This is a genomic window from Escherichia sp. Lx600-2, assembly GCF_036662595.1.
Classification (GTDB): Bacteria; Pseudomonadota; Gammaproteobacteria; order Enterobacterales; family Enterobacteriaceae; genus Escherichia; species Escherichia coli.
On sequence record NZ_JAYQWM010000033.1, the window covers coordinates 1 to 45,474 of the forward strand.

Consider the following 45,474-nt stretch of genomic DNA (forward strand, 5'->3'; position numbering starts at 1 on the left):
TGATAGAAACAGAAGCCACTGGAGCACCTCAAAAACACCATCATACACTAAATCAGTAAGTTGGCAGCATCACCAATAATTCAATCTTTTGACCTGAAATAGATATTTGAAAACTGGAATTTGCGAGGCGGGTAATTAGACACTACTTTACAGGTAATTTACCCTATAAATATGAGGGATAAAAATATTGTGCACGGTATACAAATAAGTAACAAAAGAGAATATATTCCGGCACCTTCGCTACATAAAAGGTGCCGAAAATAACGCAAGAAATTATTTTTCCGGCAGTTTTATATCTTTAAACATGACCTCAATTTCTTCATTGGAGCGCAATGCGACAGCCGCATCAACGACATCACGCGTTAAATGCGGTGCAAAACGCTGAATGAAATCATACATATAACTGCGCAAAAAAGTACTACGGCGAAAACCAATTTTGGTTGTACTGTGGCTGAAGATATCGTGAGCATCAACGCGCACAAGGTCCGGATCGGCGACCGGATCCACCGCCATGCTGGCAATGACCCCTACCCCCAGCCCTAACCGGACGTAAGTTTTAATGACGTCAGCATCCGTTGCCGTGAAAACGATACGCGGCGTTAGCCCTGCGCGATTAAAGGCAGTATCCAGTTCTGAACGTCCGGTAAAGCCGAAGGTATATGTCACCAACGGATATTGCGCCAGTTCTTCAATGGTAATGGCTTTTTTGCCTGCCAGCGGGTGATCCGGAGTGACTACAATAGCCCGATTCCAGTGGTAGCACGGTAACATCACTAAATCTTCATACAGATGCAGCGCTTCTGTGGCGATAGCGAAATCAGCATTGCCTTTAGAGACGGCATCAGCAATTTGTGTCGGCGAGCCCTGGTGCATATGCAAAGAAACGCGAGGATAACGCTCAATAAAGCCTTTGATGACGTTTGGTAATGCGTAGCGTGCCTGGGTATGCGTGGTGGCGATATACAGTGAGCCTTTATCCGGCCAGGTGTGCTCTCCGGCAACCGATTTTATGGCATCGACTTTCGACAGGACTTCGCGAGCGATACGAATTATTTCTTGCCCTGCTGGCGTTACCTGCGTCAGGTGCTTGCCGCTTCGGGAAAAAATTTGAATGCCTAGCTCGTCTTCCAGCATTCTGACTTGTTTACTGATCCCGGGTTGTGATGTGTAAAGTCCTTCCGCTGTTGATGAGACATTCAGGTTATGATTGACCACCTCAACAATATAGCGAAGTTGTTGTAATTTCATGTTAAACCATCCACTTAGACGCCATCAGAACATCGTTTTTTCGTCACACCTGGCGGGTGACTAATACGATTTAATAATAAAAAAGGTGCTAACTATAACCACTATATCATTTATAGCCTTAGTGTATAGGTGTGAAGAAAAAATAATATGCAATAAAAAAGGGCCGCTTTCGCGACCCTTTGTTTATAAAAACCTGACAGAATTAAAGGTTATTTTTTCCCTTCAACCCATTTGCCATCAACATAAAATGCTGACCAGCCAGTCGCCTTTCCGTCTTTTTCCGAAGAGACATATTGCTGTTTGGTTTTACGGCTAAAGCGAACCATGGTCTTATTACCTTCCGGATCCTGCTGCGGCGCATCGGCCAGATAACGCAGTTTTTCCGGCAGACGGTCGCGGAAGCGATACAGCTCTTCCACCAGCGGCGCACGCGTTTCACGCGATTTCGGGAAAGTGTTGGCAGCCAGGAAAACACCCGCAGCGCCGTCACGCAACACGAAATAAGCATCTGATTTTTCGCAAGGTAGTTCTGGCAGAGGAACCGGATCTTCTTTCGGTGGAGCCACTTCGCCGTTACGTAAAATCTTACGCGTGTTTTTACACTCTTCGTTGGTGCAGGCCATGTATTTACCGAAACGCCCCATTTTCAGGTGCATTTCAGAGCCACATTTTTCACACTCAACGATCGGGCCGTCATAACCTTTAATGCGGAATTCGCCCTCTTCGATCTCGTAACCGTCGCAGGTTGGGTTATTACCACAGACATGCAACTTACGTTTCGGATCGATGAGATAGCTGTCCATCGCCGTGCCGCATTTCGGGCAACGACGTTTTGCGCGCAGCGCATTGGTTTCAGCGTCTTCGCCTTCCAGCACGTTCAGCACTTCGTTTTCCGGCACCAGGTTAATGGTGGTTTTGCAACGCTCTTTCGGCGGCAGCGCATAACCAGAACAGCCAAGGAATACCCCGGTGCTCGCTGTGCGAATCCCCATTTTGCGACCACAAGTCGGGCAGTCAATGCTGGTCAGAACCATCTGGTTCGGGCGCATACCACCCTCTTCCGGATCTTTTTCAGCTTTATCTAACTGCTGGGTGAAATCCGAGAAGAAGTGATCCAGTACAGCTTTCCACTCTGCTTCGTGATTTGCCACCTGGTCAAGGCTGTTTTCCATCTGCGCGGTGAAGTCGTAGTTCATTAACTCGCGGAAATTTTCTTCCAGGCGATCGGTGACGATTTCGCCCATTTTTTCCGCATAGAAACGACGGTTTTCTACACGCACATAGCCACGATCCTGAATGGTCGAAATGATCGACGCATAGGTAGACGGACGACCGATACCGCGTTTTTCCAGTTCTTTAACCAGCGATGCTTCACTGAAACGGGCTGGCGGCTTGGTAAAGTGCTGGGCTGGTGTCAGTTCAACGAGCGTCAGAGCATCGCCTTTATCGACTGCCGGTAAGATACGATCTTCATCGCCTTTACGCAGTGCAGGCATCACTTTTGTCCAGCCATCAAAGCGCAAAATACGACCGCGTGCTTTCAGGCGGAAATCGCCCGCACCAACGGTCAGCGTCGTGGAGTCATATTTCGCTGGGGTCATCTGGCAGGCAACGAACTGACGCCAGATTAACTGGTACAGTTTCTGCGCATCTGCTTCCATATCCTTCAGCGATTCCGCCATCACATTGACGTCAGAAGGACGAATCGCTTCGTGCGCTTCCTGTGAGTTTTCTTTGCTGGCGTACTGATTCGGACTTTCCGGCAGATATTTCTTACCAAAATTATCGCTGATATAACCGCGAACCATATTTACCGCGTCCTGACTCAGGTTAGTGGAGTCGGTACGCATGTAAGTGATATAGCCTGCTTCATACAAACGCTGCGCCATCATCATGGTTTTTTTCACGCCAAATCCAAGACGGGTGCTGGCAGCTTGTTGCAGCGTAGAGGTAATAAAAGGAGCGCCAGGTTTACTGGTTGTCGGTTTGTCTTCACGTTCCAGCACGCTGTAGCGCGCTTTTTCCAGCAGACTTACCGCAGCCTGAGTTTGTTCTTTGTTGACCGGACGGAACGGTTTGTCGTTCTGATGAGTCACCTGCAACGCCAACGCTTCACCAGATGGCGTGGTCGTGCTGGCATCGACTTCCCAGAACTCTTCCGGCACGAACGCTTTAATTTCACGCTCACGCTCGACCACCAGGCGAACCGCCACCGACTGCACACGACCGGCAGACAGACCACGAGCGATCTTTTTCCATAGCAGCGGCGAAACCATATACCCCACCACGCGGTCCATAAAGCGACGCGCCTGCTGGGCATTAACACGATCAATATTCAGCTCACCCGGTTTGTTAAATGCCTGGCGGATCGCGTTTTTAGTAATTTCGTTAAACACCACTCGGCTATAGCGCGCATCATCACCACCAATCACTTCCCGCAGGTGCCATGCAATGGCTTCCCCTTCGCGGTCAAGGTCGGTTGCGAGATAGATGTGGTCGGCTTTTTCAGCCAGTTGTTTCAGTTCAGAGACGACCTTCTCTTTACCAGGCAACACTTCATAGTGCGCCTCCCAATTGTGCCACGGGTCAACCCCCATACGGTTGACGAGAGCGCCACGTTCATCCTTTTTAGGCTTTTTAGCCGTCTTGGTGGAGGTAGAGTCGGCACTCTTTTTGGCAGCTGAGCCACTGGTCGGCAAATCGCGGATGTGACCGACGCTGGATTTCACCACGTAGTCACTACCCAGATACTTGTTGATCGTTTTGGCTTTTGCCGGGGACTCAACGATGACAAGAGCTTTACCCATATTCACCTTACCTAATTTGATTCTTCCAGGAATGCGTCGCACGTTGATAAACCTTCCACTGGCAACGAGTTACCGATATGGACTCGTTCTCTGCGGATATCAACCCCTTGTCGTGACTCTGTTCACGAAAATTCAGGTGACTGAGTTAACAGGTCTTGGCCTACAGGCGCTATAGCACGACGGAATTTTGGTCGAATGTCAAGCAAATCTATTGCCAGATTGACGAAAGCGTCACACTGTACCTGATAAAATCCGATACGCAACTTTATTAGCATGCAAAATCCAAAGTTGCCAGTAAGGCGCTCTTGCCACCAGCGTGGTATATTTGTCTGCAAGCCATGCCTGGCGTAGACTAATGTCCTTGTTTAAGGAGTAAATAATGAACAAAGAGACACAACCCATCGACCGCGAAACGCTGTTGAAAGAGGCCAACAAAATCATTCGTGAGCATGAGGATACGCTCGCAGGGATTGAAGCCACCGGCGTCACGCAGCGTAATGGCGTGCTGGTATTTACCGGCGACTACTTTTTAGATGAACAAGGATTGCCAACAGCCAAAAGCACCGCGGTGTTTAATATGTTCAAACACTTGGCCCATGTGCTTTCAGAAAAATATCACCTGGTTGATTAAAGCAAAACGCGAGGTCTTACCCTCGCGTTTGTCTTTTACATCAATGGCTTTTGCCCACGCTGCCACCAGCGTAGCAATAATCGATCTGCGCTCTCTGCCGCGCTGCCGGTGAATCGGTCAATGAGTCGTTTACGCTGCATATAGCGTACATTGACCACTTCTCGGCCTTCCATCAGGCTAAGAATAACTTCATCACTGGTGTTGATTTCATCAACCAGGCCTTTCTCTACCGCCTGTTGTCCGTACCAGTGTTCACCCGTTGCCACCTGTTCAATATCCAGAGACGGACGCATACGCTTCACAAAATCTTTAAATAACTGATGCGTTTCGTTCAGCTCTTCGCGGAATTTCTCCCGCCCTTCTTCGGTATTTTCACCCAGCAAGGTCAGCGTACGCTTATACTGCCCGGCGGTGTGCAGTTCGATATCAATATCTTTGCTTTTCAGGAAGCGGTTAAAGTTGGGCATTTGCGCCACCACCCCAATGGAACCCACAATAGCAAACGGTGCGGAAACAATTTTGTCCGCCACACAGGCCATCATGTAACCGCCGCTGGCAGCAACTTTGTCTACCGTAACAGTTAAAGGAATGTTTTTATCACGCAGACGCTGCAGCTGCGAAGCCGCCAACCCGTAACCATGCACCATGCCACCAGGGCTTTCCAGACGGAGCACAACCTGATCCTGCGGTTTGAATGCTGCGAGTACAGCCGTTATCTCTTCACGTAGCGAGTTCACTTCATGGGCGTCCATGCTGCCTTTAAAATCCAGCACCCAGACGCGGGGTTTACTGTCAGTTGACACCTCGCCCAGTTTGGCTTTCGCTTTTGCTGCTTTCGCTTCTTGCTTGTGCTTTTTCTTCTGCGCTTTGTGCCACTGTTTTTGCTGATGTGAGTCCATCAGCGCCGCGGCCAGTTCTTCTTTCATCTCCTTATACTGTTCGCTGAGATTGTTGACCCGTAACTCGCCACGCTGGCGTTTATTACGTTGAGCAACATTGACAATAATGGCGGCAATCGCCGCAATCGCTAGCACAACGGTAACGATTTTCGCCAAAAACAAACCATATTCAGACAACAATTCCACGAGTCCCCACCTTGGTTAAACAACGCTTTGGCTCACAGTTTACAACAGGCATGTTAAGCCGTCTCGCAGAGATGTTATTGCAGCGAAAGTATGACAAAGCATCCATTTTGCGGTGTTATCGCCCCAGGCTGATTGAAATGCCCTTCTGTTTCAGGCATAAAGCCCCAAAGTCATAAAGTACACTGGCAGCGCGACAGACAACGTCGTTGAGGAGTAGCCATGCATTACCAGCCAAAACAAGATTTACTCAATGATCGCATTATCCTGGTGACGGGAGCCAGTGATGGTATTGGTCGTGAAGCCGCGATGACGTATGCACGCTATGGTGCGACAGTGATTCTGTTGGGCCGTAATGAAGAAAAATTACGTCAGGTAGCCAGCCACATAAACGAAGAAACTGGGCGTCAGCCACAGTGGTTTATTCTCGATTTGCTGACCTGCAGGTCCGAAGATTGCCAACAACTGGCACAGCGCATTGCCGTTAATTATCCGCGTCTGGATGGTGTTTTGCATAATGCCGGATTGCTCGGCGATGTTTGCCCAATGAGCGAACAAAATCCACAGGTCTGGCAGGACGTCATACAGGTCAACGTTAATGCTACCTTTATGCTCACCCAGGCACTGCTTCCTTTATTACTCAAATCGGACGCCGGTTCACTGGTCTTTACTTCATCAAGCGTTGGACGTCAGGGACGAGCCAACTGGGGCGCATATGCAGCCTCGAAATTTGCCACCGAAGGGATGATGCAGGTACTGGCCGATGAATATCAGCAGCGCCTGCGCGTCAACTGCATTAACCCAGGCGTTACGCGCACCGCAATGCGTGCCAGCGCCTTCCCGACCGAAGATCCACAGAAACTTAAAACACCCGCTGATATCATGCCGCTCTACCTCTGGCTGATGGGCGATGACAGCCGCCGTAAAACCGGCATGACCTTTGACGCCCAACCGGGCCGTAAACCAGGAATTTCCCAATGAGTGATGAACGCTACCAACAGCGTCAGCAGCGAGTGAAAGAAAAAGTAGATGCTCGTGTGGCCCAGGCCCAGGATGAACGCGGTATTATCATCGTCTTTACCGGTAATGGAAAAGGCAAAACCACCGCGGCATTTGGTACGGCAACACGCGCAGTTGGTCATGGAAAAAAAGTGGGCGTCGTGCAGTTTATCAAAGGCACCTGGCCTAATGGCGAACGCAATCTGCTGGAGCCACACGGCGTTGAGTTTCAGGTAATGGCAACGGGCTTTACCTGGGATACACAAAACCGCGAGTCTGATACCGCCGCCTGCCGCGAAGTCTGGCAACATGCAAAGCGAATGCTTGCTGATTCCTCACTGGATATGGTTTTGCTTGATGAGCTGACTTATATGGTGGCGTATGACTATTTGCCACTGGAAGAAGTGGTGCAGGCGTTAAATGAACGTCCACATCAACAGACGGTGATTATCACGGGTCGAGGCTGTCATCGGGATATTCTTGAACTGGCGGATACGGTGAGTGAGCTGCGCCCCATCAAACATGCGTTTGATGCCGGTGTAAAAGCGCAGATAGGGATCGATTATTAATCTGTAAAAATGCCGGATATGACGTCCGGCATACTTTGATTAACCGCTATTACGCCCGCCAGAACGACGACCGCCGCTCACCTGACTGTGACGTTTCACCGCACGACGAATCTGATTCGCCTTCATGCGACGACGGTCTTTTTCTACAGCGACTTTAGAGCTGGTTTCTGGCGGTAGCTCCACCAGTTCGCGCAGATAGTTAGTCTGGGCGAGGTCCAGCTCCGTCCAGCCACCGCGTGGCAGACCTTTTGGCAGTGGGATATCACCGTAACGAACACGGATCAGGCGGCTCACCTGCACACCAACCGCTTCCCACAGTCGACGAACTTCACGGTTACGGCCTTCGGTCAGAGTCACGTTGTACCACTGGTTGATCCCTTCGCCGCCGCTGAACTTGATGGTTTTAAAAGCTGCCGGACCATCTTCCAACTGCACGCCACGACTCAAATCACGCAGTTTCGCGTCGTCAACCTGACCAAATACACGCACGGCATATTCACGTTCAACTTCACGGCTTGGATGCATTAAACGGTTTGCCAGTTCACCATCGGTGGTGAACAGCAGCAGACCACAGGTATTAACGTCCAAGCGACCCACGGCAATCCAGCGTGCGCCACGCAGTTTTGGCAGACGGTCAAACACCGTTGGACGTCCTTCCGGATCGTTACGGGTACACAACTCACCTTCCGGTTTGTAATAGGCCAGAACGCGACAAATTTGTTCAGCGGACTCACGTACCGAAATCAGGTGACCATCGATACGGATTTTCAATCCAGGGGTAACTTCAACACGATCGCCGAGTTTAGCAATTTTGCCATCAACACTCACACGACCGGCTTCAATAATAGATTCGATTTCACGGCGAGAACCGTGGCCGGCACGCGCCAGCACTTTCTGTAGCTTTTCGCTCATAGAGCTTCCTTTTGGTGTCGCCTTCCCAGGCGTCTGATATGCTTTTGTGCAACAGTGAGTCAGAACTTACATCTGACTCACTGATAGTAAAGTCTGTTTGAACTCTTCAGGCCTTAAGTAAACGAACTTGACGTTTCAACTGGCCTGGCTTTGAGGCGCAACATACTACACTATCTTTATGGTTAAAGCTTGTTTCGATTAACATCAGCTTGATTACCAGCCACCACCGCCTCCGCCACCCGCGCCGCCGCCAGCACCACCACCGGAATAACTTCGCCCCAACAAACTGGTATTGGCCCCCAGACTCAGGTGCATCTGTAATGAGAACAAAACGCCACTACAGGCAATTTCCGGGGCGCTAACAGCCGCTGTGAGTGATGGGGTGATACGTGCAACCCATTCTCTTCCAAGGTTTGCTGAGACTGCCCAACCTGGCAACGCGTAATCCAGTTTCCGTGTTTCCCCTTTCCGCCGCCGCCCACTGTGTGTTGCCGCCTCTTTACGCGCAAGATAGTTAACGATAGCTTCACCGTGGGCATAACGTTGTTGCCCAGTTTGGGTAAACTTTGGCAGAAAAATATACCCCATACCAGTGAGATAACCGGTCAGGAAAACAGCGCTAAAATACCCCGCTGGCATATACCAGTAAAAGAATACATCTCCGACATTGATATAGAGAGAATAAAAGGCCACGCCTGAACAAATCAGCGGTAAAAACAAAGTGATGATTACACGATTAACGCAAGGCTTGTCATCATCGCGGGCAAACAAAAGCTCAAGGGAACAAAATAAAAAAGGAAGAAGCCAGCAGATCATAATAAACATATCGCCCACCAGACTCATTCCTGCCCAGCCTACAGGACTCAGGTTACCGTAAAGAATGACCGCCAATATTGCCAGTCCACCCCATTGCAAAAAAGTATCAGGCCGGTAAAACGAAGACTTTTTACGCGGCAGATAAAATTTCTGCATCCGTAAAAATGCCCTGCGTAAGACTCTGTTGCGTCTCCCCGTAAGAACGACCTTATCGCCTTTACGAAATAACGCTTCCAGTAATAACTGCTCTGCGGGCAGTAATAACTCATTATTTCTGGTCGCGCCTTCATTAACACGAATCAGGATTTGCTGGTTCTTATCATACTGATCTTCCAGATGAATTTTTCCTTTCACAATCAGATTTACGATATCGGCACAAAACCCTTTATCGTCGTAAACCAGCTTCGCATCGAGACGTAACATGCCGGGCGTGTAATCTGGCGGAATGACATCGGTTTCAATCACATCTACCGGCGTAAATTGCGGCCTGCGCTTCCAGAGATATAACCATCCACAAACCAGGAATAGACACGGAAACCAAATTAACAACGATGATGTGGAGGGTAAAAGAAGATGGCTGAAAATATTCGTCGTTTGTGGAGCCGAGGCATTGCTAAGTAAAGCGTGAGGCCAGCGGTAGAGTACCGTGAAATCTTCACGATAAAACGGATCGCGGGATTCAATTCTTCCGTCCTCAAGGATGCGGCCATTTCGATATGTGTCGCCCTCTTCTCCAGTAAAGAGATCGATTTCGCTAAATGGATTACCCGCGATATCAGGGAACTTGAGTGAAAATAGGGTCTTATAGATTTCAAACGGCCAGTGGTTACCAGTCACGTTCCAGATTAACAGATCTGAATCTCCCTCACGCTGGAAAGCATTTTTAACCTGATAATGAATTTGATAATGATAGTCGCCTTGAGGCAAGAAACGTTGTTTATCGCCCACGACAATACTCATTAACCCGATATGCCAGTCATGATGCCAGGGTTCAGGAATACCATCACGGGTGACGCCAACAATATGATAGTTCAGCAGTGCAGCGTCCCCATCAGGCTGCATCCATAGTCGTGGTAAATCACGATAAAATCCGTGCTTAATCTGCTGATTTCGCGCCTGAAAATGAATGTTCTCTTTGATGTCGAGCACCCCATCCGGTTGCAGAGTGGCTTCAACATCAAAGAGCGAGATCCCTTCTTCATAAGAAGGGATCTCCTTGTTTTCTGCATAACTTAGAGATGATACAAACAGCCCTGCTATCAACAGCAAAATGCAGCGAAACTTCCCTGCCATAGTCTTCCATCCGTGGAACGCAATTTGTTATAAGAAAGGCTTCACATCACCTACGCCTTCACGCACCACGACCGGCGTATCATCGGTAAGATCAATAACCGTTGTTGGTTTCTGCCCGAGATAGCCGCCGTGAATAATCAAATCTACCTGTTTTTCCAGACGGTCTTTAATTTCTTCGGGATCGGATTCGGTAAATTCGCTGCCTGGCAGCATTAGCGAAGTGGAAAGCATCGGTTCGCCCAGTGCTTCAAGCAACGCCTGCGCAATCGGGTTAGAAGGCACACGCATACCGATGGTTTTGCGTTTTTCCTGCAACAGACGGCGCGGCACTTCCTTCGTCCCCTTCAGGATGAAGGTATAGTTGCCCGGCGTGTTGTTTTTCATTAAACGAAACGCAACGTTATCGACAAATGAATAGGTCGAGAGTTCAGAAAGATCGCGACACATCAGGGTAAAGTTGTGACCGTCCGGCAGCTGGCGAATACGACAAATACGCTCCATGGCGTTTTTATCTTCAATTTTACAGCCGAGCGCATAGCCGGAATCAGTTGGATAAACAATCACCCCGCCTTTACGCACGATCTCCACCGCCTGGTTGATCAGACGTTGCTGTGGGTTATCAGGATGAATATAAAAAAACTGGCTCATAATTCCCTCTCTGTGGTGTTCTGCGGCTGTTCCCATAGCTGCCAGACGCCTTCAACGCCTGCGGGCAGCCAGAGTTTACGACCCAGTTCGATCCACGGGCATGGCTGATGAAAATCAGATCCTTGTGATGCCCATAAATGATGCTGACGCGCAAGTGTCGCCAGCTGGGTGCGTTCATTGGGCGATTGCTGGCACTGCGCGACTTCCATCGCGTCGCCGTCGTGTTCGGCAAAATGCGCAACCAATCTTTTCAGCCATTTAGCACTAAGATTGTACCGCCCAGGATGAGCTAGCACCGCCTTACCGCCAGAATGATGAATGACATCAATAGCTTGTTCTATTGTACACCACTGTGGCGGAACGTATCCGGTTTTCCCGCGCGCCAGATACTTTTTAAAGACATCCGCCATTGAACTGGCTTTGCCGCACTCAACAAGGAAACGCGCAAAATGACCGCGCGTCACTGCGCCGCCCTGCGCCAGTCGTTGTGCGCCTTCCAGCGCCCCAGGTATTTGCGCTTTTTCAAGTCTTTCGGCAATGAGCTGCGCCCGCTGATTGCGCCGTTCTGTCTGCTGCGCGAGGAACTCACACATTAGCAGATGAGTAATATCAATATTCAGCCCGACAATATGAATTTCATGATTTTCCCAGACCGTGGAAATTTCCACGCCGGGAATAAGATTCAGCGCCAGTCCCGAACGTGAAATTTCCTCTCTTGCTGGCGCGATTGCAGCTGTGGTGTCATGGTCGGTGATCGCCAGGGTGCCGACGCGCATCTCGACTGCACGGTGCACCAATGCTTCTGGCGTCAGGCAGCCATCGGAAGCTGTGGTATGGCTGTGCAGGTCGTAAATCACTGCGTAATTCGTGTCGCTCAAGGCGCACTCCCGTTCTGGATAATGTTTTTTGCGCCGACATCATAACGGTTCTGGCAAATATTCTGAAATGAGCTGTTGACAATTAATCATCGAACCAGTTAACTAGTACGTAAGTTCACGTAAAAAGGGTATCGACAATGAAAGCAATTTTCGTACTGAAAGGTTGGTGGCGCACTTCCTGAAACGGGCAGTGTATTCACCATGCGTAAAGCAATCAGATACCCAGCCCGCCTAATGAGCGGGCTTTTTTTTGAACAAAATTAGAGAATAACAATGCAAACACAAAAACCGACTCTCGAACTGCTAACCTGCGAAGGCGCTTATCGCGACAATCCCACCGCGCTTTTTCACCAGTTGTGTGGGGATCGTCCGGCAACGCTGCTGCTGGAATCCGCAGATATCGACAGCAAAGATGATTTAAAAAGCCTGCTGCTGGTAGACAGTGCGCTGCGCATTACAGCTTTAGGTGACACTGTCACAATCCAGTCCCTTTCCGGCAACGGCGAAGCCCTGCTGACACTACTGGATAACGCCCTGCCTGCGGGTGTGGAAAATGAACAATTACCAAACTGCCGTGTGCTGCTCTTCCCCCCTGTTAGTCCACTGCTGGATGAAGACGCTCGCTTATGCTCCCTTTCGGTTTTTGACGCTTTCCGCTTATTGCAGAATCTGTTGAATGTACCGAAGGAAGAACGAGAAGCCATGTTCTTCGGCGGCCTGTTCTCTTATGACCTTGTGGCGGGGTTTGAAGATTTACCGCAACTGTCAGCGGAAAATAACTGCCCTGATTTCTGTTTTTATCTCGCTGAAACTCTGATGGTGATTGACCATCAGAAAAAAAGCACCCGTATTCAGGCCAGCCTGTTTGCTCCGAATGAAGAAGAAAAACAACGTCTCACTGCTCGCCTGAACGAACTACGTCAGCAACTGACCGAAGCCGCGCCGCCGCTGCCGGTGGTTTCCGTGCCGCATATGCGTTGTGAATGTAACCAGAGCGATGAAGAGTTCGGTGGCGTAGTGCGTTTGTTGCAAAAAGCGATTCGCGCCGGAGAAATTTTCCAGGTCGTGCCATCTCGCCGTTTCTCGCTGCCCTGCCCGTCACCGCTGGCGGCCTATTACGTGTTGAAAAAGAGTAATCCCAGCCCGTACATGTTTTTTATGCAGGATAATGATTTCACCCTGTTTGGCGCGTCGCCGGAAAGTTCGCTCAAGTATGACGCCACCAGCCGCCAGATTGAGATCTACCCGATTGCCGGAACACGTCCACGCGGTCGTCGTGCCGATGGTTCACTGGACAGAGACCTCGACAGCCGCATCGAACTGGAAATGCGTACCGATCATAAAGAGCTTTCTGAACATCTGATGCTGGTGGATCTCGCCCGTAATGATCTGGCACGCATTTGCACCCCCGGCAGCCGCTACGTCGCCGATCTTACCAAAGTTGACCGTTACTCTTACGTGATGCACCTGGTCTCCCGCGTGGTCGGTGAGCTGCGCCACGATCTCGACGCCCTGCACGCTTACCGCGCCTGTATGAATATGGGAACGTTAAGCGGTGCGCCGAAAGTGCGTGCTATGCAGTTAATTGCCGAGGCGGAAGGTCGTCGCCGCGGCAGCTACGGCGGCGCGGTAGGTTATTTCACCGCGCATGGCGATCTCGACACCTGCATTGTGATCCGCTCGGCGCTGGTGGAAAACGGTATCGCCACCGTGCAAGCCGGTGCTGGCGTAGTCCTTGATTCTGTTCCGCAGTCGGAAGCCGACGAAACCCGTAATAAAGCCCGCGCTGTACTGCGCGCTATCGCCACCGCGCATCATGCACAGGAGACTTTTTGATGGCTGACATTCTGCTGCTCGATAATATCGACTCTTTTACTTACAACCTGGCAGATCAGTTGCGCAGCAATGGGCATAACGTGGTGATTTACCGCAACCATATTCCGGCGCAAACCTTAATTGAACGCCTGGCGACGATGAGCAATCCGGTGCTGATGCTTTCTCCGGGGCCAGGTGTGCCGAGTGAAGCCGGTTGTATGCCAGAACTCCTCACCCGCTTGCGCGGTAAGCTGCCGATTATTGGCATTTGCCTCGGTCATCAGGCGATTGTCGAAGCCTACGGGGGGTATGTCGGTCAGGCGGGCGAAATTCTTCACGGTAAAGCCTCCAGCATTGAACATGACGGTCAGGCGATGTTTGCCGGATTAACAAACCCATTGCCGGTGGCGCGTTATCACTCGCTGGTTGGCAGTAATATTCCGGCCGGTTTAACCATCAACGCCCATTTTAATGGCATGGTGATGGCGGTGCGTCACGATGCAGATCGCGTTTGCGGATTCCAGTTCCACCCGGAATCCATTCTCACCACCCAGGGCGCTCGCCTGCTGGAACAAACGCTGGCCTGGGCGCAGCAGAAACTAGAGCCAACCAACACGCTGCAACCGATTCTGGAAAAACTGTATCAGGCGCAGACCCTTAGCCAGCAGGAAAGTCATCAGCTATTTTCAGCGGTGGTACGTGGCGAACTGAAACCGGAACAACTGGCGGCGGCGCTGGTGAGCATGAAAATTCGCGGCGAGCACCCGAACGAGATCGCCGGAGCAGCAACCGCGCTACTGGAAAACGCAGCGCCGTTCCCGCGCCCGGATTATCTGTTTGCTGATATCGTCGGTACTGGCGGTGACGGCAGCAACAGTATCAATATTTCTACCGCCAGTGCGTTTGTCGCCGCGGCCTGTGGGCTGAAAGTGGCGAAACACGGCAACCGTAGCGTCTCCAGTAAATCTGGTTCGTCCGATCTGCTGGCGGCGTTCGGTATTAATCTTGATATGAACGCCGATAAATCGCGCCAGGCGCTGGATGAGTTAGGCGTATGTTTCCTCTTTGCGCCGAAATATCACACCGGATTCCGCCACGCGATGCCGGTTCGCCAGCAACTGAAAACCCGCACCCTGTTCAATGTGCTGGGGCCATTGATTAACCCGGCGCATCCGCCGCTGGCGTTAATTGGTGTTTATAGTCCGGAACTGGTGCTGCCGATTGCCGAAACCTTGCGCGTGCTGGGGTATCAACGCGCGGCGGTGGTGCACAGCGGCGGGATGGATGAAGTTTCATTACACGCGCCGACAATCGTTGCCGAGCTGCACGATGGCGAAATTAAGAGCTATCAGCTCACCGCAGAAGACTTTGGCCTGACACCCTACCACCAGGAGCAACTGGCAGGCGGAACACCGGAAGAAAACCGTGACATTTTAACACGCTTGTTACAAGGTAAAGGCGACGCCGCCCATGAAGCAGCCGTCGCTGCGAACGTCGCCATGTTAATGCGCCTGCATGGCCATGAAGATCTGCAAGCCAATGCGCAAACCGTTCTTGAGGTACTGCGCAGTGGTTCCGCTTACGACAGAGTCACCGCACTGGCGGCACGAGGGTAAATGATGCAAACCGTTTTAGCGAAAATCGTCGCAGACAAGGCGATTTGGGTAGAAGCCCGCAAACAGCAGCAACCGCTGGCCAGTTTTCAGAATGAGGTTCAGCCGAGCACGCGACATTTTTATGATGCGCTACAGGGTGCGCGCACGGCGTTTATTCTGGAGTGCAAGAAAGCGTCGCCGTCAAAAGGCGTGATCCGTGATGATTTCGATCCAGCACGCATTGCCGCCATTTATAAACATTACGCTTCGGCAATTTCGGTGCTGACTGATGAGAAATATTTTCAGGGGAGCTTTGATTTCCTCCCCATCGTCAGCCAAATCGCCCCGCAGCCGATTTTATGTAAAGACTTCATTATCGACCCTTACCAGATCTATCTGGCGCGCTATTACCAGGCCGATGCCTGCTTATTAATGCTTTCAGTACTGGATGACGACCAATATCGCCAGCTTGCAGCCGTCGCTCACAGTCTGGAGATGGGGGTGCTGACCGAAGTCAGTAATGAAGAGGAGCTGGAGCGCGCCATTGCATTGGGGGCAAAGGTCGTTGGCATCAACAACCGCGATCTGCGTGATTTGTCGATTGATCTCAACCGTACCCGCGAGCTTGCGCCGAAACTGGGGCACAACGTGACGGTAATCAGCGAATCCGGCATCAATACTTACTCTCAGGTGCGCGAGTTAAGCCACTTCGCTAACGGTTTTCTGATTGGTTCGGCGTTGATGGCCCATGACGATTTGCACGCCGCCGTGCGTCGGGTGTTGCTGGGTGAGAATAAAGTATGTGGCCTGACGCGTGGGCAAGATGCTAAAGCAGCGTATGACGCGGGCGCGATTTACGGTGGGTTGATTTTTGTTGCGACATCACCACGTTGCGTCAACGTTGAACAGGCGCAGGAAGTGATGGCTGCGGCACCGTTGCAGTATGTTGGCGTGTTCCGCAATCACGATATTGGCGATGTGTTGGACAAAGCTAAGGTGTTATTACTGGCGGCAGTGCAACTGCATGGTAATGAAGATCAACAATATATCGACACATTGCGTGGCGCGCTGCCCGCAAACATTGCCATCTGGAAAGCATTAAGCGTCGGTGAAACCCTGCCCGCCCGCGAGCTTCAGCACGTTGATAAATATGTTTTAGACAACGGCCAGGGTGGAAGCGGGCAACGTTTCGACTGGTCACTGTTAAACGGTCAATCGCTTGGCAACGTTCTGCTGGCGGGGGGCTTAGGCGCAGATAACTGCGTGGAAGCGGCACAAACCGGCTGCGCCGGACTTGATTTTAATTCTGCTGTAGAGTCGCAACCGGGCATCAAAGATGCACGTCTTTTGGCCTCGGTTTTCCAGACGCTGCGCGCATATTAAGGAAAGGAAAAATGACAACATTACTTAACCCCTATTTTGGTGAGTTTGGCGGCATGTACGTGCCACAAATCCTGATGCCTGCTCTGCGCCAGCTGGAAGAAGCTTTTGTCAGCGCGCAAAAAGATCCTGAATTTCAAGCCCAGTTCAACGACCTACTGAAAAACTATGCCGGGCGTCCAACCGCACTGACCAAATGCCAGAACATTACGGCTGGGACGAAAACCACGCTGTATCTGAAGCGCGAAGATTTGCTGCACGGCGGCGCGCATAAAACTAACCAGGTGCTCGGTCAGGCTTTACTGGCGAAGCGGATGGGTAAAACCGAAATCATCGCCGAAACCGGTGCCGGTCAGCATGGCGTGGCGTCTGCCCTTGCCAGCGCCCTGCTCGGCCTGAAATGCCGTATTTATATGGGTGCCAAAGACGTTGAACGCCAGTCGCCTAACGTTTTTCGTATGCGCTTAATGGGTGCGGAAGTGATCCCGGTACATAGCAGTTCCGCCACGCTGAAAGATGCCTGTAATGAGGCGCTACGCGACTGGTCCGGCAGTTATGAAACCGCGCACTATATGCTGGGCACCGCGGCTGGCCCGCATCCTTACCCGACCATTGTGCGTGAGTTTCAGCGGATGATTGGCGAAGAAACCAAAGCGCAGATTCTGGAAAGAGAAGGTCGCCTGCCGGATGCCGTTATCGCCTGTGTTGGCGGCGGTTCGAATGCCATCGGTATGTTTGCAGATTTCATCAACGAAACCGACGTCGGCCTGATTGGTGTGGAGCCTGGTGGTCACGGTATCGAAACTGGCAAGCACGGCGCACCGCTAAAACATGGTCGCGTGGGCATTTATTTCGGTATGAAAGCGCCGATGATGCAAACCGAAGACGGGCAGATTGAAGAATCTTACTCCATCTCCGCCGGATTGGATTTCCCGTCTGTCGGCCCACAACACGCGTATCTTAACAGCACTGGACGCGCTGATTACGTGTCTATTACCGATGATGAAGCCCTTGAAGCCTTCAAGACGCTGTGCCTACACGAAGGGATCATCCCGGCGCTGGAATCCTCCCACGCCCTGGCCCATGCGCTGAAAATGATGCGCGAAAACCCGGAAAAAGAGCAGCTACTGGTGGTTAACCTTTCCGGTCGCGGCGATAAAGACATCTTCACCGTTCACGATATTTTGAAAGCACGAGGGGAAATCTGATGGAACGCTACGAATCTCTGTTTGCCCAGTTGAAGGAGCGCAAAGAAGGCGCATTCGTTCCTTTCGTCACGCTCGGGGATCCGGGCATTGAGCAGTCATTGAAAATTATCGATACGCTAATTGAAGCCGGTGCTGACGCGCTGGAGTTAGGTATCCCCTTCTCCGACCCACTGGCGGATGGCCCGACCATTCAAAACGCCACTCTGCGCGCCTTTGCGGCAGGTGTGATTCCGGCACAATGTTTTGAAATGCTGGCTCTGATTCGCCAGAAACACCCGACCATTCCCATTGGCCTGTTGATGTATGCCAATCTGGTGTTTAACAAAGGCATTGATGAGTTTTATGCCCAGTGCGAAAAAGTCGGCGTCGATTCGGTGCTGGTTGCCGATGTGCCAGTTGAAGAGTCCGCGCCCTTCCGCCAGGCCGCGTTGCGCCATAATGTCGCACCTATCTTCATCTGCCCGCCAAATGCCGATGACGACCTGCTGCGCCAGATAGCCTCTTACGGTCGTGGTTACACCTATTTGCTGTCACGAGCGGGCGTGACCGGCGCAGAAAACCGCGCCGCGTTACCCCTCAATCATCTGGTTGCGAAGCTGAAAGAGTACAACGCTGCACCTCCATTGCAGGGATTTGGTATTTCCGCCCCGGATCAGGTAAAAGCAGCGATTGATGCAGGAGCTGCGGGCGCGATTTCTGGTTCAGCCATTGTTAAAATCATCGAGCAACATATTAATGAGCCAGAGAAAATGCTGGCGGCACTGAAAGTTTTTGTACAACCGATGAAAGCGGCGACGCGCAGTTAATCCCACAGCCGCCAGTTCCGCTGGCGGCATTTTAACTTTCTTTAACGAAGCCGGAAAAATCCTAAATTCATTTAATATTTATCTTTTTACCGTTTCGCTTACCCCTGTCGAACGTCAACTTACGTCATTTTTCCGCCCAACAGTAATATAATCAAACAAATTAATCCCGCAACATAACACCAGTAAAATCAATAATTTTCTCTAAGTCACTTATTCCTCAGGCAATTGTTAATATATCAAGAACGTTCCTCATAATATATTTTCCCACTTTCTTCTCGTCACGCTTAATTTGACTAATTCTCATTAGCGACTAATTTTAATGAGTGTCGACACACAACACTCATATTAATGAAACAATGCAACGCAACGGGAGAAATAACATGGCCGAACATCGTGGTGGTTCAGGAAATTTCGCCGAAGACCGTGAGAAGGCATCCGACGCAGGCCGTAAAGGCGGTCAGCATAGCGGCGGTAATTTTAAAAATGATCCGCAACGCGCATCTGAAGCGGGTAAAAAAGGCGGTCAACAAAACAGTGGTAATAAATCAGGTAAATCCTGATTCACCGTTAATTATTAATATCAGCTGATAAAGATAATTGCATCTGCGGGCCATATGGCTCGCAGTGATTCCACTGGAGAAAAATATGAATATGAAGACCATTGAAGATGTATTTATTCACCTGCTTTCAGATACCTACAGCGCAGAAAAACAATTAACCCGGGCACTGGCAAAACTCGCAAGAGCAACATCAAACGAAAAATTAAGTCAGGCTTTTCATGCGCACCTCGAGGAAACACATGGACAGATTGAACGTATTGATCAAGTTGTGGAATCAGAATCGAATCTGAAAATTAAGCGCATGAAATGTGTGGCAATGGAAGGTCTTATTGAAGAAGCTAATGAGGTCATCGAAAGTACCGAGAAAAACGAAGTGCGTGATGCCGCACTGATTGCCGCAGCACAGAAAGTCGAGCATTATGAGATTGCCAGTTACGGGACATTAGCGACGCTGGCTGAACAATTAGGTTACCGTAAAGCAGCGAAGCTTCTGAAAGAAACCCTGGAAGAAGAAAAGGCCACCGACATCAAACTGACTGATCTGGCCCTTAATAACGTAAATAAGAAAGCCGAAAATAAAGCCTGAAATATGAACTTTAACTTTTAGTCATTTTATAAAGAGGACATTTTCATGAATCGTATTGAACATTATCATGACTGGTTACGTGACGCCCACGCAATGGAAAAGCAAGCCGAATCTATGCTTGAATCCATGGCCAGCCGTATAGATAATTATCCTGAACTACGCGCTCGTATTGAACAACATCTTAGTGAAACCAAAAACCAGATTGTTCAACTGGAAACTATTCTTGACCGTAATGACATTTCACGTTCAGTCATTAAAGATTCCATGAGTAAAATGGCTGCGCTTGGGCAGTCAATCGGTGGTATATTCCCTTCTGATGAAATAGTCAAAGGTTCTATTAGCGGGTATGTCTTCGAGCAATTTGAAATCGCCTGTTATACTTCACTATTAGCAGCAGCAAAAAATGCCGGTGATACAGCCTCAGTTCCGATCATCGAAGCGATTTTAAATGAGGAAAAGCAAATGGCCGACTGGCTGATTCAGCATATTCCGCAAACAACTGAGAAATTTTTAATTCGCTCTGAAACTGATGGCGTAGAAGCGAAGAAATAATACCCTTTATGCCATGTCCTTATTGACCCCGTATATTACGGGGTCGTTTTTGTGCGGAATTAAAAACGATATCCTGCTGAGAACATAAACACCCACGGATCGAGGCGTACGCTATCATGTTGCTGTGCACCGCCCAGTTTATAATTGGCGGTGGTATCGATATCCATGTACCAGACTGACATGTTAACCAACCAGTCACGGTTAATCAGATAATCAACCCCCACCTGCCCGGCAGCTCCCCAGGAATCTTTCAGACTGAGATCGGAAAGCCCCGCCTCTTTGCCATGATCGTTAAATCCATTATCAAAGAAGGTGGTGTAGTTAATACCTGCCCCAACATAAGGACGGAATTTGCTGCTGGCATCACCAAAATACCACTGCGCCATCAGTGTTGGCGGCAGATGATGAACGGTTGCAATATCGCCGGTCGCCCGGGTGCCGATTTTATGGCGGAACGGCGTCGCTGCCAGTAATTCCACACCAATGTTGTCGGTCGCCATATAAGTAAACGTCAGGCCCAGTTGAGTGTTATTGGTTACGCTGAATCCACCCAGACTTCCTAACGTACCACCAGCACCTTCTGTTGGACGTACGGTTGCAGAACCTGCACGCATAAAAAATTCGCCTGCTTCATGCGCAAAGGCACTGCCAGAGAGAAGAGTTGTTACTGCCAAAGCCGCCACTGTTAACTTTTTCATATCCGCTCCGTCGTTATGGTTATAAAAACGTGACGAATATACCTACATTGGAGTAACAAATGATCCTACATAGATCACATTACATATGATAATTCACCCTTTATTGATCTGGATTAATTTAGAAGTTGCATTGAGAATCCTGGTTAACGTGATTTAAATCAATTTTTAAATATTTTCGCTACGCAAATATTAACTCGTTCGCCACTTGCCGCGGTTTGCCCACGCCTGAAGGCCAGCAATTACCTCCGCTTTACAAAGATATGCTTTTCCATACAAGACCTGATGCTGCCACCCGAGGCTTAACCAGGGTACAATTGCCCGCTAATTAACACCTGCATAAAACTCAAGGAGAGTGCATGTCTATCACGGCGCAGTCCGTATACCGTGACACCGGAAATTTCTTCCGTAATCAATTTATGACCATTCTGTTGGTATCGTTGCTATGTGCGTTTATCACAGTGGTGTTAGGGCATGTTTTCTCACCCAGTGATGCACAGCTTGCGCAGCTCAATGACGGCGTGCCCGTTAGCGGCAGTAGTGGGTTGTTCGACCTGGTTCAGAATATGTCACCGGAACAGCAACAAATTTTGCTGCAGGCTTCAGCGGCGTCCACTTTTTCAGGATTAATCGGTAACGCCATTCTCGCCGGAGGCGTAATATTAATTATCCAGCTGGTGTCTGCGGGTCAGAGAGTCAGTGCGCTGCGAGCTATTGGTGCCAGTGCGCCGATATTGCCCAAGTTATTTATTCTGATTTTTCTGACTACCCTTTTAGTACAGATTGGCATCATGCTAGTGGTCGTTCCGGGAATTATCATGGCCATTTTACTGGCCCTGGCACCGGTGATGTTGGTACAGGACAAAATGGGCATTTTTGCCTCGATGCGTAGCAGTATGCGGCTGACTTGGGCGAATATGCGTCTGGTGGCACCCGCAGTACTGAGCTGGTTGCTGGCAAAAACACTGTTGCTGCTTTTTGCCTCTTCTTTTGCCGCATTAACCCCGGAAATTGGTGCCGTACTGGCGAACACCTTGAGCAACCTGATTTCAGCCGTATTGCTCATCTATCTGTTCCGTCTGTATATGTTGATTCGCCAATAACCTTAAGCATTTGATTACGGAATCGTAAAATGAAGCAGTTTCTTGATTTTTTACCGCTGGTTGTCTTTTTCGCGTTTTACAAGATTTATGACATCTATGCGGCTACTGCGGCGCTGATCGTCGCCACGGCGATTGTGCTTATCTATAGCTGGGTTCGCTTTCGTAAGGTTGAGAAGATGGCCCTGATCACTTTTGTTCTGGTGGTCGTCTTCGGTGGCTTGACGCTGTTCTTCCACAATGATGAGTTTATTAAATGGAAGGTTACAGTCATTTATGCTCTGTTTGCGGGAGCCCTGTTAGTCAGCCAATGGGTGATGGAAAAGCCGCTAATTCAGCGGATGCTGGGTAAAGAACTCACGCTACCGCAACCGGTATGGTCGAAGCTGAATCTGGCCTGGGCTGTTTTCTTTATCCTTTGCGGTCTGGCAAACATCTACATCGCATTCTGGCTGCCGCAAAATATTTGGGTCAACTTTAAAGTCTTTGGCCTGACCGCCCTTACCTTAATCTTCACATTGTTAAGCGGTATCTATATCTACCGCCACATGCCGCAGGAAGATAAATCCTAACCAGACTGCCAGTCCTTCGGGGCTGGCGCTGTATCTCCTCTGTTCTCCTCAGGAAAATCATAGTAGCATCGCGCCTGTGATTTTCCTTTTAAGTCGGTTTTACCATGTCTACAACACATAACGTCCCTCAGGGCGATCTTGTTTTACGTACTTTAGCCATGCCCGCCGATACCAATGCCAATGGTGACATCTTTGGTGGTTGGTTAATGTCACAAATGGATATTGGCGGCGCTATTCTGGCAAAAGAAATTGCCCACGGTCGCGTAGTGACTGTGCGGGTTGAAGGAATGACTTTCTTACGGCCGGTTGCGGTCGGCGATGTGGTGTGCTGCTATGCACGCTGTGTCCAGAAAGGGACGACATCGGTCAGCATTAATATTGAAGTGTGGGTGAAAAAAGTAGCGTCTGAACCAATCGGGCAACGCTATAAAGCGACAGAAGCATTATTTAAGTATGTCGCGGTTGATCCTGAAGGAAAACCTCGCGCCTTACCTGTTGAGTAATAATCAAAAGCCTCCGGTCGGAGGCTTTTGACTTTATGCTTACTGAATTTCGGTGGTGCCGTTAATTTTAAACAGGATGTTCACCACAATCCCACTGCCTGGCTTACCCGGCTCATAACGCCATCTGCGCATCGCATTTTTCACCTCACGCTCAAACATGTTCGCAGGCTTGGCTGAGAGGATTTGTACGTTATCCACGCGACCATCCGGCGTGACATCAAATTTAACTTTAACCTGCCCTTCAATGCGCAATGCCTGTGCTCGTGCCGGATACTGCGGCTGATTACGGCTTAATGCGCGTGGTCCTGAAGCCACACTGGTAACCGGCTTGCTGGTTGCAGCCGTTGCTGTACTTGATGTCGGGCGTGCCGGTGCCGTATTTTCAAACGGTGATGCCGGACGCGACTCTACGGGTTTGACATCGCGTTTTGGCTGCTCCTGTACCTTTTTCACCGGCTTCGGTTTTGGCTTAGGTTTCGGCTTCGGCTTTTCAATGACCACCGGTGCTTCTTTTGGCGGTTCGGGGATCGGCTCAGGTTCCGGTTCTGGCTCTACCACCGGCTCCGGTGGCGGCTGAACGGCTTGTGGCGGTTCGAGATCAGCAGGCGCAACCATCGTGACAGAAATCGGCTGCGCAGGCGCAGGTAGTTCAATAACCTGATGTACCGAGGTATAGAGCAGACCCGCCACAACAGCACCATGAATGCAGACCGAAAGTAACGTCGGCCAGGGGAAGCGGCGAGGTAAATCAAAGGTCATTGAAGCCATAATCATTTCAGTAGAAAAACCAGGCCTCGATTTTAAATGCAAATAGCAATCATATTCAATAAGGCAAGACGATCAGGATCAGTGAAAATGTCATTTTTGGCGTAATTGACCTTACTTTATGCATGGTCTTAACAAAGACATCATCTTTCCGTTGCAGATCTTCGCCCTTTCAAATAACGTACTTTACAACTTTCCCGAACAAGGAGTTGTGCCCGTGTTGTATGTTATTTACGCTCAAGACAAAGCTGATAGCCTCGAAAAACGCCTTTCCGTTCGTCCGGCACATTTAGCACGTTTACAGTTACTGCATGATGAAGGTCGTTTGTTGACAGCTGGTCCAATGCCAGCGGTAGACAGTAACGATCCAGGGGCTGCGGGATTTACTGGCTCAACCGTTATTGCTGAATTTGAATCGCTGGAAGCAGCTCAGGCCTGGGCCGATGCTGACCCGTACGTAGCGGCAGGTGTCTATGAACACGTTTCAGTGAAACCATTTAAGAAAGTGTTCTGAATAGAGATTCAATATTTAAGGGCACGGTTTTTGCAACCGTGTTCTTGTTTGGCCTTTCCTTATAGCCGGTCAGTGCATTCACCACCACAAGCAGATAATAACTTTATCTGTATTTCTTTATATGATGTGAGCATATTCAGGAAAAATGACCTTTCCTGAGGTACAGTTGCTCGCTCAAAACCTTTGATTACTGCGGATAAAGTCATCTACTATTGTTTAACACATTCACGCGCTGCATGTATGTTCAGAAAATGTGCACGCTAAGATAATTAAACAAAATTGTGGTTACAGAGGTATCAGTGAGTCACTGGGCTACATTCAAACAAACAGCAACAAATTTATGGGTGACCCTACGGCACGACATTCTCGCGCTGGCCGTCTTTTTAAATGGGTTGCTTATTTTTAAAACAATCTATGGTATGTCGGTAAATTTGCTTGATATTTTCCATATCAAAGCATTTTCAGAGTTGGATCTCTCCTTGCTGGCAAACGCCCCACTATTTATGCTCGGCGTCTTTCTTGTCCTGAACTCCATTGGCTTACTGTTCCGGGCAAAGCTCGCATGGGCAATCAGTATCATTTTGTTGCTGATAGCGCTAATTTACACCCTGCATTTTTATCCCTGGCTGAAATTTAGTATTGGATTTTGCATTTTTACGCTGGTGTTTTTGCTGATACTGCGCAAAGACTTCTCCCACAGTAGCGCCGCAGCCGGGACAATTTTCGCATTTATTAGTTTCACGACATTACTGTTTTACTCAACCTACGGTGCGCTTTATTTAAGCGAAGGTTTTAATCCGCGAATAGAAAGTTTGATGACCGCGTTCTATTTTTCGATAGAAACCATGTCAACCGTCGGCTATGGAGATATTGTCCCTGTTTCTGAATCAGCACGATTGTTCACTATTTCGGTCATTATTTCCGGCATTACCGTTTTTGCCACATCTATGACCTCAATTTTTGGTCCGCTTATCCGCGGGGGATTCAACAAACTTGTAAAAGGAAACAATCATACAATGCATCGTAAAGATCATTTTATTGTTTGCGGACATTCGATTCTCGCCATCAATACGATCCTGCAACTGAATCAACGCGGACAAAACGTAACGGTTATCAGCAACTTGCCTGAAGATGATATCAAGCAACTTGAGCAACGCTTAGGCGATAACGCTGATGTTATCCCCGGTGACAGTAATGACAGTTCAGTATTAAAGAAAGCGGGAATCGATCGTTGCCGGGCCATTCTGGCGCTGAGTGATAACGATGCAGATAACGCGTTTGTTGTACTCTCGGCAAAAGATATGAGCAGTGATGTCAAAACAGTTCTCGCCGTCAGTGATAGCAAAAACCTGAATAAGATTAAGATGGTACATCCGGATATCATTCTCTCACCGCAACTGTTTGGCAGCGAAATTCTGGCGCGAGTTTTAAATGGTGAAGAGATTAATAATGATATGCTCGTTTCAATGTTGTTGAACTCAGGTCATGGTATTTTCAGCGATAACGATGAACAAGAAACGAAAGCTGACAGTAAAGAATCGGCGCAAAAATAGAGTTTAAAGACGGAAGAGTAAACTTATTGGGCACCGCAATGGTGCCCAGAACATTTAGATATTGTAGATCGCAAACAATAACGAGTTACGCTGTTTGTTTAGAATGCACTTCCTGATGCTGTGGATACGCATATTTCGGCGCGACTGCCCCTCAAGCCAACGCGATTTACGTCGGCTAGCCTGACGCTGCATGCGCCAGCGCCCCACTTCCGTTCTACTCCGCTTCATGTTAACTACTCTATGCAATAACAGAATGGTCATTATACTCCCGCCCCCGACGCTGACCAGTGCTTTTCCCGCGTTTTTATTTGCCAGATGAATCCATATGCGTAAACTCATAACAATGCGCTTTCAAAAGGATTTCTAATCTATGACAACCGTTTATACGTTGGTGAGTTGGTTGGCCATTCTGGGATACTGGTTGCTCATTGCAGGCGTAACTTTACGCATTCTAATGAAACGACGCGCAGTTCCCTCCGCGATGGCCTGGCTGTTGATTATTTACATTCTGCCGTTAGTCGGAATTATTGCCTATCTTGCCGTTGGCGAGCTCCATTTAGGCAAACGCCGCGCTGAGCGCGCCAGAGCGATGTGGCCTTCCACCGCAAAATGGCTTAACGACCTTAAAGCCTGTAAGCATATCTTCGCCGAAGAAAATAGCAGTGTCGCTGCGCCATTATTCAAGCTTTGCGAGCGTCGTCAGGGGATCGCTGGGGTCAAAGGGAATCAGCTACAACTGATGACCGAGTCAGATGATGTGATGCAGGCGTTAATCCGCGACATCCAGCTCGCGCGCCATAATATTGAGATGGTGTTTTATATCTGGCAGCCCGGCGGCATGGCGGACCAGGTGGCTGAATCATTAATGGCGGCTGCACGGCGTGGTATTCATTGCCGATTGATGCTCGACTCCGCCGGGAGTGTAGCTTTTTTCCGCAGCCCGTGGCCCGAGCTAATGCGTAATGCCGGTATTGAAGTGGTCGAAGCCTTAAAGGTCAATCTGATGCGTGTGTTTTTACGCCGTATGGACCTGCGCCAACATCGCAAGATGATCATGATCGATAATTACATCGCGTACACCGGCAGCATGAATATGGTCGACCCTCGCTACTTCAAACAAGATGCGGGCGTAGGGCAATGGATTGATCTGATGGCGCGTATGGAAGGCCCCATCGCCACCGCGATGGGGATTATTTATTCCTGCGACTGGGAGATTGAAACAGGGAAACGTATTCTACCGCCACCACCTGATGTCAATATTATGCCGTTTGAGCAGGCCAGCGGTCACACCATTCACACAATTGCTTCTGGCCCCGGCTTTCCGGAAGATCTCATTCACCAGGCATTATTGACTGCGGCTTATTCGGCGCGTGAATATTTGATCATGACAACGCCCTACTTTGTGCCAAGCGATGATTTACTTCATGCGATTTGCACGGCGGCGCAGCGCGGGGTGGATGTCAGTATTATCCTTCCGCGAAAAAATGACTCGATGCTGGTCGGCTGGGCCAGTCGCGCATTCTTTACGGAACTGCTTGCTGCTGGGGTTAAAATTTATCAGTTTGAAGGCGGGTTACTGCATACCAAGAGCGTGCTGGTCGATGGCGAACTAAGTCTGGTTGGCACCGTTAACCTTGATATGCGTAGTCTGTGGCTGAATTTCGAGATTACCCTGGCAATCGACGATAAAGGTTTTGGTGCAGACCTTGCCGCCGTTCAGGACGATTATATTTCGCGTTCACGTCTGCTCGATGCCCGTTTATGGCTAAAACGTCCATTATGGCAACGTGTCGCCGAGCGACTGTTTTACTTCTTCAGCCCGTTGCTGTAAAACGTCGCCAACAGAGGTTAAACAGGTAGTGACTATGGATATGGATCTAAACAATCGCCTGACTGAAGATGAAACGCTTGAGCAGGCCTACGATATTTTTCTCGAACTGGCTGCCGACAATCTCGATCCAGCTGATGTTCTGCTGTTCAATCTTCAGTTTGAAGAGCGCGGCGGCGCGGAGTTATTCGATCCGGCGGAAGACTGGCAGGAACATGTTGATTTCGATTTGAACCCAGACTTTTTTGCCGAAGTGGTGATTGGTCTGGCGGACAGTGAAGATGGTGAAATCAACGATGTTTTCGCCCGCATTCTGTTATGCCGCGAAAAAGATCACAAACTTTGCCATATCATCTGGCGGGAATAAATAATCACTTTCGGCGTGAAAAAGGGCTGACAACTGTCAGCCCTTATTGTTTTTAAAGCGGATCGACTTTCAGGCAAGAAACGGCGTGTCTGAAACTCCCCTCCAGAACAGGACGTGTTTTGGCGCACTCCGGACCGGCAATCGGGCAACGGGTACGGAAAACACAACCGGAAGGCGGGTTGATCGGCGACGGCAATTCCCCTTCCAGTAACTGGATGGTTTTGTTCTTCTCCAGATCCGGATCAGGTATGGGGACTGCCGACATCAATGCCCTGGTGTAAGGATGTAGTGGATTGTGGTAGACCTCATCATAGGTCCCCAGTTCTACCGCATGGCCGAGATACATCACCAACACACGATCGGAAATGTGTTTTACCACGGCCAGGTCATGAGCGATAAAAATTAATGACAATCCCATCTCACGTTGCAATTGCTGGAGCAGGTTGACCACCTGTGCCTGAATTGACACGTCCAGCGCCGACACCGGCTCATCACAGATAATCAGCTTCGGTTCAAGAATAAGAGCACGCGCAATCCCGATACGCTGGCACTGCCCACCAGAGAACTCATGCGGATAGCGGTTAATCAGGTTAGGCAATAACCCGACTTTCAGCATCATCGCCTTCACGCGCTCGCGAACTTCCTGGCGTGACATTTTCGGATGATAGGTACGCAGTGGTTCAGCGATGATCTCGCCGATGGTCATACGCGGGTTTAGCGATGCCAACGGATCTTGGAAAATCATCTGAATATCACTGCGAACGGCACGCCATTCATCGGGTTTCATGCCCAGCAACTCTTTACCTAACCAGGCAACATGACCGTCGGTCGCTTTAACCAGGCCAATGATGGCGCGAGCAAAGGTGGACTTACCGCATCCCGATTCCCCTACCACACCTAATGTTTCCCCTTCATACAGGCGAAGAGTTACACCATCTACGGCTTTGAGAGTTTTCGGCGGTTGCCAGAACCACTGTTTGCCATCTTTGATTTCAAAGTGCACTTTCAGATCGGCGATTTCGAGGAGGACTTTTCTTCCTTCGGTTACAGCATTCATAACAGTTCCTCCACCGGTTTAAAGCAAGCACGCAGACGGCCAGGCGTAAACTCTTCCAGCGGCGGTGCGCTACTACAAATTTCCATCGCATGCGGACAACGTGGCTGGAACGGGCAACCTTTCGGTAATCGCAGCAGGTTTGGCGGATTACCCGGAATAGTCAACATTGTTTCACCTTCCGCATCGAGACGAGGCACCGCGTTGAGCAAACCGATAGAATAAGGATGAACGGGTTGATAAAAGACATCGCGCGCGTTGCCATATTCCATCGTGCGCCCGGCGTACATTACCAGCACTTTGTCGCAGATCCCCGCCACCACGCCAAGATCGTGGGTGATCATAATGATGGCGGTATTAAATTCCCGCTTCAGTTCATTTAATAGCGTCATGATCTGCGCCTGTACGGTGACGTCCAGCGCAGTAGTGGGTTCATCCGCAATCAGCAGCTTAGGCCGACATAGCAATGCCATCGCAATCATGACTCGCTGACGCATGCCGCCAGAAAATTCGTGCGGGTACATTTTCATGCGTTTACGCGCTTCCGGCATTTTTACCGCATCGAGCATCCGCACCGACTCTTCAAACGCCTCAGCTTTGCTCATGTTCTTATGCAGCATCAGCACTTCCATCAACTGCTCACCGACGCGCATATAGGGATTCAACGAAGTCATTGGGTCCTGAAAAATCATTGAGATTTGTTCAGCGCGCAGTTTATTGAGTTCACGCTCTGGCAAATTGAGGATTTCACGCCCATTGAAGGTTGCCGATCCGCCAATGCGTCCGTTGGCAGCCAACAGGCCCATCAACGCAAATGCAGTTTGCGATTTACCCGAACCAGACTCACCTACAATGCCCAGCGTTTCTCCGGCACGTAGGGAAAAATTTAAATCATTGACCGCCGTGACGTCGCCGTCCGGGGTACTAAAGGTGACACGCAAATCTTTCACGTTCAGCAGTGCGTCAGCCTGTTGTTGTGCGAGCGGCACAGTTGCAGTTTCAATTACGCTCATGGCTGCACTCCTTAACGATCTTTCGGGTCGAGGGCATCACGCAAGCCATCGCCGATAAAGTTGAAACAAAACAGCGTCACCACGAGGAATCCCGCTGGGAACAACAGTAACCATGGAGAGACTTCCATCGAGTTCGCGCCATCACTCAGCAATGCCCCCCAGCTGCTTAACGGCTCTTGCGTACCCAACCCCAGGAAGCTAAGGAAAGATTCAAAGAGGATCATGCTGGGCACCAGTAGCGATGCGTAGACCACCACCACACCGAGTACGTTCGGCACAATGTGGCGAATAACAATGCCCGACGTCGATACACCGCCAACTTGTGCCGCCTCAATAAACTCTTTGCGCTTCAGACTCAGGGTTTGCCCACGCACAATACGAGCCATATCCAGCCAGGAAACCATGCCAATCGCCACGAAAATCAGCAGGATGTTTTGGCCGAAAAAGGTCACCAGCAAAATGACGAAGAACATGAATGGGAAGGAGTTGAGGATTTCCAGCAGACGCATCATTACCGAATCCACTTTACCGCCCAGATAACCGGAAAGCGAACCGTAAAGTGTCCCCACGACCACTGCCACCAGTGCCGCAGCAACACCGACCATGAGTGAGATACGCCCGCCAATCGCAACGCGCACAAGCAGGTCGCGACCGGATGAGTCAGTACCAAAGTAGTGACCGGACTCCATATCCGGGGCGCTGGACATCATCGCCCAGTCAGTATCGTCATAGGCAAACTGCGAAAGCATCGGTGCCAGGATTACAAATAACGCGATCAGCACCAGCACTATCAGACTTGCAACCGCCGCACGGTTATGCATAAAACGTCGACGTGCGTCCTGCCACAAGCTGCGCCCTTCGACCTCCAGCTTTTCACTGAAATTTTCCAGCGTCTCGCTGTTTTTCTTACTTAACATCATCGCGAGCTCCAGTATCAGTAACGGATTTTCGGGTCGATAACCGCATATAGCACATCGACAATGGCATTAAACAAAATGGTTAACGCACCAACCAGGATGGTCAGGCTTAACACTAAGGAATAGTCACGGTTCAATGCGCCATTAACGAACAGTTGCCCAATCCCCGGCAAACCATAAATGGTTTCGATAACCATAGAACCGGTAATAATGCCGACAAATGCGGGGCCCATATAGGAGAGCACGGGTAACAGAGCAGGTTTTAATGCGTGGCGTAAAATGATCCGCCGCATAGGTAACCCTTTCGCCCGGGCAGTACGAATAAAGTTGGAGTGTAATACTTCAATCATAGAGCCACGGGTAATACGCGCAATACTGGCGATATAGGCGAGTGACAACGCCACCATCGGCAATATCATGAATTTAAGCGCCCCACCATTCCAGCCACCGCCCGGCAGCCAATGCAAAATGATCGCAAATATCATGACTAATAATGGCGCAACCACAAAACTGGGGATAACAACCCCGGTCATTGCCAGCCCCATCACGGTATAGTCCCATTTGGTGTTTTGTTTTAATGCGGCAATAACGCCAGCACTAACACCCAGTATTACCGCAAGGAAAAATGCTGCGGCTCCCAGTTTGGCAGAAACGGGAAAACTGGATGCAACCAGGTCATTGACCGAATAATCTTTATATTTAAACGATGGACCGAAATCGCCATGCGCCAGTTGTTTCAGGTAGCTGAAATACTGTGTCATGATCGGATCATTAAGATGATATTTCGCTTCGATATTGGCCATTACTTCCGGCGGTAAAGTACGTTCGCCGGTAAAAGGGCTTCCCGGCGCGAGGCGCATCATAAAGAACGAAATAGTAATAAGAATAAATAGCGTCGGAATCGCTTCCAGACAGCGACGTAGAATAAATTTTAACATTGCCCTACCTTCTGGCCTGTGCCTTCTGTAATGCGATAAAAATCAGACACCGTGGAGCAGGACACTCCTGCCCCACGTATTGCCATTAGTGCTTCACAATGTACATATTTCGGGTGTAGGTATTATCCAGCGGATCTTTGCCGGTATAGCCACCAACCCACGGTTTCACCAGACGCGCATTCACGTAGTAATAAACAGGAACAATGGCCGAATCCTTATCCAGCTGTTGTTCTGCTTTAGTGTACAGAGCTGTGCGCTGCGCCTCGTCAGTCACTTTCAGCGTTTCCGCCATAATGCTGTCAAAGGCCGGGCTCTTATAATGCGCGGTATTCATCGAGCTGTTCGAAAGCATGGTGTTCAGGAAGGAAGTTGGTTCGTTGTAGTCAGCACACCAGCCTGCACGGGCCACATCAAAAGTACCCTGGTGACGGGTGTCGAGGAACGTTTTCCACTCCTGGTTAACCAGTTTGACGTTTACACCAATGTTTTTCTTCCACAATGAAGAGGCAGCAATCGCCAGCTTTTTATGCAGATCGGAGGTGTTATACAACAGGTTGATGGTCAACGGTTTGTCTGCGGTATAACCCGCTTCAGCCAGCAGTTTTTTTGCTTCTTCGTTACGTTTTTCCTGGCTCCAGCCAAACCATTCCGGCTGAGTCAATTTTGCGCCATCAGTATACGGTGGAGTGTAACCATAGGCGGGCATGTCGCCCTGCGCTTTCACTTTATTAACAATGATATCGCGGTCCATACCTAGTTTCAGTGCGGTACGCACACGCACATCGTTGAATGGCGGTTTCTGGTTGTTAATTTCGTAATAGTAAGTGCACAGGTATGGATCAACGTGAACTTCGTCCGGGATCTCTTTTTTCAGCTTCTGGAACAATTCGATCGGCATATTGTTATACGTCATGTCGATTTCACCACTACGGTAGCGGTTGACATCGGTAACTTCAGAAGCAATAGGCAAATAGGTTACCTGGTTAATAATGGTTTTCGCGTTGTTCCAGTAGGTCGGGCTGCGTTCAAGAACGATTCGTTCGTTTACGACCCAATCTTTTAAGGTATAGGCACCGTTGGTGACGATATTACCAGGCTGGGTCCATTTTTCGCCGAATTTCTCGATAGCGGCTTTTGGCACCGGTGAAGTTGATGGGTGAACAAGTAATTTATAGAAGTACGGAACGGGTTCACTTAAGGTGACTTCTAATGTGTGATCATCAATAGCTTTCACGCCGAGATCGGTAATCGGTTTTTTCCCTTCAAGAATTTCATCAATACCAGCGATATGCCCATATTGCAGATAACTGGCATACGGAGAAGCGGTGTTCGGATCAACAGAACGTTGCCAGCTATACACAAAGTCTTGTGCTGTGACTGGCGTGCCATCAGACCATTTCGCATCTTTACGCAAATGGAAGGTCCAGACTTTCGCGTCTTTATTATCCCAGGATTCAGCGACGCCAGGTGCCGGATGGCCGTCAAGATCGCTGACCAGTAAGCCTTCAAACAGGTCTCGGCTGATATTAGACTCCGGAACACCTTCAATTTTGTGCGGATCTAATGACTGAACTTCTGAACCATTGTTACGTACCAGCGTTTGTTTTTCCGCCAGTGTGACGCCTGCGGGTACATCAGCTGCCAGCGCTACATTCCCTGCCATTAGCGCAGCCAGAACGCCAGCTGCTACTAAACTTCTCTTGGTGATGTTGGTCATTGTTTTTTGGACTCCCTCATTATAATTACTGGTATTAACCAGCATGTGTAATCCCGGAATGGGACCCTGCACAGGCTCGGAGACTTTCTGCTGTCAGGTTACTTTATCGTTACGGATTGCTATCACCGACTTTATTTATTCTGGTGATTCAGACGATCACCTTATGTCGATTCGTACTGTGTCTCCCCTGTCGAGACACATTATTCTTTCGCGACGCTCTTTAATTGTTAATTATTCTCATTACCAATAAAGAATCGCCTGGCGGTTGCCCGGAAAGTACCAAATGCGCTTCTTACTCGCCAATACATTTTGCAAAATTGTTAAGCAATTCTCTTTTATTGACCGTATCAGAATCTATAGCTTGCTTCCATGTCTTAACAAACATCTTTAAATTCAATCAAATAGAGATTGGTTAAGCATGTCTATCTTTTCTGATTACAGTTCCTGCAGTGAAATGCACAATAATTTAACAATTGATTATTATTTAGCACTTTCCTCTACCAAAGGCAGTGGAATTACTAATATCATTTCAATTATTCTTCAGCAAGCCCAGGATTATGATGTGGCGAAAATAACATGATGGTGAGGAGAAGCAGTTAAGGAAATCCTTATAACTAACTGTAATTTGAGAAGAATATTTTTACCTATTCCTTTTGCTTTTGATAACTGCGCGGGAACAAAGTAAAAATAATGACGAAGTAAACGGAGCATGGCAGCTCCGTTTCATTTGAAAGGAATTAATTAAGCAGGCCGGGGAAAATCCCCTTAATACCAGTAACGATAAATTCAATCCCCAATGCCATCAGCAATAGCCCCATAATACGCGTAATCACGTTGATGCCGGTCTGGCGTAAAACCCGTACCAGCCACGGTGCCATGCGGAACAATCCCCAACAACATAAAGCGAACAATGCAATAGCCACAAAGAAACCAAACAGATAGCTAATGCTGTGATAACGCGTACCCCAGACGATGGTAGAACTGATCGCCCCTGGCCCCGCCATCAACGGCAACGCCAGTGGCACCACACCAATGCTTTCACGTACCGCGGTTTCTGATTTTTCTTGCTTGTTCTGTTTATCCTCGCCAAGCTTGCCGCTGATCATCGACATCGCTATTGTCACCACCAGGATACCCCCGGCGATACGGAACGAATCAATTGATATACCAAAAAGTTGTAGAATCGTGTCGCCGAGAAAAAGCGAGATCCACAAGATAATGGCCACAGACAGGTTGGCTGTAAGGTTAGTTTTGTTTCGCGCTGCCGCTGTCTGATAACTGGTCATGCTGATAAAGACGGGAATAATCCCTACCGGGTTGACCAGCGCAAATAACCCGATGAAAAATTTGAAGTAAACGGGAAAATCAAAAAGGGTCTGAATCACGGTTAGCTCCGAAGCAAAAGCCGGATAATGTTAGCCATAAATAAGGTTGAAAAGACGCGCTGACAATACGCCTTTTGACAGCATTTTTCACCTCCTAACTACTTAAAATTGCTATCATTCGTTATTGTTATCTAGTTGTGCAAAACATGCTAATGTAGCCACCAAATCATACTACAATTTATTAACTGTTAGCTATAATGGCGAAAAGCGATGCTGAAAGGTGTCAGCTTTGCAAAAATTTGATTTGGATCACGTAATCAGTACCCAGAAGTGAGTAATCTTGCTTACGCCACCTGGAAGTGACGCATTAGAGATAATAACTCTAATGTTTAAACTCTTTTAGTAAATCACAGTGAGTGTGAGCGCGAGTAAGCTTTTGATTTTCATCGGTTAAGCAAATCATCACCGCACTGACTATACTCTCGTATTCGAGCAGATGATTTACTAAAAAAGTTTAACATTATCAGGAGAGCATTATGGCTGTTACTAATGTCGCTGAACTTAACGCACTCGTAGAGCGTGTAAAAAAAGCCCAGCGTGAATATGCCAGTTTCACTCAAGAGCAAGTAGACAAAATCTTCCGCGCCGCCGCTCTGGCTGCTGCAGATGCTCGAATCCCACTCGCGAAAATGGCCGTTGCCGAATCCGGCATGGGTATCGTCGAAGATAAAGTGATCAAAAACCACTTTGCTTCTGAATATATCTACAACGCCTATAAAGATGAAAAAACCTGTGGTGTTCTGTCTGAAGACGACACTTTTGGTACCATCACTATCGCTGAACCAATCGGTATTATTTGCGGTATCGTTCCGACCACTAACCCGACTTCAACTGCTATCTTCAAATCGCTGATCAGTCTGAAGACCCGTAACGCCATTATCTTCTCCCCGCACCCGCGTGCAAAAGATGCCACCAACAAAGCGGCTGATATCGTTCTGCAGGCTGCTATCGCTGCCGGTGCTCCGAAAGATCTGATCGGCTGGATCGATCAACCTTCTGTTGAACTGTCTAACGCACTGATGCACCACCCAGACATCAACCTGATCCTCGCAACTGGTGGTCCGGGCATGGTTAAAGCCGCATACAGCTCCGGTAAACCAGCTATCGGCGTAGGCGCGGGTAACACTCCGGTTGTTATCGATGAAACTGCTGATATCAAACGTGCAGTTGCATCTGTACTGATGTCCAAAACCTTCGACAACGGCGTAATCTGTGCTTCTGAACAGTCTGTTGTTGTTGTTGACTCTGTTTATGACGCAGTACGTGAACGTTTCGCAACCCACGGCGGCTATCTGTTGCAGGGTAAAGAGCTGAAAGCTGTTCAGGACGTTATCCTGAAAAACGGTGCGCTGAACGCGGCTATCGTTGGTCAGCCAGCCTATAAAATTGCTGAACTGGCAGGCTTCTCTGTACCAGAAAACACCAAGATTCTGATCGGTGAAGTGACCGTTGTTGATGAAAGCGAACCGTTCGCACATGAAAAACTGTCCCCGACTCTGGCAATGTACCGCGCTAAAGATTTCGAAGACGCGGTAGAAAAAGCAGAGAAACTGGTTGCTATGGGTGGTATCGGTCATACCTCTTGCCTGTACACTGACCAGGATAACCAACCGGCTCGCGTTTCTTACTTCGGTCAGAAAATGAAAACGGCTCGTATCCTGATTAACACCCCGGCTTCTCAGGGTGGTATCGGTGACCTGTATAACTTCAAACTCGCACCTTCCCTGACTCTGGGTTGTGGTTCCTGGGGTGGTAACTCCATCTCTGAAAACGTTGGTCCGAAACACCTGATCAACAAGAAAACCGTTGCTAAGCGAGCTGAAAACATGTTGTGGCACAAACTTCCGAAATCTATCTACTTCCGCCGTGGCTCCCTGCCAATCGCGCTGGATGAAGTGATTACTGATGGCCACAAACGTGCGCTCATCGTGACTGACCGCTTCCTGTTCAACAATGGTTATGCTGATCAGATCACTTCCGTACTGAAAGCAGCAGGCGTTGAAACTGAAGTCTTCTTCGAAGTAGAAGCTGACCCGACCCTGAGCATCGTTCGTAAAGGTGCAGAACTGGCAAACTCCTTCAAACCAGACGTGATTATCGCGCTGGGTGGTGGTTCCCCGATGGACGCCGCGAAGATCATGTGGGTTATGTACGAACATCCGGAAACTCACTTCGAAGAGCTGGCGCTGCGCTTTATGGATATCCGTAAACGTATCTACAAGTTCCCGAAAATGGGCGTGAAAGCGAAAATGATTGCTGTCACCACCACTTCTGGTACAGGTTCTGAAGTCACTCCGTTTGCGGTTGTAACTGACGACGCTACTGGTCAGAAATACCCGCTGGCGGACTATGCGCTGACCCCGGATATGGCGATTGTCGACGCCAACCTGGTTATGGACATGCCGAAGTCCCTGTGTGCTTTCGGTGGTCTGGACGCAGTAACTCACGCCATGGAAGCTTATGTTTCTGTACTGGCATCTGAGTTCTCTGATGGTCAGGCTCTGCAGGCACTGAAACTGCTGAAAGAATATCTGCCAGCGTCCTACCACGAAGGGTCTAAAAATCCGGTAGCGCGTGAACGTGTTCACAGTGCAGCGACTATCGCGGGTATCGCGTTTGCGAACGCCTTCCTGGGTGTATGTCACTCAATGGCGCACAAACTGGGTTCCCAGTTCCATATTCCGCACGGTCTGGCAAACGCCCTGCTGATTTGTAACGTTATTCGCTACAATGCGAACGACAACCCGACCAAGCAGACTGCATTCAGCCAGTATGACCGTCCGCAGGCTCGCCGTCGTTATGCTGAAATTGCCGACCACCTGGGTCTGAGCGCACCGGGCGACCGTACTGCTGCTAAGATCGAGAAACTGCTGGCATGGCTGGAAACGCTGAAGGCTGAACTGGGTATTCCGAAATCTATCCGTGAAGCTGGCGTTCAGGAAGCAGACTTCCTGGCGAACGTGGATAAACTGTCTGAAGATGCATTCGATGACCAGTGCACTGGCGCTAACCCGCGTTACCCGCTGATCTCCGAGCTGAAACAGATTCTGCTGGATACCTACTACGGTCGTGATTATGTAGAAGGCGAAACTGCAGCGAAGAAAGAAGCTGCTCCGGCTAAAGCTGAGAAAAAAGCGAAAAAATCCGCTTAATCAGTAACGCTGTCTGGCAACATAAACGGCCCCTTCTGGGGCCGTTTTTTTGTTTTCCTAAAGCAACTATTCCATGAACCGACAGCATTAGCCTTCATCATAATTGCAGCGATGTATAACGCCTACACACAGCGATATTGTACTTTACAGGTCATTAGTCAACGTCGGTGCTTAAGCGCTCTGTGAGGCGTATAGCGGCGTTAAAAACTACCGCGAAGGGTGTATAACCCAGAAGAAGTGCGTAAAACGAACTGACAGGATAAAAACGCCCTGCTCACCCTGTCAGTAAAGAAATTCTTATTAATCGTGGCGATGCCTTTCCTGAATAGCCGTTAATGAGCCGACTTCTAACGCCTCTTTATAGTGTTTACGGCATACAGAAACGTAGCGTTCATTACCACCAATAACCACCTGCTCACCTTCGTTATAAGGTCTGCCTGTTTGATCAAGACGCAGCACCATGCTTGCTTTACGGCCACAAAAACAGATGGTTTTTAATTCAACCAGTTTGTCGGACCATGCCAGTAAGTATTGGCTACCAATAAATAATTCACCTCGAAAATCGGTACGTAAACCATAACAAAGTACGGGTATATCGAGTTGATCTACAACCTCCGATAATTCATATACTTGTTGTCTGGTTAAAAACTGGCATTCATCAACCAGTACGCAATGAATTGCCTGCTGTTCATGTTCCGCACGAATCTCATCAAATAATGATGAATTTTGGTTAAATAATTTTGCAGGCGATGACAAACCTATACGCGAACTGACTTTCCCGGCACCAAAGCGATCATCAATTTCTGCCGTATATACGACAGTGCGCATGCCGCGTTCCTGGTAATTGTATGAAGATTGCAACAATGCTGTAGACTTACCCGCATTCATTGCGGAATAGTAGAAATATAGCTGTGCCATCAGCCACAGGCCCTCAATGATATGAAATAAAGTTGGCTGGAGTTTATCATAATTCGTCAGTTTTTCAGCTCAACAGTATGCACAGAAGTGGTATATGCGTTCTCCCTTACGAAGCCTTGCATAATCCTTCTGAGCTATCATTACAACTGCCTCGCTTGTTATAAGCGGGTAAATGACTGCTGGTAACTATTCACAATCTTTAACCTGTTGCGCAAGTAATAGCCCTCTGTTGACCTCCAGGAGATAGTGCAATACTAAGTCCCTGCTCTTATTGCGACTGTTCTACTTTTCATCATTCGCTTAATAGGGAATTCTCGTAAACACGACTAATACAGAAGACTGAAAGGTCGTCAGCCTACGATAATCTCCCCATAAAATGTGACATGAATCAGGAAGTTTTAACCTCACGAGCTGCGAAATCATCGGTACAAATAGGGCTATATGCCGCGTCTTTTCTGGCTAATTTTATGAAAAGATATTTATTGGCGGCACAAAATAAAGAACAATGTTGAATTCCTTACATTCCTGGCTATTGCACAACTGAATTTAAGGCTCTATTATTACCTCAACAACCCCCCCCAATATAAGTTTGAGATTACTACAATGAGCGAAGCACTTAAAATTCTGAACAACATCCGTACTCTTCGTGCGCAGGCAAGAGAATGTACACTTGAAACGCTGGAAGAAATGCTGGAAAAATTAGAAGTTGTTGTTAACGAACGTCGCGAAGAAGAAAGCGCGGCTGCTGCTGAAGTTGAAGAGCGCACTCGTAAACTGCAGCAATATCGCGAAATGCTGATCGCTGACGGTATTGACCCGAACGAACTGCTGAATAGCCTTGCCGCCGTTAAATCTGGCACCAAAGCTAAACGTGCTCAGCGTCCGGCAAAATATAGCTACGTTGACGAAAACGGCGAAACTAAAACCTGGACTGGTCAGGGCCGTACTCCAGCTGTAATCAAAAAAGCAATGGATGAGCAAGGTAAATCCCTCGACGATTTCCTGATCAAGCAATAATCTTTTGTAGATTGCACTTGCTTAAAATCCCGCCATCGGCGGGATTTTTTATTGTCCGGTTTAAGACAATTTAATAAGAATAAGCTATAAAAAAACGGCGTCGATTGCTCAACGCCGTTTCGTGGATAACACCGATACGGATGTTACTTCTTAATGCCCATCTCTTCTTCAAGCCAGGCTTTAAATTCCGTGCCAAGGGTGTTATGACGAATACCGTATTCAACGAAGGCCTGCATGTAACCTAATTTATTACCGCAGTCATGGCTCTTCCCTTTCATATGATAGGCTTCAACCGTTTCTTTTTCGATCAGCATATCAATTGCGTCGGTGAGCTGAATTTCATCACCAGCTCCCGGAGGGGTTTTTGCCAGCAACGGCCAAATATCCGCGCTAAGTACGTAACGACCCACAATAGCGAGATTAGACGGCGCAACATCCGCTTTTGGTTTTTCAACCACGCCAACCATCGGTACGCTTTCACCCGGCGCTAATTCAACGCCTTTGCAATCCACAACGCCATATGCGGTCACATCAGCAACCGGTTCAACCATGATCTGGCTATGACCCGTTTCATCGAAGCGGCGGATCATCTCTGCCAGGTTATCCTGTGACAAATCGGATTCATATTCATCCAGAATAACGTCAGGCAAAATAACAGCCACAGGTTCATCACCCACTACCGGGTGAGCACACAATACCGCGTGTCCCAGGCCTTTCGCCAGCCCCTGACGAACTTGCATAATAGTTACGTGCGGCGGACAAATAGACTGCACTTCATCAAGCAGTTGACGTTTTACACGTTTTTCCAGCATTGCTTCCAGTTCAAAACTGGTATCAAAGTGGTTTTCAATAGAGTTTTTAGATGAGTGTGTAACCAGCACAATTTCAGTAATGCCAGCCGCAATACATTCATTCACGACGTATTGAATTAATGGCTTATCGACAAGTGGCAGCATCTCTTTCGGGATGGCTTTCGTCGCCGGCAACATCCTGGTTCCTAATCCCGCAACGGGGATAACGGCTTTTTTGACTTTCGTATTAATGGCAGCCATTTAAATTCTCCTGGACTGTTCGTGTTTTGAACGTGTTCATATTTCTGTATCGCATCCCAGTATATCAGCACCCCAGAGGGGCTAAGTTCTGAAAAGGATGCGAGTTAGCATAATTAAGACAATTACTTATACGAATGGCGACGATAGTACCACCAGCCGACATTAGCTGGTAATGCAAATTTAGCCCGCGTTATCGTTTGCTCATTCTGCAGACAACATCAAGCGCAGCCGACCACCGGTTCCCCATATTTGGCATTGCCAGGCATCGCATCGCTGGCTCAATTGATTCAAATAAGCGTTACCTAAAGTGCCTAACGGAACACCATTACTGATTTGCACCTGGTGTTCGCCGGTATTTAACGTCGCATTCAGACCCGCAGAAACCAGAATGAGATTTTTCAGTTCGCGATGATAATAGCCAACTAATAGCGGAAACTGCCCCGGCAGATTGGCCTGACGGAGTAAATGGTTTACCTGCTTCAATAACGCGCCCAACTCTGGCAACCGTTGATTTTGGTGTGCAAGCTGTTCCTGTAATAATCCGTTAAACAATGCGCGTAATAACAAGGCAGCAAGTACGCCATTATGTCCAGCTCGGGTTACATCAAGGCAATAAAATGCCAGATCGTTTTCCGAAAGTGCGGCAATATCAAGCACCAGGCCGGGTTTGTCCGCGGCAACCAATTGACGGTAATTAACCCGGCAATGGGAAATCACCTGCTGAACCGGCGGTTGTAGTTCCTGTAATAATTTCGCTGCTGCGGCAGGGTTATCAACCATTGCATCCCAGTCGCGAAAAAGCCTTTCCTCTTCCTCAACGCGCGAATTAAACATGCTGGGATAGAGACAGGCAAAAACCATCTCGCGCAAGCGATTCAGATCTTTAACTGGTTTCAGCAAAACATCTTCAACGCCCAGACGTAACGCTTTGGCAATATCTGCCATATTTTCAGTGGCAGATATCACCAGAACTGGGGTCTGGTCGCCTCTGTTACGTATATGCTCCAGTAGTTTAAGCCCGTTCATTCGTGGCATCGCGATATCACATATCATCAGGTCTGGAGTGAAACCTCCCAGCAACTCAAGGGCATCCACCCCATCAGCCGCCAGTACCGTTGTCGCTCCCAATGAGGAAAACCACGAATCCAGAAGCGAGCGAAATACCTGCTCATCTTCAACAATGAGAATCTGTTTTCCGACCAATGGCTGCGTCATGTTCTCTCCCCTGACTGGCTTTACTCAATAGTGGCATGCTATTGCCACCTGCGCCTGTCAGAATTAACTTAAGTGTAGATAAAAATTCTGGTCAAATGTTGGTGCGTACCAACGGCAAAAGTTCGTCCATTTTCTTTTCCACTGCCAGCTGCCCGGCCGCAATGGCAGCGTGCGCGCGATGGAAATCAAGCGTAGATATTTGCGGGCAAACAGGTTGAATCAGAATATCGGGCGGATCACCTGCCATGCGGTTCCTTTTAAGGCGGTTCTCCAGCACCTGGATAGAAGTGGTCATAATCTCTGTTGCCGTTGGTGCTGTCACCGCCCGACGTGTCGTTATGCTGCCTAACCTTTCTTTCAGACGCGCATGCCACGGCAGAGAATCACCATTCTCGCTATTTTCTTCACTGACATTAAAGGAGAGCAAATCTTGTTGCATCAAATGAGCATCGTGCTGCAGGTCGACCGCTATCACAATATCAGCACCCAATGCACGCGTGAGCGAAATAGGAATTGGGTTAACGACTGCCCCATCAACCAGCCAGTAGCCGTTATGCGCAACGGGTGCCATTAGTCCTGGAATACTGCATGATGCGCGAATAGCAAGATGGAGATCGCCTTCAGTAAACCATAATTCACGCCCAGTACTTAAATTGGTGGCAACAGCCGCGAAGCGACGGGAACAATTTTCGATCTCTGTTTCCGGCATTATTTCGCGGTATTGATTGAAGACACGCTCGCCGCGCAGTAACCCACCGCGCTGCCAGGAGAGATCCATCAGGCGTAAAACATCCCAATAACTGAAAGAGGTTACCCAATCTTCCAGCGCAGATAATCGATCGCATGCATAGGCCGCGCCCACCAGCGAACCAATTGAACATCCTGCAACGATATCAATTTCAATACCCACTTTTTTTAGCGCATTAATAACGCCAATATGCGACCAACCTCTCGCCGCGCCAGATCCCAGCGCCAGCCCTATTTTTATCTTTCTCATTATTCCCGCAAGATTCCCCTGGAATGCAATCGTAGCCACATCGCTACTGCTCGGTTAACATAGTGCTACTCAGGCGGTTAATACGCCGTTATTGTTTCCAGGGAGATTATTTGTGTCTCAGCTTTGTCCCTGTGGTAGTGCTGTCGAGTATAGCCTATGTTGCCACCCTTATGTGTCTGGTGAAAAGGTTGCACCTGATCCAGAACATCTCATGCGTTCGCGTTACTGCGCTTTTGTGATGCAAGACGCAGATTATTTAATAAAGACCTGGCATCCATCTTGTGGAGCAGCGGCGTTACGTGCCGAATTGATTGCCGGATTTGCGCATACTGAATGGTTGGGATTAACCGTATTTGAACATTGTTGGCAGGACGTCGACAATATCGGATTTGTCAGTTTTGTTGCTCGATTTACCGAAGGTGGCAAAACAGGTGCAATAATTGAACGTTCGCGATTTTTGAAAGAAAACGGTCAATGGTACTATATTGACGGTACACGTCCGCAGTTTGGCCGCAACGATCCCTGCCCTTGTGGTTCAGGTAAAAAATTTAAAAAGTGCTGCGGCCAATAATGGTTGACGGTACGGTTTAGCAAACACTCTCAACAAGGTTTTTCCAGCAATGCATTCACTCCAACGTAAAGTTCTGCGTACTATTTGTCCGGACCAAAAAGGTCTGATCGCACGTATTACCAATATTTGCTACAAGCACGAGTTAAATATCGTACAGAACAATGAATTTGTTGATCACCGTACCGGGCGCTTTTTTATGCGCACGGAACTTGAAGGGATTTTTAATGATTCCACCCTGCTGGCGGATCTCGATAGCGCATTGCCAGAAGGCTCCGTGCGTGAGCTGAATCCTGCCGGTCGTCGCCGGATAGTGATTCTGGTCACTAAAGAGGCTCATTGCCTTGGCGATTTGTTGATGAAAGCCAATTACGGCGGCCTGGATGTCGAAATCGCGGCAGTTATTGGTAACCACGATACTTTACGTTCTCTGGTTGAGCGTTTTGATATTCCGTTTGAGCTGGTAAGCCATGAAGGGTTAAGCCGCAACGAGCACGATCAAAAGATGGCGGACGCCATTGATGCTTATCAACCTGACTACGTGGTGCTGGCGAAGTATATGCGGGTATTAACGCCGGAATTTGTGGCACGCTTCCCGAATAAGATCATCAATATTCACCATTCATTCCTGCCAGCGTTTATCGGCGCACGTCCTTATCACCAGGCCTATGAACGTGGCGTGAAGATTATTGGCGCAACCGCTCACTATGTGAATGACAATCTGGACGAAGGCCCAATCATCATGCAGGACGTTATTCATGTCGATCATACCTACACAGCTGAAGATATGATGCGCGCAGGTCGTGACGTCGAGAAAAACGTCTTAAGTCGTGCGCTTTACAAAGTACTGGCGCAGCGCGTCTTTGTTTACGGTAATCGGACGATTATTCTTTAATCGCCAGCAAAAATAACTGGTTACCTTTAATCCGTTACGGATGAAAATTACGCAACCAGTTCATTTTTCTCAACGTAACACTTTACAGCGGCGCGTCATTTGATATGATGCGCCCCGCTTCCCGATAAGGGAGCAGGCCAGTAAAAAGCATTACCCCGTGGTGGGGTTCCCGAGCGGCCAAAGGGAGCAGACTGTAAATCTGCCGTCATCGACTTCGAAGGTTCGAATCCTTCCCCCACCACCATCTCAAGCATTACCTCGAAATTTGAATTACCCCTGGTGGGGTTCCCGAGCGGCCAAAGGGAGCAGACTGTAAATCTGCCGTCATCGACTTCGAAGGTTCGAATCCTTCCC

General features: G+C 48.9%; 44 protein-coding genes, 1 tRNA gene, 1 pseudogene and 1 other annotated feature. Of the genes and pseudogenes, 25 read left to right on the top strand and 21 right to left on the bottom strand.

Annotated features, from left to right (window positions below; all coding sequences use genetic code 11):
• Nucleotides 1-273: 273 nt before the first annotated feature.
• Together cysB and topA are read right to left on the bottom strand one after the other, a co-directional pair.
• A complete protein-coding gene (gene cysB, locus OQV04_RS13475; protein WP_000776253.1) occupies nt 274-1,248 on the bottom strand; it encodes an HTH-type transcriptional regulator CysB in 975 nt (324 codons plus the stop codon).
• A gap of 209 nt (nt 1,249-1,457) precedes the next feature.
• The gene (gene topA / locus OQV04_RS13480; RefSeq protein WP_001295576.1) at nt 1,458-4,055 is read right to left on the bottom strand and encodes a type I DNA topoisomerase; all 2,598 of its coding nucleotides are present in this window, start codon (nt 4,053-4,055) and stop codon (nt 1,458-1,460) included.
• Between the two features lie 379 nt (nt 4,056-4,434).
• Here topA and OQV04_RS13485 point away from each other — a divergent pair, with 379 nt between their 5' ends.
• On the top strand, nt 4,435-4,686 hold the full coding sequence (locus OQV04_RS13485) for a YciN family protein (RefSeq protein ID WP_001031530.1): 252 nt from the start codon (nt 4,435-4,437) through the stop codon (nt 4,684-4,686).
• 35 nt (nt 4,687-4,721) lie between these two features.
• On the opposite strand, the gene sohB is transcribed toward OQV04_RS13485, so the two are convergent.
• Complete coding sequence (gene sohB / locus OQV04_RS13490; protein WP_000422055.1) at nt 4,722-5,771, bottom strand: protease SohB; 1,050 nt, start codon at nt 5,769-5,771, stop codon at nt 4,722-4,724.
• A gap of 219 nt (nt 5,772-5,990) precedes the next feature.
• Between sohB and OQV04_RS13495 the strand changes: the two genes are divergently transcribed.
• Complete coding sequence (locus OQV04_RS13495) at nt 5,991-6,749, top strand: YciK family oxidoreductase (RefSeq protein WP_274446660.1); 759 nt, start codon at nt 5,991-5,993, stop codon at nt 6,747-6,749.
• Nucleotides 6,746-7,336 carry a cob(I)yrinic acid a,c-diamide adenosyltransferase gene (gene cobO, locus OQV04_RS13500; RefSeq protein WP_001278904.1) on the top strand — a complete coding sequence of 197 codons (591 nt, stop codon included), beginning with the start codon at nt 6,746-6,748 and terminating at the stop codon, nt 7,334-7,336. Before OQV04_RS13495 ends, cobO begins: the two co-directional genes overlap by 4 nt.
• 39 nt (nt 7,337-7,375) lie before the next feature.
• Here the strand turns inward: cobO and rluB are convergent, their stop codons facing one another.
• From rluB to rnm, 4 genes are all read right to left on the bottom strand, one after another.
• On the bottom strand, nt 7,376-8,248 hold the full coding sequence (gene rluB / locus OQV04_RS13505) for a 23S rRNA pseudouridine(2605) synthase RluB (RefSeq protein WP_001291218.1): 873 nt from the start codon (nt 8,246-8,248) through the stop codon (nt 7,376-7,378).
• 213 nt (nt 8,249-8,461) lie between these two features.
• Entirely contained in the window at nt 8,462-10,357 is a 1,896-nt protein-coding gene (locus OQV04_RS13510; RefSeq protein ID WP_099145181.1) for a DUF2207 domain-containing protein, read from the bottom strand.
• A gap of 27 nt (nt 10,358-10,384) precedes the next feature.
• The gene (locus tag OQV04_RS13515; RefSeq protein WP_001295575.1) at nt 10,385-11,005 is read right to left on the bottom strand and encodes an L-threonylcarbamoyladenylate synthase; all 621 of its coding nucleotides are present in this window, start codon (nt 11,003-11,005) and stop codon (nt 10,385-10,387) included.
• Nucleotides 11,002-11,883, bottom strand: a complete 882-nt coding sequence (gene rnm / locus OQV04_RS13520) for an RNase RNM (RefSeq protein ID WP_032280786.1) — start codon at nt 11,881-11,883, stop codon at nt 11,002-11,004. Before rnm ends, OQV04_RS13515 begins: the two co-directional genes overlap by 4 nt.
• Nucleotides 11,884-12,020: 137 nt before the next feature.
• Here rnm and trpL point away from each other — a divergent pair, with 137 nt between their 5' ends.
• From trpL to OQV04_RS13565, 9 genes are all read left to right on the top strand, one after another.
• On the top strand, nt 12,021-12,065 hold the full coding sequence (gene trpL / locus OQV04_RS13525) for a trp operon leader peptide (RefSeq protein WP_001700591.1): 45 nt from the start codon (nt 12,021-12,023) through the stop codon (nt 12,063-12,065).
• Nucleotides 12,042-12,135, top strand: a sequence feature (Trp leader region). It overlaps the preceding gene by 24 nt.
• A gap of 21 nt (nt 12,136-12,156) precedes the next feature.
• Nucleotides 12,157-13,719 (top strand): anthranilate synthase component I, encoded by a 1,563-nt coding sequence (trpE, locus tag OQV04_RS13530; protein ID WP_032280785.1) that lies wholly within the window; start codon nt 12,157-12,159, stop codon nt 13,717-13,719.
• A complete protein-coding gene (trpD, locus tag OQV04_RS13535) occupies nt 13,719-15,314 on the top strand; it encodes a bifunctional anthranilate synthase glutamate amidotransferase component TrpG/anthranilate phosphoribosyltransferase TrpD (protein ID WP_000763524.1) in 1,596 nt (531 codons plus the stop codon). Before trpE ends, trpD begins: the two co-directional genes overlap by 1 nt.
• The gene (gene trpCF / locus OQV04_RS13540) at nt 15,315-16,676 is read left to right on the top strand and encodes a bifunctional indole-3-glycerol-phosphate synthase TrpC/phosphoribosylanthranilate isomerase TrpF (protein WP_077757371.1); all 1,362 of its coding nucleotides are present in this window, start codon (nt 15,315-15,317) and stop codon (nt 16,674-16,676) included. It abuts the gene before it with no gap.
• An 11-nt stretch (nt 16,677-16,687) separates the two neighbouring features.
• Entirely contained in the window at nt 16,688-17,881 is a 1,194-nt protein-coding gene (gene trpB, locus OQV04_RS13545; RefSeq protein ID WP_032280784.1) for a tryptophan synthase subunit beta, read from the top strand.
• Nucleotides 17,881-18,687, top strand: a complete 807-nt coding sequence (gene trpA, locus OQV04_RS13550; RefSeq protein ID WP_032280783.1) for a tryptophan synthase subunit alpha — start codon at nt 17,881-17,883, stop codon at nt 18,685-18,687. The genes trpB and trpA overlap by 1 nt, the downstream gene beginning before the upstream one ends.
• 380 nt (nt 18,688-19,067) lie before the next feature.
• The gene (locus OQV04_RS13555; RefSeq protein WP_021556734.1) at nt 19,068-19,247 is read left to right on the top strand and encodes a general stress protein; all 180 of its coding nucleotides are present in this window, start codon (nt 19,068-19,070) and stop codon (nt 19,245-19,247) included.
• 85 nt (nt 19,248-19,332) lie between these two features.
• Nucleotides 19,333-19,833 (top strand): YciE/YciF ferroxidase family protein, encoded by a 501-nt coding sequence (locus tag OQV04_RS13560; protein ID WP_001056491.1) that lies wholly within the window; start codon nt 19,333-19,335, stop codon nt 19,831-19,833.
• 45 nt (nt 19,834-19,878) lie between these two features.
• Entirely contained in the window at nt 19,879-20,385 is a 507-nt protein-coding gene (locus tag OQV04_RS13565) for a ferritin-like domain-containing protein (protein ID WP_032280895.1), read from the top strand.
• 59 nt (nt 20,386-20,444) lie between these two features.
• Here OQV04_RS13565 and ompW read toward each other — a convergent pair whose 3' ends face one another.
• Nucleotides 20,445-21,083, bottom strand: coding sequence for an outer membrane protein OmpW (gene ompW / locus OQV04_RS13570; protein WP_000737226.1), 639 nt, complete (start codon nt 21,081-21,083; stop codon nt 20,445-20,447).
• Nucleotides 21,084-21,322: 239 nt separating this feature from the next.
• On the opposite strand from ompW, the pseudogene OQV04_RS13575 reads away from it, so the two are divergent.
• The 4 genes and pseudogenes from OQV04_RS13575 to yciA form a co-directional block, all read left to right on the top strand.
• Nucleotides 21,323-21,412, top strand: a pseudogene (locus tag OQV04_RS13575) (YkgJ family cysteine cluster protein); the annotation flags it as partial.
• 27 nt (nt 21,413-21,439) lie between these two features.
• Complete coding sequence (locus tag OQV04_RS13580; RefSeq protein ID WP_000028541.1) at nt 21,440-22,183, top strand: YciC family protein; 744 nt, start codon at nt 21,440-21,442, stop codon at nt 22,181-22,183.
• Between the two features lie 29 nt (nt 22,184-22,212).
• On the top strand, nt 22,213-22,752 hold the full coding sequence (locus OQV04_RS13585) for a septation protein A (protein ID WP_032280779.1): 540 nt from the start codon (nt 22,213-22,215) through the stop codon (nt 22,750-22,752).
• A 104-nt stretch (nt 22,753-22,856) separates the two neighbouring features.
• Nucleotides 22,857-23,255: an acyl-CoA thioester hydrolase YciA gene (yciA, locus tag OQV04_RS13590; protein WP_000108160.1), complete on the top strand. Its 399-nt coding sequence runs from the start codon at nt 22,857-22,859 to the stop codon at nt 23,253-23,255.
• Between the two features lie 39 nt (nt 23,256-23,294).
• Here yciA and tonB read toward each other — a convergent pair whose 3' ends face one another.
• On the bottom strand, nt 23,295-24,014 hold the full coding sequence (gene tonB, locus OQV04_RS13595; protein WP_001307740.1) for a TonB system transport protein TonB: 720 nt from the start codon (nt 24,012-24,014) through the stop codon (nt 23,295-23,297).
• 223 nt (nt 24,015-24,237) lie between these two features.
• On the opposite strand from tonB, the gene OQV04_RS13600 reads away from it, so the two are divergent.
• Entirely contained in the window at nt 24,238-24,534 is a 297-nt protein-coding gene (locus tag OQV04_RS13600; RefSeq protein WP_000967595.1) for a YciI family protein, read from the top strand.
• Nucleotides 24,535-24,833: 299 nt separating this feature from the next.
• Nucleotides 24,834-26,087, top strand: a complete 1,254-nt coding sequence (kch, locus tag OQV04_RS13605; RefSeq protein ID WP_000020078.1) for a voltage-gated potassium channel protein — start codon at nt 24,834-24,836, stop codon at nt 26,085-26,087.
• A gap of 54 nt (nt 26,088-26,141) precedes the next feature.
• On the opposite strand, the gene OQV04_RS13610 is transcribed toward kch, so the two are convergent.
• Complete coding sequence (locus tag OQV04_RS13610) at nt 26,142-26,315, bottom strand: YciY family protein (protein WP_001309467.1); 174 nt, start codon at nt 26,313-26,315, stop codon at nt 26,142-26,144.
• 142 nt (nt 26,316-26,457) lie between these two features.
• Between OQV04_RS13610 and cls the strand changes: the two genes are divergently transcribed.
• Both cls and OQV04_RS13620 read left to right on the top strand, forming a co-directional pair.
• Nucleotides 26,458-27,918, top strand: coding sequence for a cardiolipin synthase (cls, locus tag OQV04_RS13615; RefSeq protein ID WP_000214516.1), 1,461 nt, complete (start codon nt 26,458-26,460; stop codon nt 27,916-27,918).
• Nucleotides 27,919-27,952: 34 nt separating this feature from the next.
• A complete protein-coding gene (locus OQV04_RS13620) occupies nt 27,953-28,282 on the top strand; it encodes an HI1450 family dsDNA-mimic protein (protein ID WP_000366959.1) in 330 nt (109 codons plus the stop codon).
• Nucleotides 28,283-28,334: 52 nt separating this feature from the next.
• On the opposite strand, the gene oppF is transcribed toward OQV04_RS13620, so the two are convergent.
• The 7 genes from oppF to ychE (OQV04_RS13655) form a co-directional block, all read right to left on the bottom strand.
• Nucleotides 28,335-29,339, bottom strand: a complete 1,005-nt coding sequence (gene oppF / locus OQV04_RS13625) for a murein tripeptide/oligopeptide ABC transporter ATP-binding protein OppF (protein WP_000994905.1) — start codon at nt 29,337-29,339, stop codon at nt 28,335-28,337.
• On the bottom strand, nt 29,336-30,349 hold the full coding sequence (oppD, locus tag OQV04_RS13630; protein WP_000110954.1) for a murein tripeptide/oligopeptide ABC transporter ATP-binding protein OppD: 1,014 nt from the start codon (nt 30,347-30,349) through the stop codon (nt 29,336-29,338). Before oppD ends, oppF begins: the two co-directional genes overlap by 4 nt.
• 11 nt (nt 30,350-30,360) lie before the next feature.
• Nucleotides 30,361-31,269, bottom strand: coding sequence for an oligopeptide ABC transporter permease OppC (oppC, locus tag OQV04_RS13635; RefSeq protein WP_000979661.1), 909 nt, complete (start codon nt 31,267-31,269; stop codon nt 30,361-30,363).
• 14 nt (nt 31,270-31,283) lie between these two features.
• A complete protein-coding gene (oppB, locus tag OQV04_RS13640) occupies nt 31,284-32,204 on the bottom strand; it encodes an oligopeptide ABC transporter permease OppB (protein WP_000911112.1) in 921 nt (306 codons plus the stop codon).
• An 85-nt stretch (nt 32,205-32,289) separates the two neighbouring features.
• Nucleotides 32,290-33,921 (bottom strand): oligopeptide ABC transporter substrate-binding protein OppA, encoded by a 1,632-nt coding sequence (gene oppA, locus OQV04_RS13645; RefSeq protein WP_032280782.1) that lies wholly within the window; start codon nt 33,919-33,921, stop codon nt 32,290-32,292.
• A 737-nt stretch (nt 33,922-34,658) separates the two neighbouring features.
• Nucleotides 34,659-35,306 carry an NAAT family transporter YchE gene (gene ychE / locus OQV04_RS13650; RefSeq protein WP_000616773.1) on the bottom strand — a complete coding sequence of 216 codons (648 nt, stop codon included), beginning with the start codon at nt 35,304-35,306 and terminating at the stop codon, nt 34,659-34,661.
• A 30-nt stretch (nt 35,307-35,336) separates the two neighbouring features.
• Nucleotides 35,337-35,390, bottom strand: coding sequence for a protein YchT (gene ychE / locus OQV04_RS13655; RefSeq protein ID WP_211180492.1), 54 nt, complete (start codon nt 35,388-35,390; stop codon nt 35,337-35,339).
• Between the two features lie 392 nt (nt 35,391-35,782).
• On the opposite strand from ychE (OQV04_RS13655), the gene adhE reads away from it, so the two are divergent.
• On the top strand, nt 35,783-38,458 hold the full coding sequence (gene adhE, locus OQV04_RS13660) for a bifunctional acetaldehyde-CoA/alcohol dehydrogenase (protein ID WP_000301651.1): 2,676 nt from the start codon (nt 35,783-35,785) through the stop codon (nt 38,456-38,458).
• Nucleotides 38,459-38,758: 300 nt separating this feature from the next.
• On the opposite strand, the gene tdk is transcribed toward adhE, so the two are convergent.
• Nucleotides 38,759-39,376 carry a thymidine kinase gene (gene tdk, locus OQV04_RS13665; RefSeq protein WP_032280776.1) on the bottom strand — a complete coding sequence of 206 codons (618 nt, stop codon included), beginning with the start codon at nt 39,374-39,376 and terminating at the stop codon, nt 38,759-38,761.
• Between the two features lie 603 nt (nt 39,377-39,979).
• Here tdk and hns point away from each other — a divergent pair.
• Nucleotides 39,980-40,393, top strand: a complete 414-nt coding sequence (gene hns, locus OQV04_RS13670) for a histone-like nucleoid-structuring protein H-NS (protein WP_001287378.1) — start codon at nt 39,980-39,982, stop codon at nt 40,391-40,393.
• Between the two features lie 143 nt (nt 40,394-40,536).
• On the opposite strand, the gene galU is transcribed toward hns, so the two are convergent.
• The 3 genes from galU to rssA all read right to left on the bottom strand — a co-directional run bounded on the left by galU (nt 40,537) and on the right by rssA (nt 43,657).
• Nucleotides 40,537-41,445: a UTP--glucose-1-phosphate uridylyltransferase GalU gene (galU, locus tag OQV04_RS13675; RefSeq protein WP_000718995.1), complete on the bottom strand. Its 909-nt coding sequence runs from the start codon at nt 41,443-41,445 to the stop codon at nt 40,537-40,539.
• 201 nt (nt 41,446-41,646) lie between these two features.
• Nucleotides 41,647-42,660, bottom strand: a complete 1,014-nt coding sequence (gene rssB, locus OQV04_RS13680) for a two-component system response regulator RssB (protein WP_000193447.1) — start codon at nt 42,658-42,660, stop codon at nt 41,647-41,649.
• Nucleotides 42,661-42,751: 91 nt separating this feature from the next.
• Entirely contained in the window at nt 42,752-43,657 is a 906-nt protein-coding gene (gene rssA, locus OQV04_RS13685) for a patatin-like phospholipase RssA (RefSeq protein WP_001226476.1), read from the bottom strand.
• A 112-nt stretch (nt 43,658-43,769) separates the two neighbouring features.
• Here rssA and OQV04_RS13690 point away from each other — a divergent pair, with 112 nt between their 5' ends.
• The 3 genes from OQV04_RS13690 (at nt 43,770) to OQV04_RS13700 (ending at nt 45,364) form a co-directional block, all read left to right on the top strand.
• The gene (locus OQV04_RS13690; RefSeq protein WP_021540927.1) at nt 43,770-44,228 is read left to right on the top strand and encodes a YchJ family protein; all 459 of its coding nucleotides are present in this window, start codon (nt 43,770-43,772) and stop codon (nt 44,226-44,228) included.
• 49 nt (nt 44,229-44,277) lie between these two features.
• A complete protein-coding gene (gene purU, locus OQV04_RS13695) occupies nt 44,278-45,120 on the top strand; it encodes a formyltetrahydrofolate deformylase (RefSeq protein ID WP_000555849.1) in 843 nt (280 codons plus the stop codon).
• Between the two features lie 159 nt (nt 45,121-45,279).
• Nucleotides 45,280-45,364: transfer RNA gene (locus OQV04_RS13700), tRNA-Tyr, on the top strand.
• The last annotated feature ends 110 nt before the right edge of the window (nt 45,365-45,474 follow it).

What these genes read in the sequence shown, in the direction of transcription:
- trpE (WP_032280785.1), top strand. Translation starts at nt 12,157, where the DNA reads ATGCAAACACAAAAACCGACTCTCGAACTGCTAACCTGCGAAGGCGCT.
- OQV04_RS13610 (WP_001309467.1), bottom strand. Translation starts at nt 26,315, where the DNA reads ATGAAGCGGAGTAGAACGGAAGTGGGGCGCTGGCGCATGCAGCGTCAG.
- hns (WP_001287378.1), top strand. Translation starts at nt 39,980, where the DNA reads ATGAGCGAAGCACTTAAAATTCTGAACAACATCCGTACTCTTCGTGCG.
- OQV04_RS13620 (WP_000366959.1), top strand. Translation starts at nt 27,953, where the DNA reads ATGGATATGGATCTAAACAATCGCCTGACTGAAGATGAAACGCTTGAG.
- oppF (WP_000994905.1), bottom strand. Translation starts at nt 29,339, where the DNA reads ATGAATGCTGTAACCGAAGGAAGAAAAGTCCTCCTCGAAATCGCCGAT.
- OQV04_RS13565 (WP_032280895.1), top strand. Translation starts at nt 19,879, where the DNA reads ATGAATCGTATTGAACATTATCATGACTGGTTACGTGACGCCCACGCA.
- OQV04_RS13560 (WP_001056491.1), top strand. Translation starts at nt 19,333, where the DNA reads ATGAATATGAAGACCATTGAAGATGTATTTATTCACCTGCTTTCAGAT.
- tonB (WP_001307740.1), bottom strand. Translation starts at nt 24,014, where the DNA reads ATGACCTTTGATTTACCTCGCCGCTTCCCCTGGCCGACGTTACTTTCG.
- oppB (WP_000911112.1), bottom strand. Translation starts at nt 32,204, where the DNA reads ATGTTAAAATTTATTCTACGTCGCTGTCTGGAAGCGATTCCGACGCTA.
- cls (WP_000214516.1), top strand. Translation starts at nt 26,458, where the DNA reads ATGACAACCGTTTATACGTTGGTGAGTTGGTTGGCCATTCTGGGATAC.
- adhE (WP_000301651.1), top strand. Translation starts at nt 35,783, where the DNA reads ATGGCTGTTACTAATGTCGCTGAACTTAACGCACTCGTAGAGCGTGTA.
- rssB (WP_000193447.1), bottom strand. Translation starts at nt 42,660, where the DNA reads ATGACGCAGCCATTGGTCGGAAAACAGATTCTCATTGTTGAAGATGAG.
- yciA (WP_000108160.1), top strand. Translation starts at nt 22,857, where the DNA reads ATGTCTACAACACATAACGTCCCTCAGGGCGATCTTGTTTTACGTACT.
- trpB (WP_032280784.1), top strand. Translation starts at nt 16,688, where the DNA reads ATGACAACATTACTTAACCCCTATTTTGGTGAGTTTGGCGGCATGTAC.
- cobO (WP_001278904.1), top strand. Translation starts at nt 6,746, where the DNA reads ATGAGTGATGAACGCTACCAACAGCGTCAGCAGCGAGTGAAAGAAAAA.
- OQV04_RS13555 (WP_021556734.1), top strand. Translation starts at nt 19,068, where the DNA reads ATGGCCGAACATCGTGGTGGTTCAGGAAATTTCGCCGAAGACCGTGAG.
- OQV04_RS13510 (WP_099145181.1), bottom strand. Translation starts at nt 10,357, where the DNA reads ATGGCAGGGAAGTTTCGCTGCATTTTGCTGTTGATAGCAGGGCTGTTT.
- cysB (WP_000776253.1), bottom strand. Translation starts at nt 1,248, where the DNA reads ATGAAATTACAACAACTTCGCTATATTGTTGAGGTGGTCAATCATAAC.
- trpCF (WP_077757371.1), top strand. Translation starts at nt 15,315, where the DNA reads ATGATGCAAACCGTTTTAGCGAAAATCGTCGCAGACAAGGCGATTTGG.
- rssA (WP_001226476.1), bottom strand. Translation starts at nt 43,657, where the DNA reads ATGAGAAAGATAAAAATAGGGCTGGCGCTGGGATCTGGCGCGGCGAGA.
- topA (WP_001295576.1), bottom strand. Translation starts at nt 4,055, where the DNA reads ATGGGTAAAGCTCTTGTCATCGTTGAGTCCCCGGCAAAAGCCAAAACG.
- purU (WP_000555849.1), top strand. Translation starts at nt 44,278, where the DNA reads ATGCATTCACTCCAACGTAAAGTTCTGCGTACTATTTGTCCGGACCAA.
- OQV04_RS13580 (WP_000028541.1), top strand. Translation starts at nt 21,440, where the DNA reads ATGTCTATCACGGCGCAGTCCGTATACCGTGACACCGGAAATTTCTTC.
- rluB (WP_001291218.1), bottom strand. Translation starts at nt 8,248, where the DNA reads ATGAGCGAAAAGCTACAGAAAGTGCTGGCGCGTGCCGGCCACGGTTCT.
- trpD (WP_000763524.1), top strand. Translation starts at nt 13,719, where the DNA reads ATGGCTGACATTCTGCTGCTCGATAATATCGACTCTTTTACTTACAAC.
- oppA (WP_032280782.1), bottom strand. Translation starts at nt 33,921, where the DNA reads ATGACCAACATCACCAAGAGAAGTTTAGTAGCAGCTGGCGTTCTGGCT.
- OQV04_RS13585 (WP_032280779.1), top strand. Translation starts at nt 22,213, where the DNA reads ATGAAGCAGTTTCTTGATTTTTTACCGCTGGTTGTCTTTTTCGCGTTT.
- ompW (WP_000737226.1), bottom strand. Translation starts at nt 21,083, where the DNA reads ATGAAAAAGTTAACAGTGGCGGCTTTGGCAGTAACAACTCTTCTCTCT.
- galU (WP_000718995.1), bottom strand. Translation starts at nt 41,445, where the DNA reads ATGGCTGCCATTAATACGAAAGTCAAAAAAGCCGTTATCCCCGTTGCG.
- OQV04_RS13485 (WP_001031530.1), top strand. Translation starts at nt 4,435, where the DNA reads ATGAACAAAGAGACACAACCCATCGACCGCGAAACGCTGTTGAAAGAG.
- OQV04_RS13515 (WP_001295575.1), bottom strand. Translation starts at nt 11,005, where the DNA reads ATGAGCCAGTTTTTTTATATTCATCCTGATAACCCACAGCAACGTCTG.
- trpA (WP_032280783.1), top strand. Translation starts at nt 17,881, where the DNA reads ATGGAACGCTACGAATCTCTGTTTGCCCAGTTGAAGGAGCGCAAAGAA.
- oppD (WP_000110954.1), bottom strand. Translation starts at nt 30,349, where the DNA reads ATGAGCGTAATTGAAACTGCAACTGTGCCGCTCGCACAACAACAGGCT.
- OQV04_RS13495 (WP_274446660.1), top strand. Translation starts at nt 5,991, where the DNA reads ATGCATTACCAGCCAAAACAAGATTTACTCAATGATCGCATTATCCTG.
- oppC (WP_000979661.1), bottom strand. Translation starts at nt 31,269, where the DNA reads ATGATGTTAAGTAAGAAAAACAGCGAGACGCTGGAAAATTTCAGTGAA.
- tdk (WP_032280776.1), bottom strand. Translation starts at nt 39,376, where the DNA reads ATGGCACAGCTATATTTCTACTATTCCGCAATGAATGCGGGTAAGTCT.